Here is a 51138-nt window from a genome sequence, read left to right as displayed (position 1 = left end):
GAGAAAACAAAGTTATATTTGTCATGAGAGAAAGTTTTTTTGTTGTGCAACTCAAAGGTAACTTTGATATACAAAATTCTTTCTCTTATTTTTTTATTTTCTAATTAGCGTTTAGGACGCTATTGATTAATTATCATTGTTTAATCGAATTCATCAGGTTTATTTGAAAATAAATTTAATAATTAATTTTATCTTTTCTAATTTAGCAGCCATAAAAAATAAATTAACACTTTAATATAAATAACATGAAAATTACAGTAGTAGGAGCAGGAAATGTTGGAGCCACTTGTGCAAATGTTATAGCACATAAAGAATTAGCCAATGAAGTTATTCTTTTGGACATAAAAGAAGGACTTGCTGAAGGTAAGTCTCTTGATATATGGCAAACATCTCCAATAAACTTATATGATACAAGAGTTATTGGAGTTACAAATGATTATTCCAGAACATCAGGTTCAGAAGTTGTGGTAATTACATCTGGTTTGCCAAGAAAACCGGGAATGAGTCGTGATGATCTAATTGCTACAAATGCAGGGATTGTAAAAATGGTTACAGAAAATATTATTAAATATTCTCCTGATGCAATTATAATTGTGGTTTCCAACCCACTTGATGTTATGACTTATTGCGCATTTTTATCTGCAAAAGTTGATTCAAGTAAAGTTTTTGGAATGGCAGGAATACTTGATACGGCTCGTTATAGAGCATTTCTTGCTGAGGCTTTAAATGTTTCACCAAAGGACATTCAGGCTGTATTAATGGGAGGGCATGGAGATACTATGGTACCTCTTCCAAGATATACAACTGTTGCTGGAATACCAGTTACTGAGTTGATAGATGAAACAAAACTCAGTGCCATTGTAGAAAGAACCAAAAAAGGTGGTGGAGAACTTGTTAATTTAATGGGAACTTCAGCATGGTATGCTCCAGGAGCAGCTGCAGCACAAATGGTTGAAGCAATAGTAAGAGATCAAAAAAGGATTTTTCCTGTATGTGCGCTGCTTAATGGAGAATATGGATTGTCGAATATCTATTTAGGTGTTCCGGTTAAATTAGGTAAAAAAGGAATTGAGCAAATAATAGAACTTGAATTAAACGAACAGGAAAAAGCATTGTTAGCTGATTCAGCTCTTGCAGTTAAACAAGTAATGGATGTTTTAGATAATATGAATGCAGTAGCTTAATTTACAAAATATGTTCTTTTTACAGAGGCATCCGTAATTGGATGCCTTTTTTTATTATTTTTATCACAAATGAAAATAAAAATCCCACTAATTATTGTAGCAATAGAGGATGAGGGTTTTCATCCTCACATACATATTGAAATAAATTCTATTCCCGCAATATTGCTTGTAGATACAGGAGCTTCAAAAACAGTTTTTGATTCTCATTCAATTAATGATTACATCAATGACATTCAAATAACAATGCATGATAAATTAACCACAGGTTTAGGTACTAATTCAATGATTAGCCATAAGGCTATTATTAGTAAAATAGCTATAGGTGAAATAGAACTTTTAAGTTATGATGCTGTTTTAATTGACCTCTCACATGTGAATGAATCCTACGAATGTCTTGGATTGCCAAAAATAGCAGGAGTTTTAGGAAGTGATTTATTAATGCAATTTAAAGGAGTTGTTGATTTTAACAAAAAAGAACTTATGTTAACACTAAAAGCTAATTCCTTTTGATAATAAATTTTTCAATTGCCTGTTTGTCCTCGTTTTTAACCATTATAAAATAGATGCCATCAGCTAAAAAGGCAGTATTAACTATGATTGTTCCAGAATTTATTACTTTTTCCTTTGAAAGTAATTCCCCTAAATAATTGTAAATTATTAATTCAGCAGGCTTTTTTGTACCTTCTACAATTAGTTCTACTTTTATATGGGATGATGCAGGATTGGGGAAAATTTTAAATTCAATTTCTTGATTTAATTCTGTTTTTAATGACGTTAATGCATTTTCAAAATAGCTTAATCCACCTGCATAATTGCCTATAAAAAGATCATGTTCACCATTGTTATTTAAATCAAAACCTGCTGGGGATGTTCTTGAACCTTCTTTTAATCCTGCATAAAAATCACTAACAAGGTTAAAGCTTCCGTTTAGATTTTGTTCTATGTTATTGTAATAAAAAAGCCTTCCGCTTTCTGACCCTACAATCAATTTTAATGTATTGTTTTCTTTAAAAATGAAAGGAATACTATAACCGGTTATATTAGAACTTATTCTTACATCAACACCTCCAAAATACTGAACCATATTAGTTGAATTGAATACAGGAGCATTAATGCTTCCCGTATTTTGGATGTAATTTAAAGAACCATTTCTTTCCCCTATTAATAAATCAACCAGGCCATCTCCATTCACATCAAAAAGTTGTGGGGTTGAGGATTGGCCCACATCTATTCCAAAGTAATTAGGGGAATTTAATGTGTAGGAAGGTAAACTACCAATACTTGCAATGTTTTCAAAATAAAAAAGTTGACCATTATCTTCACCAATAAGCATATCTAAATCTCCATCACCATCCAAATCTCCGAAAGCAGGGTAAACATTCCGTAATCCAAAGGATGAAATATTTGCATAATCACGTGTTACAAGTTCAAAAGCTGGAACTGATACTGTACCTGTATTTTTAAATAGCGAAATACTGGAAGAATAGTTTCCAGAACCGGTATAATAACCGTAATTGCCAACAAATAAATCCGTTTTTCCATCCATGTTATAATCCGATAATACAGGATAAGCTCCTTCACCAACATCTATCATAGAATTTTGCAGAAAATCATCCTGAACAAATTTAAAATCAGCAGAATCATTTCTGTTTTGATTTTTATAATACCATATACTTTTGAAATTTTCAGAAGCATTTTCTGCATTGGCGCTTATTAGTAAATCATTTATTCCATCATTATCAACATCAACATAGAAAGCTGCTGGAAATAATGTTAAATTAACGGGTGATGAACTGCTGGGGAAATTAAGATATGCCTCTGAAATTTGTCCATTAGTTGAAGTGCCTGCGTTTAACAAATAAGCCATATTGGAGAATCCAATATCACCAATTACAAGATCCAGAGCACCATTTCCTGTTAAGTCAAGTGATAGCAGAGTAGAGCCAGCATGCCTGAGTCCTCCACTTCCGTTGTTTTCGCTACTTCTTTTACAGGATTGATTAAGGGTATAGTCAAAATTCATACCCTCGGTAAATTTTCCCCAGCAACGTTCCACAACCTCATATTGTAAACTATCGCAATTACCAAAGGTTTGTACTGAATTGTTCAAATGCAATTCAACAGAACTTCCAAAACTACTAAAAGTTAAGATATCCATATCCCCATCCCCATCAAAATCCATAACGGAAGGAATATCAACTGAGCTTACATATAAATTATAGGACATAACATCTGAGGGATAGTATTTTGAAAGAATTAAATCTTTTACCAGGGTGAATTTTATTTCATTTATATCTGAATCATTCCTGTAAACCGCAATTCCAGCATTGGTGTGAGTAAAAATATCTTCCTTTCCATCACAATTGTAATCCCTTAAAAGAACCCAGTTTTTTAAACCAGGAAATTTACCGGCATATTCCGGGGCATTGGTATAATCAATAACTCCTGGAATTCCTTTATTAATATAGGTAGTGATTTTATTTCCAGAACGATCAAATACAAATAAATCTTTTATTCCATCCCCGTTTAAATCTATTTCCGAGAACTGGCAAAAGTTGTGACCGCCTGTCCAAGGGTTTTTGATAAAATCAGAATTGATTTTAACAGGAATTGAATCATTTCTGATTAAATAAGGTTGAGAAAATACTTTTTCTCTATTAATAAGCAGAATGATGGATAGGAGAAAAGGTAAAATGCATTTTTTCATAAAATAGTTTATTGCAGATAGCACAAATATAGCAATAATGGATTATTGATATCAGGATTTATTAAAAATGACCAAAAGCACAAACGAATTTCATACACCATTTCTTTTGTAGTTGAGATTTCGATAATTATATACCTGTTTCAACTTTATTGACACAATATTTCCTCAAGGATCATTTTTACATTGTGAAATAATAATTGTTATTCTATATTTGCAGCCTTAATTTTTTCATTTAAAAAAATAATATTATATTTTATGCAAAGTAAAGGTGCGATAAGATTGTTCGCTATAGTATTTGCGCTGGTTTGTTTATATCAGTTATCATTTACATTTATCGCTAATCGCGTTGAGAAGAACGCCAAAGAAGTAGCAGCAGGTGACCCCGAAGCCGAAAGACGATATCTTGATTCTATAGCAAGTGAGCCGGTATATAATCTTTTAGTTAGAAATTACACTTACCGTGAGGTTAAAGACAGGGAAATTAATCTGGGCCTTGATCTTCAAGGTGGGATGAATGTTACTCTTGAGGTTTCTGTTGTTGAGTTAATAAAAGAGCTGGCAAATAAAAGTATTGATCCAGCTTTCAATGCATCTATTGCAAGAGCAGTTGAACTTCAAAAAACCTCACAAGAGGATTTTGTTACGTTATTTGGAAGGGCTTTTAATGAAATTGCTCCTGATGCAAAACTTTCTTCTCCAACTATTTTTGGAACAAGGGAACTTTCTGAGAAGATAAAACCATACGAATCAACCAATGAGGAAGTATTAATTTTTTTACGATCCGAGGCAGAAGATGCTTTTGAAATATCATTCAATGTTTTAAGAAACCGTATTGATAAATTTGGTGTTGCACAACCAAACATTCAAAAACTTGGAAATTCAGGCAGGATTTTAGTTGAATTACCTGGTGTAAAGGAAAAAGAACGTGTAAGAAAGTTATTACAAGGTACTGCAAAACTTGAGTTCTTCGAAACTCATGAAAATAAAAATATTTATCCCCTTCTTGAGGCAGCAAATGAGGTAGTAAAAGAATTAAAAAAAGAAGCAGGAATTGATTCCACAGCTATTGTAGTGGATGAAATTCAAGCCTCTGCTGAACAAGTTGCACCTCAGGAAGAATTGGTCCAGACAGAAAAAGAAAAACCAACCCTTCTTGAAAAATTAGAGCTTGAGGATACTACAAGTGTTAGTGATACTTTAGCGGCTGAAAAAAATCTTCAGGAACTTGCCAAAGAATATCCTCTTTTTGCTTTACTAAACCCTTCAGGGGCAGAACAAGGACCTGTAGTTGGTTATGCCTTAATTAGAGATACTGCAAAAGTAAATGAATACCTAAATCACAAGAAAGTAAGAGCAGTTTTTCCTTCAAGAACCGAATTTCTTTGGACTGTTAAGGCCTTTGATAAAGAAGGAAAAGCATTGCAACTCATAGCAATTAACCCTGCTTCTCCAGATGGAAAAGCAGCTATGGAAGGGGATGTAATTACCGATGCAAGACAAACTTTCGGCCAGTTTGGTGCTACTCCAGAAATTAGCATGACTATGAACGCTGCAGGAGCAAGGAAATGGAGAGAACTCACAAGCAATAACATTGGTAAAAGCATTGCAATTGTTTTAGATGATTTTGTTTATTCTTTCCCTACAGTACAAGGAGAAATTTCTGGTGGCCAGTCTTCCATTACTGGTAATTTTTCTATTACCGAGGCAAAAGATCTTGCCAATGTTCTTAAAGCAGGTAAACTTCCTGCTCCAGCAAGGATTGTTGAAGAGGCTGTAGTTGGCCCATCTTTAGGAGAAGAGTCAATAAGGGCAGGTTTGATTTCCTTTGTTATTGCACTTTTACTTGTTTTAGTTTACATGGTATTTTATTACAATCAGGCTGGTTTAGCTGCGAATTTTGCCCTTCTTGCCAACCTCTTCTTTATTTTTGGTGTACTTGCCTCTTTAGGTGCTGTTTTAACACTTCCTGGTATTGCAGGTATTGTATTGGTTATTGGTATGTCAGTTGATGCCAACGTACTTATATTTGAAAGAATACGAGAGGAACTTTCCACAGGAAAAGGCCTTAGGCTGGCAATTGAGGATGGTTATCAAAAAGCATATTCTTCAATTATTGATGCAAACGTAACCTCTTTGTTAACCGGTATTATTCTTTATACATTTGGTACTGGACCAATCAGGGGCTTTGCTACAGTGCTTATCATTGGTATTTTAACTTCCCTTTTTGCTGCAATTTTCCTTACAAGATTAATTTTTCTTTACAGGTTGGATAAAAACAAAAGCGTTAAGTTTTTCACTAAATTCACTGAAAATGCTTTCAAAAATTCAAACTTTGATTTTGTTAGTAAAAGAAAAATCTATTATTTGATTTCAGGAATTATTATTACTGGAGGAATTATTTCTTTTGCAGCCAGGGGATTAAATATGGGTGTTGATTTTGTTGGAGGAAGATCCTATGTAGTAAGGTTTGATCAGGATGTAAGAACAATTGATTTACGGAGTGCACTTACTACTGCTTTTGATGAGGCTCCTGAAGTGAAAACTTTTGGTGGAGCTCAACAAGTAAAAATTACTACTAAATATTTGATTGATTCCCAGGAAGAAGATGCTGAACAGATTGTTGAGAATAAACTTATAGAAGGACTTTCTCAATTTGGTGATGGCAATTTTGAAATAATGAGTTCTCAAAAAGTAGGTCCTACAGTTGCGAATGATATTAAAGCAGCTGCAGTTTGGGCTATTTTATTTTCTTTTCTTGTTATTTTCCTTTATATTATTTTGAGGTTTAAAAAATGGCAATTTGGATTAGGTGCGCTTGTAGCTATTTTTCATGACGTGCTAATTGTTCTTGCTTGTTTCTCATTATTTTATGGAATACTGCCTTTTTCCTTGGAAATTGACCAGGCGTTTATCGCAGCTATACTTACGGTAATTGGTTACTCCATAAATGATACAGTGGTTGTATTTGACCGTATAAGGGAATACCTTTCTACCTCAAGAAAAAGAGAAATGGATACCTTGATAAATGAAGCATTAAACAGTACATTGAGTCGTACATTTAATACTTCGTTTACAATTTTTATCGTTTTGATTGCTATATTTATTTTTGGAGGTGAAGTGATCAGAGGATTCTCTTTTGCATTATTGATTGGAATTGTTGTAGGAACTTATTCCTCTATTTGCATTGCAACTCCAATTGTAATTGACTTTAGCAAGAAACCTGAAGAATTAAAATAAACCATATTTAATTTAAAGAAAAAGCCTTTTCATTTTAATTGAAAGGGCTTTTTTTATACCTTTGCATTAAATTCAAAGGCTATGTTATTATTTTTTAATTTAGGTGGTGGAGAAATATTTATTGTTCTTTTAGTTATCCTTCTTTTTTTCGGATCAAAGAAAATTCCAGAACTTGCTCGTGGACTTGGAAAGGGAATCAGAGAATTTAAGGACGCCACAAGCGATATTCAAAGAGAAATTCAAGAGAGCGCAAAGGTTATCAAAAATGAAACTGATATTAACAAGCCTTAGTAAGTTTTCCCATGCCTGAATTCATAATGGTATTTTATTTTTTTTAATAAATGGAATATCTTTTACTGATAGTTGGACTTGCTATACTTATTTCGGGCGGTGAAATTTTAGTTAAAGGTGCAGTTGCCATTGCTTTAAAATTCAATGTTTCTGTCCTTGTCATTGGTATGACCATTGTTTCATTTGGCACATCAGCCCCTGAATTACTTGTCAGTATTAAAGCGGCTATTCAAGGGCATCCTGATATTTCAATTGGAAATGTTATTGGTTCGAATATTGCCAATATCTCATTAATTCTAGGTGTTACCACCATTATTTTTCCAATTTTAATAAATAAGGATTCCTTAAAAATAGACTGGCCTATGATGATGGTTTCCAGTATGATTTTTTATCTATTCTTACTTAATAATCTTATTGGATTTTATGAAGGTTTATTCCTGTTTCTGTTTTTAATTTTGTTCAATTTCTGGATAATATATAAATCACGGAAGGAGCACAAAAAAATCCCGAAAAACGATGAACCTGAATTAATTCCGGAGGTTACAACTCCAATTTGGAAAAGCTTACTATTTATACTTTTAGGTGTCCTGGGCTTAATTCTTGGAGCTGAATGGTTTTTAAACGGAGCGGTGGGTATAGCAGAAAATTTCGGTATAAGCGAAAGAATAATAGCAATTACAGTAGTTGCATTCGGAACAAGTGTTCCTGAACTGGTAACCTCTGGTATTGCGGCATTAAAGAAACAAACAGATATTTCTATTGGAAATCTAATTGGTTCCAATATATTTAATCTACTTGGCATTTTAGGAATTACAGCAATGGTAAAAGAAATTCCAATTAGTATTGAAATGGCTAATTTTGATATTTATTGGATGCTTGGAATTTCATTGTTGATTTTCCCTTTAATGTATTTTGGAAGAAAAATAGGAAGGTTAAAAGGACTGGTATTAGTTTCATTTTACCTGGTTTATATTTTCATTGTCATAAATTAAGGTGTTTGATTTTTTTTAAAAAAGGATTGAATCCTTTATTAGTATACCCCTCCCATTGCATTAAAACCTGATACATTATTTTCCCTTGCACTTATTTTAAAATGAAAGTATATTTTAAATAATCGAACATTTTGACTACACACCCCCTTAATTTTACATTGTTTTTTTTATTTTATTAACTTTTTTTTAAATAGTTAGTAAAAAAAGGGGGGTGTTGAAAAAAAAACATAAAAAGGTGTAAATATTTTAAAGGTTTTGCGTTATTTTTGCATAAAACTTATAAATCATGGCATCATTTAGATTTAAAGCGCTGGAAGAGGTGCTTTCAAGAACACCAAAACAGGTAGATATTCCATCAGATAGAATTTCTGATTTTTTTGCTTCCAATGTATTTGGCAAAGAATCTATGCGCGAATACCTTTCTAAAGAGGCTTTTGAAAGTGTAAACAGCGCAATTGATAAAGGAACAAACATTGACAGGAAAATTGCTGATCAGGTTGCCTCTTCAATGAAAGCATGGGCTTCCAAAAAAGGTGCAACACATTATACCCATTGGTTTCAACCCCTCACAGGTTCGACTGCCGAAAAACACGATGCCTTTTTTGAACCTCATGAAGGATCGGCAATTGAGAAATTTGAAGGAACTCAACTTGTCCAACAAGAACCAGATGCATCGAGTTTTCCATCCGGTGGTATTCGGAATACTTTTGAAGCAAGAGGATATACTGCATGGGATCCCTCTTCTCCAGCTTTTGTTATTGGGAAAATGCTATGTATTCCCTCTGTTTTTGTTTCCTATACGGGAGAAGCACTTGATTATAAAACTCCATTATTGAAAACCTTAAGTGCTGTTGATAAAGCAGCAGTAGATGTTTGCCAGTATTTTGATAAAAATGTAACCAAAGTCATTTCAACACTGGGTTGGGAGCAGGAATATTTTCTTATAGATACGGCCTTTTTCAATTCCAGGCCAGATTTGATGATGACAGGAAGAACTGTTTTTGGTCATAGTCCTGCAAAAGGTCAGGAATTAGAAGACCATTATTTCGGTTCAATTCCTGCCCGTGTAACAGCATTTATGAGAGATTTTGAAATTGAATGTTATAAATTAGGTGTTCCTATTAAAACAAGGCACAATGAGGTTGCACCAAACCAATTTGAATGCGCTCCTGTTTTTGAAGAAGCAAATCTAGCTGTTGATCACAATCAGTTACTGATGGATCTTATGGAAAAGATTGCAATGAATCATAATTTCAGAGTATTACTTCATGAAAAACCCTATGCACGGGTTAATGGTTCTGGTAAACATAATAACTGGTCATTAGCAACAAACACCGGGAAAAATTTATTAAGTCCTGGCAAAACTCCTAAGACCAATCTGCAATTTTTAACTTTTTTCATTAATACTATTAAGGCAGTTTATGAAAATTCAGACCTATTAAGAGCTTGTATTGCTTCAGCTGGAAATGAACATAGACTCGGTGCTCATGAGGCCCCTCCTTCAATCATGTCAATTTTTATTGGTTCTCAATTAACATCAGTTCTTAAAGAGCTTGAGGTTAAAGTAAAGAAAGGAAAAATGTCGGCAGATGAAAAAACTGATCTTAAATTAAATATTATAGGTAAAATTCCAGATATTTTACTTGATAATACGGATAGAAACCGGACTTCCCCTTTCGCATTTACAGGAAATAAATTTGAATTCAGGGCAGTTGGTTCATCTGCAAACTGTGCTACTGCTATGATTGTTATAAATGCAATTGTGGCTGATCAATTAATTAAATTTAAAGGCCAGGTTGATGAACTAATTGAAAAAGGCATAGGTAAGGATGAGGCTATTCTACAAATTTTAAGAAGTTATATAGTTTCTTCAAAGAATATTTTATTTGAAGGTAACGGTTATAGTGAAGAATGGGTTAAGGAAGCTGCCCAAAGAGGACTTTCAAATATAAAATCTGCTCCTGTGGCCTTTGATGCGTTTGTTTCAGCGAAAACAATTAGTTTATTTGAGAACCTTAAAATTTATTCTAAAGTTGAACAATATGCCAGGCATGATATTTATCTTGAACTTTACACGAAAAAAATTCAAATTGAATCTCGTATTTTGGGTGATTTAGCTCAAAACCATATAGTGCCAACAATTATTAAATATCAAAATGTGTTGCTTGAAAACTTAAAAGGACTTAAAGAGGTACTTCCTCCTGCTGATTATAAAAAGCATTCTTTGATTTTATTAAGGATGGTTACTGAAATTTCAGAACGCATGGCTATTATAATAAGTAAAAAAGAAGAGATGGTTGAATCACGGAAGAAAGTCAATAAAATGATTGATTCACGTGAAAAGGCAGTCGCATATAGTGATTCGGTGAAAAATTATTTTGAGGAAATTAGGTATCATGTTGATAAACTTGAATTAATGGTGGATGATGAAATGTGGCCATTACCTAAGTACAGAGAGTTACTTTTTACAAGATAAATTTAAATAGCATCTAATAATAAACTCCCACCGTTTCTGTTTAAAGGTGGGAGTTTGTTTATTTTTGCCTAAAGCTTTGATATAATTAAATTATTTATTTATTTTTGGTGCTATTCTTCAAAAAACTAAATTTGATTACTATATGAAAATTATTAGAATTATACTTTGCTTATTTATTGTAGCATTCTTTTGTGGTGCAGCGTCAGCGCAAAAGAGTTTTGTAAAGGATGCTGACAATTCCTATTCAGAGGCGAAATTTTTCGAAGCCATTGAATTGTATAAAAAAGCATATTCTAAAGAGAAGAATAAAGCTGTAAAAGCTGAAATCCTTTTCCAGCTTGGAGAATGTTATTTTAACACGGTTGATCCAAAACAAGCTGAAAAGTGGTATCAAAAGGCAATTAAGGCAAAATTTCCAGACCCAATAGCAGTCCTTAGGCTTGCTGAAGTTTATAAAGCAATGGGAAATTATCCTCAGGCAATAGTTGAATTCAATAATTACAAAGCTCTTAATCCTTCAGATAAAAGGGGGGAAGATGGAGTTGTTTCATCTGAAATGGCCCAAAAATGGATTGACGAACCCACAAGATATGTTGTTTTGCCGGAAACCCAGTTAAATTCCAAGCAATATGAATTTTCACCTACTTATGCCGACAAAAAAAACAATACACTGATTTTTACTTCTACAAGAGAAGGTTCAGCAGGTAAAACAATTGATGTAACTTTAGGTGAGAGTTTTTCAGATATTTATGAAACAAAAAGAGATAAAAATGGAAAATGGAGTACACCTGCCCCAATTGGAGGTGAGGTAAATTCCGTAGCTAATGAAGGTGCTGCTTGTGTTGACAGCAAGGGAAGGACCATGTTTTTTACCCGATGCGGGGTTGAAAAAAACAAGGATATGCCTTGTAAAATTTATACTGCGGTAAAAAAAGGAAACGCATGGACTGAAATTACGCTTCTTGAACTTAGCCCTGATAGCATTACAGTTGGTCACCCAGCCATAACCAAAGATGGAAATTCTTTGTTTTTTACTGCAAGCCATATGGAAGGCGGATTTGGTGGTCGTGATATTTGGATGAGCACCTATGAAAAAAAGGCGAAAGTTTGGACTACTCCTGTAAACTTAGGTTCATCAATTAATACTGAAAAAGATGAAATGTTCCCTTTTATCCATGAAAATGGCACCTTGTATTTTTCTTCAACAGGACACATGGGAATGGGTGGATTGGATATTTTTAAAGCTGAAAAAACAGGTGAAAAGTGGGGTAAAGTTGAAAACTTAAAATATCCTATTAATTCTGCAGGAGATGATTATGGAATTGTGTTTGAAGGTACTAAAGATAGAGGATTTCTTACTTCAAATCGCGATGGTTCAATGGGTGGTGATGATATTTTCTCTTTTGTTCTTCCTCCGCTTATTTTTGTTCTTCAGGGAACAATTACTGATGTTGAAACTAAAAAGCCTATTAACCAGGCAACTATAAAACTTATAGGCTCCGATGGTACTTCTGCTGAAGTTACTACAGATGCCTCAGGAACTTATATTTTTGGAGATAAAGGAAATGACAGATACATTAAATCCAATACTACTTATGAATTAACAGTAAGTGCAAAGGATTATTTAAATGCAAAAGGGAAGGAAACTACAGTTGGAGTTACAGAGTCAACAACTTTTATCAAGGATTTTGCTTTGCAAACCACCAAGAAAAAGGAAATTGCATTTCCTGAAGTACTTTATGATCTTGCTAAATTTACCCTTCGTCCTGAATCTCATGACTCATTAGATTTCTTATATCAAACCCTTATTGATAATCCTACGATTGTTATTGAATTGAACTCTCATACGGATTCCAGGGGTGGACAAAAACCTAATCAGATTCTTTCTGAAAATAGAGCCAAATCATGTGTTACTTATTTAGTTTCAAAAGGGATTGCAGCAGACAGAATGTTGGCAAAAGGTTACGGAAAGGATCAACTTCTTATTTCTGATGCTGAAATTGCTAAACTTAAGTCCAATGAAGAAAAGGAAGCAGCTCACCAAAAGAACAGAAGAACAAGATTTAAAGTTATCAGATCTGATTATGTTCCGGTGGGTGGATTCCCTGAAGAAAAAACTACTTCAGAAACTCCTAAAGAAACAAAAGACGAGGCGGTTGAAGAGGAAATTGAAGAGGACGAGGAATAATTTTTTAAAGGTGTAGTGAATTTTCCTATACCTTATTTTACTAAAGCGTCCCTTTTTAGGGATGCTTTTTTTTTTATCATTCCAAGTAAAATTTTAGGTTGAAATGAATAATTTAGATTCCAGGTATAATTTAAGAGGAGTTTCCGCATCCAAAGAAGATGTTCATAATGCAATCAAGAATATTGATAAAGGGATTTTCCCCGGGGCTTTTTGCAAAATAATACCGGATATTATTTCAGAAGATCCTGCTTATTGTAATATTATGCATGCTGATGGAGCTGGCACAAAATCTTCACTTGCTTATTTGTATTGGAAAGAAACAGGGGATTTATCTGTGTGGAAAGGAATTGCTCAAGATGCCATTGTAATGAATCTTGATGATTTACTTTGTGTTGGAGCTGTGAATAATATACTTCTATCTTCCACAATTGGGCGAAATAAAAATGTGATACCCGGAGAAGTGATTTCGGCCATTATTAATGGGACAGAGGAAATTTTAGAAGATTTACGTGAAAAAGGTATTGGCATATATTCTACAGGTGGTGAAACGGCCGATGTTGGAGATCTTGTAAGAACAATTATTGTTGATTCAACTGTAATGTGCAGAATCAAGCGCAGTGATGTGATTTCAAATGATAATATTAAGGCTGGTGATGTTATCATTGGTTTAGCATCTTCTGGTAAAGCTTCCTATGAAAATGAATATAATGGAGGAATGGGCAGTAATGGCCTGACATCAGCAAGGCATGATGTTTTTAATAAAAAAATTGCAGGAAAATATCCTGAGAGTTTTGATCCTTTGGTTCCTGAAGATCTTATATACAGTGGAAAAATGAATTTGACTGACAAAATTCAGGTTCCTGGATATGGCGAAATTGATGCTGGAAAACTTGTATTATCCCCAACCAGAACTTATGCTCCTGTAATAAAGAAAATTCTGGATCTAATGCGTTCCGAAATTCATGGAATGGTTCATTGTAGTGGGGGGGCACAAACCAAGGTTTTGCATTTTACCGGGGATAATCTTCATATCATCAAGGATAATTTATTTGATATACCACCCCTTTTCCAGTTAATACAACAGCAAAGCAATACAAGCTGGAAGGAAATGTACAGGGTATTCAATATGGGCCATCGGATGGAAATCTATACAGATGAGAAAAATGCTTCTGCAATAATCGAAATTTCTAAAAGTTTTAATATAGATGCTAAAATTGTAGGAAGGTGTGAAGTATCCACTTCAAAAAAACTCACTATACAATCAGCGCACGGAGAATTTATTTATAATAGTTAAAATGGACATATTTGAAAAATTAGGATCAATTAAAAACCGTTGGTTAAATTTAGGCCAACAAATTTCTGATCCTGCTGTAATTTCAGAATTTAGAAAATTCGCAAAATTAAGTAAAGAGTACAAAGATCTTGAAGAGATAGTTATTTCATATGATAAGTATAAACTTATCCTTGAAAATATTAGTGCCACCAAAGAAATCCTTTTAAATGAAAAGGAGGCTGATTTTCGTGAAATGGCAGAGATCGAACTGAATGAATTAGAATCAAAACGTAAGAGCCTGGAAGAGGAAATAAAAGTACTTTTAGTTCCAAAAGACCCAGACGATATAAAAAATGTTGTAATGGAAATCAGGGCTGGTTCCGGTGGGGATGAGGCCAGTATATTTGCAGGAGATTTATACCGCATGTATTCCAAACATTTTGAAAAGAAAGGATGGAGGGCTGAACTGGTTGATTTCACAGAAGGTACAGCTGGTGGGTTTAAGGAGGTTATTATTAATGTTAGCGGAGAAAATGTATTTGGACAGCTTAAATATGAATCTGGTGTACATAGGGTTCAAAGAGTGCCTCAAACAGAAACTCAAGGAAGGGTTCATACTTCAGCCTCTACTGTTATTGTAATGCCAGAGGCAGATGAGCTTGATGTAGAAGTTAGGGAATCAGACATTAGAAAAGATATTTTTTGTTCTTCGGGTCCCGGTGGTCAATCCGTAAATACTACAAAATCTGCAATAAGGCTTACTCATATTCCAACAGGTATTGTAGTTCAATGCCAGGATCAGAAATCACAGCTTAAGAATTATGACAAAGCATTAGGTGTTTTAAGATCAAGAATTTATGAAATAGAGTATCAGAAAAGATTAGAGGAGCAATCAAAGAAAAGAAAAACGATGGTTTCAACAGGTGACCGATCAGAAAAAATCAGAACTTATAATTATCCTCAAAGTCGTGTAACCGATCATCGAATTGGTTTAACTGTTTACAGCCTTTCCAGCTTCATGGATGGAGATATTCAGGAAATGGTAAATGCTTTACAGTTTGCAGAAAATGCAGAAAAATTAAAAGAAGGAACTACAGTTGCTTAAAAGATGAATAAAAGTGAAATAATAGCACAGATAAGGAAAAAGAAATCCTTTTTGTGTGTTGGTTTAGATACAGATGTTGATCAAATACCTGAACATTTATTAGAGTTTCAAGATCCCGTATTCGAATTTAACAGGCAAATAATTCTGGCAACACAGGAGCTTTGTATTGCATATAAGCCAAATATCGCTTTTTACGAATGTCTTGGTGTTAAAGGATGGCAGGCCCTTGAGAAAACAATGCATTTAATACCAAAAGATATTTTCACCATTGCTGATGCCAAAAGGGGAGATATCGGTAATACTTCCAAAAGGTATGCTGATACATTTTTTGGGAATGGTGCAACTGGATTGGATTTTGATTCTATAACTGTTGCTCCTTATATGGGGGCTGACTCTGTTAAACCTTTTTTAGATTATCCTGGAAAATGGGCTGTATTGCTTGGCCTTACTTCAAACCCGGGTGCCATGGATTTTCAGTTTATTCCAACATCAATTGATGATCAGAAAGTATATGAAAAAGTGTTAATTCGCTCACAAAAATGGGGATCCGAGGAAAACTTAATGTATGTAATTGGAGCTACAAGATCTGATTTGTTAACTAAGGTTAGAAAATTAATACCTAATCATTTCCTTCTTATTCCAGGAGTAGGAGCACAAGGAGGGGATTTAACCTCGGTTGCAGAATTTGGAATGACAAAAGAATGTGGCTTAATAGTAAATGCAGCCCGAAGCATTATTTATGCCTCTAAAGGAAAAGATTTTGCTGAAAGAGCAAGAGAAGAGGCTTTGAAAATTCAGAAAGAAATGGAATTGCTTCTGCAAAAAAAGAATGTAATTTAAACCTTCTTCATAAAGCCTCTACTTCAAAAATTTGATCAAAGAGTAAAGTATTTATACTTGAACCTTTTAAAATTGGACAAATTTAAAATCAATATTAAATGTTTATTTCAAGTAAAGCCTCAGATACATATTCCTTCTTGTTTTCAAATAATATTTTATTCTTGCATTTGTCTCTGATTTGATAAAAACTTACGCTACTGCCACCTATCTGAATAATTTTTTCATTTTCTTTTTTGGTTTCATTGAAAGAAACTATTATTTTGAATTTCTTTTCTTTAAATTCATTAGTTAAACGATTGGCTAATCTTTTTCCACATTCAATTGCTAAGGTTAAATATTCAAGTTCGCTTCTTGGATGTTCAATAAAATCCAATGGATGTATACTGTTTTCCTGGAATTCCAATGCGCATTTTTCCCCATCTGAAATTAAATTGATTCTTTCATGAACGTTAGGAGTTCCTTGTAAAATAATGCAATCGTTATTTGTTGTAAAATCACTTTTTAATATTTTTTCTAATTCAATTGGCAGATCAACTGTTTTGTTAAGAATTCCACTACCTGTTTGTAGCAGGTAGTCCTCCATTTCTTTATTTGTTTTGAAAATCATTTTTAACTTTTGGAGTTTTTAAGGTTTACTATTTTTTAATGATATTGATTAAAGATAATAATAAAAAAATCAGGTAATGAAAGGGTCTTAATAAATGAATAATGAAAAAGAAACAAGACATTTTTTGGGGTTATTTAGGGATTGAAAACAACCTCTAAAGCTATTGGCTTTGCTTTAAAAGTTTCTGAAATTTATCTTACGACAGTAACATGGCCAGTGTAATCATGCCAAATTCCAAATAAATCTTTTACTTTAATAACGTAAATATAAACATCAATTTGAACAAGATTTTTACCAGACCTTGTTCCATCCCAAGGAATTTCATAATCAAATGAACTAAAAATATTTTCACCCCATCTGTCATAGATATGCATTTCAAAATCTGCAATTCCAATACCGATACCAGTAAAACTATCATTAAGATTATCACCATCTGGTGTAAATGCGTTTGGAATAAAGAATGAAAATTCAGGAATAACTTTCATTTTTTTGCTTACTTGATCTGTACAGCCATAATTGTTGGAAACAATCAAATTAACTGTATACGATCCTGTATCAGCATAGGAATGTTTTGGATTTTGTTCATCTGAAAATTGTCCATCGTCAAAATCCCAATTCCAGGCGGTTGCTCCTATGGAATTATTGGTAATATTAATTTCTGGATTAATAAGGCCAATAGCATCAGGATTTATGGTGAAATCTGCATTAGGCCCGGGATAAACATTTACAAGTCCATTTGGGGATGATAAACTAATGCAACCATTGGGAGAAATTACAGTTAATGACACAGTATATTGTCCTGAAGAGGTATAAGTATAGATAGGCTTTTGAGCTGAAGAAAAAGTATTGTTACCAAAACTCCAATAATAACTAGAACCAGATTCCGTAACAGCACTTTCTTCAAATTGAACAGTAAGTGGAGCACAACCCTCAGCATATAAAGGTGAGAATGTAACCATAGGATAAGGATAAACAGTAATCTTTAAAGAATCATTAACTTGAATACCACAAGCATCAACAACATTTAAATAATAAGAAACAGTAGAATCAGGAAAAACAGTAAATGGCCCGGGTCCAGAGAATGTGGGATCATTCCAAGTATAAATATAACTTCCTCCTCCAGAACTGACATTAGCGCTTATTGTAGCATTGTCTCCTGCACAAATTAAGGATGGTGAAATAAAAGTGATTATAGGATTTTCAAAAACCTCAATTGTAATACTTTTTAAAACGCTAGAACATCCCATGCCATCAGTAACTATAAGGTTGTAGGTTGTTGTATTTTGAAGTGAAACAAAATGAGGATTTCCTTGTCCTAGTCCCTGATCCCAATTAAAAGTATAACCCCCGTTACCTCCATTGGCAAATCCTTCAAGGGTTACAGCATCTCCTTTACATATTGGACCCACTGGTGGTATAGATACAGTTATTGGAGTGGGTTCTGTTATAGGAAAACCTCCAGAAAGAGTACATCCGGAATTATCTGTTATTAGATAATTATATTGTCCAGGTTGTAGTCCTGTAATTAGCGAAGTAGAAGATCCATTTGGTGTCCAGGAATAATTATATGGAGCAGTGCCATTTATCGCTTCTATATTAATTAATCCGTCAGAATTTCCATTGCATGAAACATTTTTAACCTCTATTATATTTATATTTAAGGGAGTTGGTTCAACAATTAAAATTGTGAGGGAATCTTTGCAACCATTTTGATCAATTACTATTACGTCATAACTTCCTCCGGAAAGGTTACTTGCATTATTGGTTGTATTCGTACTGTTAATCCAGTTATAATTATAATTTGGAGTACCTCCATTTACTGTTAAGATAATTGATCCGTTATTGTCATTAGCACATAAAACATTTGTTGCAGTAATGGTAGTATTTATGGCTGAAGGCTCATTAACTTCATCACTTCCGTTTAGGATACATCCATTTAAATCACTTAATTGAAAAGAATAAACTCCAGCTGTTAATGCTGAAATTGTAAAGGTGGTTTCATTATTTGACCATAGAACTTCATAACCACCATTTCCTCCTGAAGGATTAACTGATATTTCACCGGTTTCTTCTCCAAAACAATTTGTATTTGTAGTGTTGATGGTGAATGCTAAGGCAAAAGCTGGTTCTGTAATTGCAACATTCCCAGTAATTTCACATCCGTTATTATCAGAAACTATATAAGCGTATTGTCCTCCTGCTAATCCTGTTACAAGAGGATTGGATGAAATTGATCCTGTCCATGCATAAGAATAGGGCTGGGTTCCTCCTGTTGCTTCTATTTCTATTAATCCGTCAGAATTTCCTGAACATAAAACATTAACCACATTTATTACATCTACAAGTAATGGGAGCGGTTCATTTATTGTAAAAATGACAGTATCTTGGCATCCATTTATATCGCTTAATATTACTTCGTAATTTCCTGCTGCTAAATCATTTGGGTTATTAGTAGAATAAGGAGCATTTATCCAGTTAAAAGAATAGGGGATGGTACCGCCATTTACATCAATAAGAACAGTACCTGTATTATCATTAGCACATAAAACATTTGTTGTTGATGTGGTTGTAATTAATTGTGTAGGTTCTAAAATTTCAACACTTCCGTTTACAATACATCCATTGGCATCACTCAACTGAAAGGTAAAAACTCCAGCTGAAAGTCCTGAGATTGAAAAAGTAGTTTCATTGTTCGACCATAGAATTTCATATCCCCCAGCTCCACCTGTAGGATTTAGTGTTGCTTCACCATTTATACCTTCAAAGCAACTAACATGAGTAGGGTCAATTGTATACCCAAGAATATCTAAGGGTTCTGTAATTGTAAAAACTTCTGTTGTAAAACATCCATTAATATCTGTAACAGTAACAGAATAGGTGCCAGCAAAAAGCCCGGTTGAAATAGAACTTGTTGATGCTGTTGAAGTCCATGAATATGAATAGGGGGTTGTTCCTCCAGAAGCCCAAACTGCGGCTTGACCAGTGTTTGCACCATTACATAAAACATTAATTAAAGAAATACTATCAACCCAAAGTTCACCAGGTTGATTGACATAAACGGGTAAAGTAGCAGTGCAACCATTAAGGTCAGTAGCTGTAACATTATAAAAACCAGCGGTTAAACCTGAAATAAAGGTATCAGTTGCACCATTTGACCAGGAATATGAATAACCAGGAGTGCCGCCAGAAGCAAGAGCAGAAGCTGATCCATTGCTTCCTAAAAAACAAGTAACATTTTGAACTGTAATATCCGAAAACGTAATTTCTGTTGGTTCCGTAAGTGTAATTCCAGCTGTGGCAGTACAACCATTATTGTCTTGTGCCGTAACGGCATAAGTACCAGCGGAAACACCTGTTGCTGTAGATCCTGTTGTATTTGTAGGGGTCCAGGAGTATGTGTATGAAGGTGTTCCTCCGGTTGTTTGGACTGTAGCCTCTCCATTTGATGAACCAAAACAACTAGGTTGTAGGGCGGATGAAATTGTGGTTATCAAGGGCTGAGGCTCAGTTATTGTAACACTAGGAGTAATAATGCAACCACCCTGATCAGAAACGGTAATGGTATAAGTTCCAGCATTCATGTTATTTGCTGTAGCTGCAACACCACCATAGGGTGACCAGGTGTAATTATAGGGTGCAGATCCCCCTTGGGGTAAAACAGTTGCAGAACCATCATTCCAATTAAAGCAACTAATAGTATTCAAAACACTTGTTTGGGCTGATAAAAGCGGGGATTCTATAACAATTGTAGTATCGAATTGTTGACAGCCCACTCCATCCGTTACAATAACTGAATAAGTTCCTGAAGGAACACTAGTTGTTGAGTTTGTAGAACCATTGCTCCATAAAAAATTAAAAGCAGGTGTACCTCCAAAAACATTTACATTAATTATTTTGGATGCCCCAAAACATATTATATCTGATAATGGAATATTTGCATTTAGTTCAGGATTTTCCACTACTTCAAAACAATCTGTGTTAACACATCCTGCATCATCAGTGACTGTTAAGCAATGATTTCCTCCATTAACAGTAATTCCTGAAGTAGTACTGCCGTTATTCCAATTGTAAATTAGTGTTCCAAAAGCACCTGTTGTAGCAGATATTAGAGTAGTTTGATCTCCAAAACAAACAAGTTGATTCCCACTAACAGTTACATCTAAAACACTATTTGTGGCAATAACTGAAACAGTATCCTTATCCATGCATCCTGCATCATCCGTAATTGTTACAATGTAGGTACCAGTATAAACGTTTATGTTTTGTGAAACATCTCCTGTATTCCACAAATAGGAATAAATACCAGTTCCTCCGATTCCGGATGCATTCACTGAAATAGCAGAATTACAAGCAATTGTACTGCTTGGAGATGCTGATGCTATTAAAGGAGGATTTTCAGGAACAGTAACTGAAACTGTTTGCACACATCCATAAGAATCAGCCACGGTAACAGAATATGTTCCACCTGTTGTTACTGAAATACTTTGGGAAGTTTCGCCTGTATTCCATGAAAAAGTAAATGGCGATGTACCTCCTGAAACATTGGCATAAAGGGTTTCGGTATTACCGGTACATAATACAGAAGGTGCAATAATATCAGTGAAAATACCTGGTAAAAATGTTATTTGAGCAATATCACTTACTTCAGGACAGCCTCCCAGACCTTGAGAAGTAAGTGTAAGGTTTACAAAACCTGCTGCAAGTTCAGCAGCAGAGGGATAATAAAATCCATTTATCGAATTGGCGCCAGGACTATAATTCCCATTTCCTCCAGTCCAAACTCCAGGTATTCCATTGGAGATACTTCCATTGAAAAATGCTGCACTATTACCACAGATTAAGTTGTCATTTGCAATTACAACAGGTATTAAATTCATAGTAACAGTTACACTTTCCATTATTGAAGGACAGCCAGGATAAGTCCCATCATGAATTTCAATAAAATAAGTTCCAGGTGTTGTTGCAAAATAGGTTGAACCACTATCCAGAATATTTCCCGAAGAATTTGTCCATAAAAAATTGTAGGAAAGGTCACCACCAGAGACAGAAGCAGTAAGAAGTATTCCTGGTTCATTTTCACAAAAAGCAGCTGGATTTGGAGAAATGGAAGCAAATAAAGGAGGAACAAAATTAACCCTAACAGTATCACAAACAGGAATATTAGGGGTACAAGGTTGGGCGTTAGGTATTCCACATACTACATAATCCACAAAAGCAGGATAACCAGCTTGGGGGGTTACCAAAGTTGAATCACAGCCAGAAGTACAATTTAAATAGCTATTGTATATACCACCACCTGTAATGTCATTCCAGGTAATAGTTGATTCAACCATACCAGATATATGAAGGGATTTATTGCAGCCATCCCCAATAACAATATCATTGCCCCAAACAGGACCAGCGATTGATGTAATTGCATAAGTGTTTTGATTGTTTCCCGGCTTACAAAAAGTAAGCGTATGAGGTCCAGGGCCACTAATGCATATGGGTTGACCAACTGGGGTTGGAGGACCACAAGCAATTTGATAATACATTGCTCCAGGAGGTACAGCACCCGAGACAATTGAAAAATTAATTGCAACAGCCTGAGGATCGAGTAAAATTGAAAATTCAATACAACGGTCAGGTGTTGAATTTGTGCAACAAAGACCAGCCCTCGGGACTGCAGGGGAGGATATAAAAGTCCCGGAAGGATTTCCAGATAAGTTTACATTAAAAAACGGGGTGATAGGGTCACAAAGTCCGGACTGTGAATAAGCTTTAAATCCAACAGTAAACAACGACAAAAACAAAATGAAACTAAATAAACTATTACACCACCATTTACTCTTTTTCATTATACTCTTAATAATTTTTTTCTACCACTTAGGTGGTCTTAATTTAGGGACGGTTTAATTTTTAAAGGTTGCTTTTTTTATTAATAAAAAGCCTTTCCTTTGTTCTCTTTTTGGATTTCTCTATCAAAAGTATAACATTTTTTTTCTAATTTGTTTAAAATTTTAGAATAACTGGATTATACTAAAAATAATTTTAATATAATCAATAAATACTTTTGTTTTGAGCAGGATATAGGAGGAGAAATTTAATAATTAGCACATTAAAAAATACAGGCAATTAGGCTTAAAAAAGTATAAAACAGGAGAGAAAATCATTAAAGTGGAATGAATTTTTTGGTAAAAAGCATTTGTTCAATAAAATTTTCAAAATCGCTAAGGCCTTTTATGGAACCTGCCCGATTATTTGTGCTTTTAACTTTTTTATTAACTCTTAAGGATGTTATTGTTGCAGGGAAATCTCCTGATTTTGTTGGGTATTCATTTTTGAATGAGAAATATTTAACTTCTTTCGCTTTTGCTGAAATTTTCTCCAAGTCGACTTTTGAAAACTTTACTAAAAACCGTCCGGTGTGAATTACATGATCACTTCCATCATAAATGGCATCTCCTGATTTGAAAATAATTAATTTGTAAACAGGACAAGTTCCTTTGCAGGGGGTTCTTTCAATAGTTGAGAAGATAAATTGATCATCCTTTGCAGAAACAATTTTTTTTGTTTCGAATTTTTTAAAATCAATATTCGAAGATGAGCTATCAGGAACTGCTTTCTTTTGAAAGCTACAGGATGAAAAAAATAGTGAAACTATTATGAAAAGAAAAGTAAATTTATGATTCTTTACTATCTGCACCCTACTGTTGGTTTTACTTGTCAAGTTCTTTAAATTCTTTTCGCATTAAAGTTTCATCTATATGTTTTTCAAAACCCTTCAATTCAGGAGGGCCTCCAACACGATTTGAAACTACTTTCACTTTTCCATTAATTCTTAGGGATGTAATGGTAGTAGGGAAATCTGTAACAGGAGAATCATATTCATCCTTTAGCTTAAAATAATTAATTTCATTTGCCTTATTTTCAATTTCCTTCATTTCCTCCAGTGAAAAATAAACCAGGAATCTTCCAGTTTTGTCAACATTTCTAATGCCTTGGTAAATTGCAAGACCTGATTTGAAAATCATTAATTTGTAAACAGGACAAGTTCCATAACAAGGTGTTTTTTCCATGGTAGCGAAAATAGTGTCATTTCCTTTGGCGGAAACAAAGTCCATGTTTTTAAGTTTTTCCACATTAGAAGACTGTTCAATACCAGATGAATTTAAAGAATTTTCTTTAGTCGAAACTGGGTTATTGTCTTTTGAACCAGGTAATTTATTTTCTGTTGATTGATTTACTTTATTTTCAGGAATGGTTTGTTTTTCTTTTGGTGTTTTACAGCCGAAAATGCTTATAGTAAATAATATAAAAACAATTAAAAATGGATTTTTCATAAAAATCAGTTTTAATAAAAGGAACAAATAAAGTATTATTTCTTAGGCATTTTATAACCTCTTTTCTTTGCGGCATCTTCCAATCGTTGTTGAAAAGAGGATTTTTTATCACTATCAGGCCTTTGTTTATGTACTTCTATTTTTGCCAACAATGCTTTATCATCAACCATGCGTTGCATTGCAAATTGTTGTCCAAAGGTAATGATATTCGCCAGGAAATAATAATAGCTAAGTCCTGCAGCATAATTATTAAATACACCAAGGAAAATAATTGGCATTAAGTACATCATCCATTTCATTTGGGCCATTTCAGGGCTTGCAGATAACTGGCTGTTCATCCTGGTATATAAAATTGTGGAAATGGTCATTAATATGGTAAATAAACTAACATGATCACCATAAAAGGGAATATTAAAAGGCAGGCTTGCTATTGAATCGAAAGTAGACAAATCCTCTGCCCACAGGAAGCTTTGTTGACGAAGTTCAATGGATGCAGGGAAAAAACGAAACAATGCGATAAGAATAGGAAATTGCAAAAGCATTGGAATACAGCCACCGAATGGACTTACTCCCGCTTTTTTATACAGGGCCATTACTGCTTGTTGTTTTTTCATAGCCTCATCCTTAGAGAACTTTTTATTCAGTTCATCAATTTCAGGTTTAAGCACCTTCATTTTAGCAGTGGACAAATAAGCCTTATAGGTAAGGGGAAATAAAACCAATTTAATAATAAGCGTTAATATTAAAATGACAATCCCAAAACTCATGTCAAACCCTGCAAGCATATTAAATACAGGTATTACAAGGAATTGGTTTACCCATCCAAAAATGCCCCAACCAAGAGGAACAATGTGTTGAAGTTCAAATCCATTTCTTTTTAAAGTTTGATAATGGTTTGGTCCTAGGTAAAGTGCCATATCATACTTCTCGGTCTTAGTGTGGTTATATTTAACACCAAGGCTTGCAGAAAGTCTTTTTACATATTCAGGTTCATTAGGATCAACTGCAGATTCAATTACAGAAGTATTTTGTTCAAAATTTTGCTCATTGATAATTACAGTTGAAAAAAATTGTTGCTTTAAACCTACCCAGGTAGTTGGTTTTTCCAAAACGGCTTTATCGTCACTGGTTTCGGAAAGATAATCAACACCATCATCATTTTTAAAATAAATTGTGGTGTTCATCCTTTGGTTTTCCATGCTTTTTTCCTGGTCGGGTGCAAGTAAACTCCAGTTTAAATCAAGGTGCTTTGTTTCCTGTGAAATTACATCATTAAGTCCATGGACAATCACATCAAAATTTAATAAATATGAATTTCCTTTCAAACCATATACATAGTCAATATACCTGCCTTGGCCTGCATCCATTCTTAATGTAAAAGAGGAAGAATCTTCCCCTGTAACCATTTTAGGTTCGTTAATTGGTGTGAAAAACAAATCACCTGTTGAAATTTGGGTATTATCGGCTTTAAAATTAAAAGCAAAAGCGGATGTCTTTTCTTCGAATAGATATAAAGGCAGCGAATCGTAGGTTTTGTAATTTTTTAATTCCGCAGATACTATGCGTCCTCCTTTTGAACTGATTTTTAATCGGAGCAATTCATTTTCATAAATCCAGTATTCCGCTTCCCCTACCGCTGCATTTGCAAAAACTCCAAATTGTGTACGAAGTTTTTCATTTAACAAGGTGTTTTCTAAAGAATCTGGAATAGCATCGGCAAGAGGAGCCTCATCAAATATTTCTGAATTTTGAATTGCTTTTTTTTCTGCCTGAACAGTTGCAATTGAATCCTGTTTTATTCTTGCAGCTTCAATTTCTTCTTGAGATGGGGTATTCCAAACGCTGTAACCAATTAGAATTGCAGCTATAAGTAAAAGTCCAATGATGGAATTCTTATCCATTTTATATGTTTAATTTTAAAAAACGCAAAGATAATATTAATTAAGGTAAAGGTGTTTTATTGTTAGTAAAAACAACATTAAAAAATGTTGTTTTTATCTGATTATTGATTTGTGAAATAAACAATGAAAAAGTCTCATTTAAAACACTGGAAAAAAAATTATTCAACCAGTTCCCTGATTTCAATGGCTGCTTTAACAAAGTGCACAAAAAGCGGATGTGGATTGGCAACAGTGCTTTTATATTCTGGATGGAATTGTACTCCAACAAACCAGGGATGATCCTTAATCTCAATTATTTCTACAAGACCTTCAGGATTAATTCCTGATGCCATCATACCTGCTTTTTCAAAATCATTTTTATATTCATTATTGAATTCATATCTGTGGCGGTGCCTTTCAGAAATTTCATTCTTTTTATATATTTCAAAAGCCTTTGTATCATTTTGGATCAAACAAGGATAAGCTCCAAGTCTCATTGTACCACCTTTTTCGGAAACTTTTTTCTGTTCTTCCATTATAGAAATAACAGGATGGGAAGTATTCCCATTCATTTCTTTTGAATGAGCATCTGCCCATCCTAAAACATTCCTTGCAAATTCAACCACAGCACATTGCATTCCAAGGCAAATTCCGAAGAAAGGAAGATTATTTTCTCTGGAAAATTTAATTGCTGATATTTTTCCTTCAATGCCTCTTTCACCAAATCCGGGAGCTACTATAATACCTTTTAAACCCCAAAGTTTTTCTGCTACATTCTGCTCATTAATATCAGAGGAATGCAACCAGGTTATTTTTATACAGCAATCATTAGAAGCTCCGGCATGAATAAGGGATTCAACAATTGATTTATAAGAATCTTTAAGTTCAATATATTTTCCAATAAGGCCAATATTAATTTCCATTTTTGGATTTTTCAACTTGTAAAGGAATTCTTCCCATCGCTTTAAATCCAATGGTTCGGGAATATTCATTTTCAATTTATTTAAAACCACAAGATCCAGCTCTTCCTCCTTCATCATGAGTGGCACATCATAAATACTCTGAGCATCTATGGATTGAATTACTGCATTTGCAGCAACATTACAAAATAATGCCACTTTATTTCTTATTTCCTTAGAAATATGGTGTTCTGTTCTGCAAACAAGAATGTCTGGTTGAATTCCATATTCAAGCAACATTTTTACGGAATGCTGTGTGGGCTTTGTTTTAAGTTCTCCTGCAGCAGCTAGATATGGAACCAAAGTAAGGTGGATAACAAGACACTGGCCTTCCATTTGCCACTTTAATTGCCTCACAGCTTCAATATATGGAAGAGATTCTATATCTCCAACTGTACCTCCAATTTCTGTTATTACAAAATCATAATTTCCTGTATTTCCTAAAAGTTGGATTCTTCTTTTTATTTCATCGGTAATATGCGGGACTACCTGCACTGTTTTTCCCAAATAAGCACCTTCACGCTCTTTATTTATAACATACTGATAAATTCTGCCTGTAGTAACATTATTTGCCTGGGAAGTAGGTGTATTTAAAAACCTTTCATAATGGCCTAAATCCAAATCGGTTTCTGCACCATCATCGGTAACAAAACATTCACCATGTTCATAAGGATTAAGTGTTCCCGGATCAATATTTATGTAAGGATCAAGTTTTTGAATGGTAACAGAATACCCTCTTCCTTGCAATAATTTAGCTAATGAGGCTGAGATTATTCCTTTCCCTAAAGAAGAAGTTACACCTCCTGTAACGAATATGTATTTGGTTGGGGATGACATTGGGAAGCGTTGTTTTCTTTGATTTTTATTATGTTAATCCTGCAAAAATAGTAATTATTCAGTGTCAATAAAACAATAATTAACTATTGTTTATAATTTAGTTAATCCGTGTTTTATGGAATGATGAATAAATTTAAACGAAAAAGAAGTGTCAGGTATTGGATGAAAGGTGGTTTAATGAAAGGTTTTTAAAATAACAAGGACCTTTTTTAATATTAAACAAAGTGAATTAAAACCACTAAAAAGTCAAGCTCATGCCCAGTGATGGAAGAATAGGAAGCTGATTTACCCTCTCGTACCTTACCCTGTCAAAATAAAAGATATTTTCCCTGTTGTATGCATTTGTAACACTAAATACAGTTTCAAGGGTTGATCTTTGAGAAATTTCAAATTTCCTTTTTAAGGTAAGGTCAAGACGGTGGTAGGTTGGAAGCCTTTGGCTATTTAAATCGCCATAAATTATCCCCAGTTCCCCGTTTGTACTTGTATAATCGGTATTGGTTCCTCCACTAAAAGTGTTGTTTTCATAAAATCCTTGAGTAGGGGTAAATGGAAAACCTGTACCATAATTCCAACGGGCATCAAATTCCCAATTAAGGTCTTTGCCAAAGGTATAGGAAGCCACAAAATTTACATTATGTCTTCTGTCAAAAACAGGGTAATATAGTTTTTTTCCATCCCAGCGATCAACATAAGACATTGAATATACTACCCATACATATAATTTTTTAATGTCATACTTCAATAAAAAATCAATTCCTTTTGCTGTTCCGGTTTCAATAATAAAATCTTTTTTCAATTCATCCGGTTTAGTAGTGGATGTATTGTCATCATTAAAGATTTTGTTCCTGTTGATATTTGTTAATTGTGTGAAATTTTTATTGTACACCTCAACGTTTAATGTAATGTTTTTTGTAAGGTCAATTTCAGTTCCCAAAATCAGGTGATTGGCTTTTTGCAGTTTATGGGTAACTTCCCGGGTTGTACCATCCTTGTCTGTAAATTTTCCTGGGATATTATCAGAGCCTGAAAGAAAGCCATAAAATAAATTAACAACATCCCTGTCAGAAACAGCACTTATGAGGTTTTGAGAATATAAACCACCAGATGCTTTAATTCTAAAACGGTCACCAATGTTATACTTTGCTCCCAGTCGGGGTTCAGGTGAGAAATTATCCATTGAAGCATAGTATTGTGCTCTAAAGCTTGGGTCAACCACTAAATTTCCAATAACAAATTTATATTTCACAAATGCTCCGAATTCAGTGGTATTCTGGTTTTGTTCGATTTTTCTGTTCAAGGAATTAAAAAACTCAAATTCAGTTTGGAATCCTAATACTTCAAGTCCATATTTTAATTCATTTTCTCCCTGGTAGTATGTAAAGTTCAAGCCCAGGTTAAAACCATCAATCTTGCTCCTTCTTGGACTCAAATCTTTTTCCTCCATAGTAATATCGTAAGAGGAATAAGCAAAATTTCCTTCAACAAGCATTGGAGTTCCAGTAGGCACAAGCACAAAATTTGAACCTCCGCCAAATGATTTCCAATTTAAATCAGAAATGGCCTGATACTTAACTTTATCGTTAAAGCTAAAACCAAAAAGATTTATTTTACTGCCATTTTCAGCACTAAAGGAAACTTTTCCATAATAATCAGAAAAATTAAAGGGCAAGCCTGCCGTATCTGCATAAGTATAAAACAAACGTGAGCTTTGAGCCAAATAGGAATTTTTTGCAGATACAATAAAGGATGAACTACCTCCTGTAAAATCTTCTTTTTGTTTGAAAATGGGACCTTCGATAAGTGTTTTAGTACCAAAGGTAGAGGCAGCAACTTTTCCAGAAATGCGTTTTTTGTTTCCGTCCCTTGTTTTAATATCCATTATTGAAGAAATCCGGCCTCCATATTCAGCCCCAAATCCTCCGGTGTATATATCTGCATTTCTAATAATGTCAGTATCAAATACAGAAAACAAACCAATGGAGTGGAAGGGGTTATAAATGATCATTCCATCCATTAGTACCTTGTTTTGAACAGGAGAACCACCCCTGATATATAATTGTCCACCCTGATCTCCGGTAAAAATAACTCCTGGTAATACCTGCAAATACTGGGCAAGGTCAGCCTCACCGCCCACTGTTGGGACTTGTTTTATATCTTTAGGTGTAATTGCAACCACGGAGTTCCTTACCTCTGTTTTAGCTTCTTGTTTATCAGCTGAAATGCTAAAAGCCTTAAGGGAAACAGTAGATTTTTCCAATGTGATTCTTTTGTTGGCTATTTCACCGGCTTTTAAAGATACCTTTACATTAACTGTCTCATAACCTAAATAGGTTACTTCAATAATATGATCTCCTGCCGGGACTTTGGTGATTTGATAATATCCATTTACATCTGTTGAGGCCCCAAGGGTAGTTCCTTTTACAATTACATTTGTAAAAATAACTGGTTCTCCTGTTTCCTTTTCGTAAACAAAACCTCTGATATTGCCTGTTTGAGCAAAGGAAACTGAAGTTGCTAAAATTAGGATTGAGAGCAATGGCACAACTTTTCGAAGAAAATGGATTAACATGTTTTTTTGATTTGGGTTGCCAAAAGTAACTATTTCGAGCAACAATAAAATTAGTTTTTTTATTTTTTATTTTAATAAATGGAAACCTTTAACTTCCCAACTCTAGAATTTTATCAAATTCTTCCTTTTTCAAGGCCATTACGGACAATCTTCCTTGTTTTACAAGGCCTATATTCTCAAGTGCGGGAACTGATTTTATTTTTGTAAGGCTTACTGGTTTTTTAAGTGTCTTGAATGGTTTTAAATCAACTACAACCCAATTTTTATCCTCAGTAGTGGGATCCTGGTAATATTCCTTAACAACCTTTGCAATCCCCACAACTTCCATTCCCACATTGCTATGGTAAAAAAGCACCAAATCTCCTTTTTTCATTTCTTTGAGATTATTTCTGGCCTGGTAATTTCTTACCCCATCCCAAAATGTTGTGCCTCCTTTTAAAAATTGTTCCCAACTAAATTTCACAGGCTCAGATTTAACTAACCAATAATTCATTCTTAAAATTAAATTTGAATTTATAAAACCATTTTATTTTTGTTCAATGTAGAACCTTAAAAATAAGTTCTTTTAAAAGTTCACCATCATTGGCTGAAGTATTTTCAACTCCCTTGGATTTTAAATCATACATTCGCAAAAGGCCAATTATTTCAACGGTTTTACGAATATCGTAATTTTTAGCGGCTTCTACATACTCTTTTACAAAAAAAGGATTTATTTTCAATGCTAAGGCCACAGCTCTCTCCGATTTGTCTTTTGCATAATGAAAAGCCAGGATGTTGCTGAAGTATGAAAATAAAGCGGAGATAGTTAGTACAAGAGGATTGTTTTTAGGGTTGTTTTCAAAATAATTAATAATTTGATTGGATTTGAAAATGTTTTTATTTCCTAGGGCTTTCTGCAACTCGAAATTATTAAAATCTTTGCTAATGCCAATGTATTTTTCAATATGAGCAGGTGAAATTTCAGTTTTTTCAGAGATGTTAAGCAATAACTTGTCAAGTTCATTGGCTATTTTGCTTAAGTCGGTACCTAAAAACTCATTCATTAACACTGCTGCCTTAGGTGAAATTGAACCGCCTTTGTTAGCGAGGTAATTATTTATCCAATCGGGAACCTGGTAATCACGAAGCTTTTTTGTATCCAGGACAACAGCCATTTGTCCAAGTGATTTTCCAAAGCTTTTTCTTTTGTCCAGGCTTTTATATTTATGGCAAATAATAAGGATTGTAGTGGAAAGTGGATTTTTAAGGTACGGTTCCAGCTCTTCGATGTTTTTTACATTTTGAGCCTCCTTAACTATCACTACCTGGTATTTCCCAATCATAGGATAGCGTTTGGCTTCACTAATAATTGTAGAAACATTGATGTCCCTGCCATATAATATGCTTAGATTAAATTCTTTTTCAGCATCATCCAGAATATTGTTTGAAGCAAAATCAGATATTACATCTATAAAGTAAGGTTCCTCACCCATTAAAAAATATACAGGATGATATATTTTTTTTTTCAGATTGGCAATTATGGCATTAAATTCCTTCATTGTTTTTATTGTAATTAATTGCCAAAGGGTTTAGTATATATAATGGTTTTAATTCTTTAAATTTTAAAATCAGAATTTAATGTTTTATTGATTTAACAAGTAAACGAATAATTTATTCAAACTTATATTACTCCTCAAACCTCAAATGCTTTACAGTTAAACCATGATTTATCAATTGTTTTAAGGAATCAATGCCAATTTTAATATGATTTTCAACAAAGCGGGCGGTTACAATAAGATCACTGTCGGCAGTCTTAACTCCTTCAGGAACCATAGGCTGATCAGAAACCAAAAGTAATGCACCTGTAGGAATATGATTAGCAAAACCAATTGAGAAAATAGTTGCGGATTCCATATCAATGCCCATGCAACGGATTGTTCTTAAATAGTCCTTAAAATCCTCGTCATGTTCCCAAACTCTTCTGTTGGTTGTATAAACTGTTCCTGTCCAATAATCCAGATTAAAGTCTCTGATGGTTGTTGAAACAGCCTTTTGCAAACTAAAAGCAGGCAAAGCAGGTACTTCAGGAGGGAAATAATCATCTGATGTTCCTTCTCCTCGTATAGCTGCAATGGGAAGAATCAAATCGCCTATGTTGTTCTTTTTTTTAAGGCCACCACATTTGCCCAGAAATAATACTCCTTTTGGATTAATGGAACTTAATAAATCCATTATGGTGGCAGCATTTGCACTTCCCATTCCAAAATTTATAATAGTAATTCCTTCTGCAGTTGCATTTGGCATTGGCCGATCAAGACCTTTAATTTCTACCAAATGCCATTCGGCAAATAATTCAACATAGCGGCTGAAATTTGTTAATAAAATATATTCTCCAAATTCATTTAAAGGAGTTCCTGTATAACGAGGAAGCCAATTCTCCACAATTTCTTTTTTTGTCTTCATTATACAGTTGTTTTCTTTTGGAATTTTTTAAATTTGAAAAAAATAAAACATGAATTCTTTATGATTGAACTTAATTTGCCTGTATATGACTATAAAATTAAGAAGGATGGTCAAAGATCGCAAATTTTTGACAAAATAAGAAAGAAATTCGTGGTGTTAACACCTGAAGAGTGGGTAAGACAACATTTCATTAATTTCCTTTCCATAGAAAAAAATTATCCCTTATCCTTAATGAAAATTGAAAAAGGATTAAAATACAACAACCAAATTAAAAGAACTGATATTGTAATATACAATAATATGGGATTGCCATCTGTAATTGTTGAATGCAAAGCACCCGAAGTAAAAATAAATGCTGCTGTTTTTGAACAAATTGCAAGATACAATATGCAGTTAAAGGTAGATATATTAATTGTTACAAATGGAATGGACCATTATTGTTGCTACATTGATTATACAACAAATTCATTTACCTTTATCAAAGAAATTCCAGGGTATAATGAAAATTTTAAATTAGGTATATGAAAATTTTCACAACATCCCTAATGCTTTCTTTTTTGCTTTTATGCTCATATGCCTTTGGCCAGAAGGAAAAAATAAGCATGGAATTGAACCAGGCTATTCTTGAAAGTGAAAATTCTGCAGAACAACTGCTTTTGATTTTAAGAGGCGATATAAAGGAAATTGAAATTGCAGTAGAGCAATCCGGAGGCATAATAAAATACAGTTATGGTGATATTGTTGCAGTAAATCTTCCTGTTTCAAGCATTCGCTCTTTTGTATTTGAAGCTCAGGAAGCAATAGAGCATATTGAATTTCATTATGGAAAAGGAACTACATTAAATGACAAAATGCTGGTTAATAACCGGATTGTTGAAGTACACAATGGAATGATTGATGGAATACCTGTTGGGTTAACAGGAAAAGGAGTATTAATGGGAATAATTGATACAGGATTAGATTTCAATCATCCTGATTTTCGTGATTCAACTGGCAGCACAAGGGTTAAATATTTATGGGATCAAAACCAGGCCTACAATTCTTTCAGGACACCCTTTCCATATAATTATGGCCAGGAATGGTCACAGGAGGATATCAACTCTGGAATTTGCACCCATGAAGACCAGCCTCAGTATTACGGACATGGAACCAATGTTACTGGAACTGCTGTTGGCAATGGGCTTGCCAATGGAAAATACAAAGGAGTAGCTCCCGAAGCAGAACTTATTATTGTATCCACTAATTTTTCTTCTGGCAATTGGCTTGCAACTGTTGTTGATGCTGTTCATTATATCTTCAATAAAGCTGATTTATTGGGAATGCCTTGCGTTATTAATGCCAGTGTAGGCACATATTCGGGATCACACGATGCAAAGGATCTGGCAGCAATATTAATTTCAAATATGGCTACAGAGAAGGGGGGAAGAGCATTTGTTTGTGCCGGGGGTAATAGAGGAGAATCTGTATTTCATTTGGGTTATAATATAACTCCAACACCTAAATTTACCTGGTTTAAACCAGTGAATGGCATGGGGAAAGTATGGTTTAGTTTATGGACTGATACCTTGAATTTCAACAATGCAGAATTTGCTTTCGGGGCCGATAATACTGTTCCTGAATTTGAATTAAGAGGAATAACCCCTTATTTTAACATAAAAAACAGGCTCAATATGAATAAAAAAGACAGTTTGTTTTCAACAAATGGCAATCTGCTCGGAATTGTTCAAACCTGGTGTGAGAGAATTGATTCGCGATATTATATGCAGGTTGAGATTTCACGTGCAGATTCAGCTAATTATTATTACCGCTTTGCTACAAAAGGAAGCGGTAAATTTGATATATGGTCTGATGATTGGATGGCTACTTCGAAAATGATTTATAACTCATTACCAAATCCAATTATTTTTCCTGAAATCCTCGATTACATCTCTCCCGATAATAAACAATCCATTGTGAGTAGTTTTAGTTGTTCCCCAGATGTTTTAACTGTCGCAAATTATACAAATCGAGCATCCTATACTGCTTATTATGGCAATACTGTAACAGTAAATTACATCGAAGGTGAAATTGCAGCTACATCCAGCCTTGGTCCTGCTCGATCAGGAATTATTAAACCTGATATTGGAGCTACAGGTGATTTTGTAATTAGTGCAGGAAAACTTTCAGCAATGAGTCAATTAATTAATTCTGAGCCAAATAAAGTTGCAGAAGGTGGAATGCATACCGTAGGTGGAGGAACATCCATGGCCTCACCAGTAGTTGCAGGAATTGTGGCCCTATATTTCCAATTATGTCCAAGCGCTAATTTTAGCGAAATTAAAAAAGCAGTTATCGAAACAGCCTATGTTGATAGTTTTACTGGTGCTATTCCAAATATCACTTTTGGATTTGGAAAAGTCAATGCTGCAGGAATTGTTTCAAGAGGTGTAATTACATCAAATATAACCAGTTCCTATGCGTCCGTTTTATGTGAAGGAAAAAGCCTTATGTTGTCCTCCAATAAAAATCATCACTCATACTTGTGGAATACAGGGGATACTACCAAATCCATAGAAGTATTAAGCCCAGGAAATTTCCAACTTTCTGTGTTTAACAATCAAAAGTGCAGTGCCATTTCAACGGTTCATAGCATTGGTTTTGCTGAAAACCAATCTAAACCATTAATATGGCGTGAAGAAAATGTTTTAAAAACAACAGCAGCCAATTCTTACCAATGGTATTTAAATGGTTCTAAAATCAATGGAGCGAAAGATATAAAATATCAGGCCTTAGAAGATGGAGACTATTTAGTGGAAGTATATAATTCAAATGATTGTTCTGAATACTCAGATGTCCTTCCTGTAATTCTATTTACTGGGGAAGCCTTTAAAGTTGATGCCTATCCAATTCCTACTTCTGGCCCGGTTGAAATAAATATAAAAAACAATATTGGAGAAACCACCCAATGTAATGTAATAAATGTATTAGGCCAGATTGTATTTTCTGAATCAATAATTAATTCAACATATAATTTTACATTTTTAATTGATTTATCAACATTTGAAAAAGGAGTATATTCTTTGCAGATAATCAATAAAGAAAATATATACAGCAAGCAAATCGTTAAGGGCCATTAAAGGATTGATAATTGAAAAAGATAATTGTTATATTTTTTGTACTAATTCCTCTCTTTGCACTTACCCAGAATCTGCAAAAAATTGAGAAGGAGGTATTTTCCTATTTCAAATTACCTGAAAATGTTTCCCAGGAAGATTATCAACCAGAAAAAATAATTATTAAGATCAAGCCACAGTATAGATCTATGGCCAAAAGCAGCTCCATAGAGATACCTGCTTTGAATGAAGAATTTCAACAATTAGGAGTGAAAAGTATTCAAAAAAAATTCCCCGCTGAAAAACCTGTTTCAAATAAGCTGAATAAAAACATAGACGGCCAAATTGTAGATCTTTCCCTTATTTATGAAATTGAAATTCCCCAATCAGTTTCTTTAGAAAAGGCAATAAATAAATTATATAGAACTGGGGTAATAGTTTATGCCGAGCCATTATATATTCCCAAACTTTTATTTTCCCCTAATGACCCGAATGTTTCTTCTCAATATGCATTAGCTATTATGAAGGCCTATCAGGCATGGGATATTACTCAAGGGGATACAAATGTTGTAATTGGAATTTTGGATACAGGAACTGATTTTAATCATCCTGATCTTTTAGGAAATATCAAATACAACTACAACGACCCTATTAATGGTATTGATGATGATAATGACGGGTATATTGATAATTTTCGTGGATGGAATTTGGGAGAAACTAATAATTATCCTCAAATTAATTCTGGTTCACATGGAGTGCATGTTACTGGTATTGCAGCTGCCAGTACGAACAACAATACAGGAATTGCTGGTGTTGGATTTAATTGTAAGTATTTGCCTGTAAAGGTGTCAAACCAGAATGGTATTTTAACTCATGCTTATGATGGTATTGTTTATGCAGCCAACCAAGGTTGCCAGATTATAAATTGTTCATGGGGAAGTGTAGGTGGAGGCCAGTATGGCCAGGATATTATTAATTATGCCACCTTTAATAAAGGAGCTCTTGTAGTGGCTGCAGCAGGAAACAATAGCAAGGATGAAAAATTTTACCCTGCTGCATATGCAAACACTTTATCCGTAGGTGCCACCAATACGAATGATAAAAAATGGACAGGGTCAAATTATGGATATTCCATAGATGTTTGTGCCCCCGGTGAAGGCATCTATTCAACAATGCCGGATAATATTTATGGTGGATTATCAGGAACATCCATGGCTACACCCAATGCAGCAGGTGCTGCAGCACTTGTTAAGTCTTATTTTCCTTCATACAATGCATTGCAAATTGCTGAACAATTAAAAGTTACCGCAGATAAAATAGATGGTTTGAATGAAAAATCCCTGGAATCAAAACTTGGCAGAGGCAGAATAAATATTTATCGCGCTCTCACTGAAACCAATACCCCTTCAATTGTACTAACCAATCAAACTTTTAAAGGCAGCATGCATGATTATTTTATTGCCGGAGATACAGTTTCAATCTCCTGTTTTTTTAAAAATTATCTTGCACCTGCCTCCAATGTATCCGTAACTTTAAAAGCCAAAGATAATTTCATTAAAGTATTGAATTCTTCTACCTATTTTGGCTCTATTCCTACGCTTGATTCAGTAAATAATAGTGCAGATCCTTTTCGTGTTGTTATATTAAAAGATGCTCCTGAAAATACTGAAGCCTTATTTACTGTAACCATACAGGACGGCAATTATACAGCAGATTATTTCTTTACATTAATGGTAAATGTTGATTTTATTAATGTTAAAATTAATGATATTGGCACTACAATTACAAGTTCTGGCAAGATCGGCTACAATAAACAAGGACAACAATATGGGCTTGGTTTTACTTATAAGAACAATCCTACATTGTTGTATGAAGGAGGATTAATGGTAGGTAATTCCGAAAGTGCTGTTTCAAGTTGTGTTAGGGGAGAGCAAGGAAAAACCAATCAGGATTTTAAATCAATATTAAGAGTTACTGATAGTCCATTAATGGTCGCTGATATTAACCTGGAAGGAAAATTTAATGACAATACTTCTTTAACGCCATTGAATGTATCAATCAATCATAATGCTTATGCCTGGAATTCACCTGAACACCGAAAATATATAATTATTCTATATGATATTGTTAACAAAGGCGACAAGCCAATAAATAACCTGTATGCAGGAATATTTGCCGATTGGGACATAATGGACTATAGTGTGAACAGAATCAATTATGACTCAGATAATAAAATGGGATATTCTTATAGCCTGGAGCCAAATGGATTGTATGCAGGAATAAAATTGCTAAGTTCAACTGCTCCTCCAATTCATTATGCTATTGATAATATAAACGGGGGAGCAGGAGGAGTAGATATTACAGGTGGATTTGAAAACAATAAAAAATTCGCTACCCTTAGCACAAGCCGTAATGAAGCAGGTGCAAATCAATTTGGAAACGATATAATTGATGTAATGAGTACAGGACCTTTTTACCTTTCTCCGGGTGATACAGCTTTCATTGCATTTGCCTTAATTGCAGGAGACGACTTAGTTGATTTGAAAAGCAGTGCGTTTGCTGCACAAAATAAATATGATACTGAAATTCCCCACAACCGTAATCATAAACCTATTGATGAAAATGAAGTATGGTTTGGTAAGTGCTATCCCAATCCTACTAAAAATGATGTAACTTTTGAATTTTATCTTCCTTCACCTGCCCCTGTAGATTTAATATTGTATAACAGTATGGGACAAATAATTGAAATAATAGTTCAAGAGGCTTCTCCTCAAGGATTTAACAGAATTACTACAGATACAAGCATACTTAATGCAGGAGTCTATATTTACAGGCTTACAAGCGGTGAATTTTCTTCATCAGGAAAGTTAACTGTGATAAAATAAAAAGTTTGTACCAATTCAAAGATTATTTTTTTTATTTTTGTGAAAATATATTTTAAAAACAATATGAATTTAAGCGATTATATTTCTGTTTCAGGACAAGGAGGATTATTTAAAATAATTTCTAAGGCGAACAATGGATTAATAGTAGAATCTTTAACAGAGAAAAAAAGATTACAAGTACATGCATCTCAAAAGGTAAGTTCTTTGCAGGACATTAGCATTTTCACCACAAATGAAGATGTGCCTTTAATTGAGGTATTTACAAAAATATTTGAAAAGGAAAAAGGCGGAGCTGCTATAGATTCCAAATCAGATGCTGAAGCCTTGAAAAAATATTTTGATAAAGTACTTCCAGAATATGATAAAGACCGGGTTTATGTGTCGGATATTAAAAAGGTAATTTCCTGGTATAATATTTTACAGGCTGATGGTCTTATTAAACCTGTTGTTGAAGAAAAATCAACTGAAAAGGAAGCTGAAGATACAGATAAACCAAAAAAGACGAAAGCAGAGAGCAAGGATAAAGCTGAAGCAACTGCAAAACGTGCAGCGAAAACAGTAAAACCTACTCCAAAAACATCAAAAGCTAAAACTGGTAAAACACAGACTGTTAGAAAAACAGGGGCATAATGATAATAAAGTAATAACCATATATTAAAGCTCTTTGAATTTAAATTCAAAGAGCTTTTTAATTACTAATAATAATTTTTTTATGACTAATTCACCCACAACATTACCTGTTAAGAAAAGAAGGACATTTCTTTCAGAGAATTTAATTATAAATTCATGGGAATCAATTCAACCCTACTTTGATGATTTATTAGCAAGGAAATTGAATTCCCTGGAAGATATAGAATTTTGGTTAAAGGATAGGAGTGAGCTTGAAGCGGTAATTGAGGAGGATGCTGCATGGAGGTATATCAAAATGAATATTGATACTACAGATAAGGCACTTGCCGATGATTTCAATTTTTTTATAACTGAAATTCAACCAAGAATGTCCCCTTATGATGATAAATTCAATAAAAAACTAATTGAGTCATCTTTTGTAAGTCATTTGGAAAAGGATAAATATTTCATTTATTTAAGGGCCATTAAAAAGGAAATAGAAATATTTCGTGAACAAAATATTCCATTATTCACTCAACTAAACACGGAAGAGCAAAAATATGGTTCTATTAGTGCATTAATGACTGTGGAGATAGAAGGTAAGGAAATAACCTTGCAACAAGCGGCAAAACACCTTAAAGATCTTGATAGAAATATAAGAGAAATTGTTTTTGAAAAGATTTCTTTCAGAAGAACTCAGGATGTGGAAAAGCTAAACCAGCTTTTTTCTGAACTTATTCAAATACGAACTACAATAGCAAAGAATGCCGGTTTTGAAAATTACCGCGATTATAAGTTTGCTGAACTTGGCAGGTTTGATTATTCGGTAAAAGATTGTTATGATTTTCACCATGCTATTAAAACTCATATTACTCCGGTTTTAGATCAGTTGGATATACAAAGAAAGCAAGCACTTGGAGTGGATCAATTAAAACCTTGGGATACAGAGGTTGATATTACAGGAAAACCTGCTTTGAAACCTTTTGAAAATCAAGAAGAGTTAATACTAAAAACCATAGAATGCTTTAACCGGATAAGTCTCTTTTTTGGAGAAAAGCTTGAAATCATGAAACAAATGGGATACCTTGACCTTGAATCTAAAAAAGGTAAAGCACCTGGTGGTTTTAATTATCCTCTTTATGAAATAGGTGTTCCTTTTATATACATGAATGCAGTTGGCTCATTCAGAGATTTGATTACTATGGTGCATGAAGGTGGGCATGCAATTCATTCTTTTCTTTCACGTGATTTGGAGCTTACCGCTTTTAAAAGTGTTCCCTCAGAAGTAGCAGAACTTGCATCAATGAGTATGGAATTAATTACCATGGATCATTGGGATGTGTTTTTTAAAGATAAAGATGAACTTAAAAGGGCAAAAAGGGAACAGTTAGAAAAAGTATTGGGAACACTTCCCTGGATTGCCACCATTGATAAATTTCAACATTGGATTTATGAAAATCCGGATCATTCTGTTAATGAAAGGAATGATAAATGGATTGAAATTTACAGTGGATTTAACAGTAGCATAGTAGACTGGAGTGGAATGGAAAAGGTAAAAGCAAATATCTGGCAAAAACAACTTCATTTATTTGAAGTACCCTTTTACTATATAGAATATGGCTTTGCTCAATTAGGGGCGATTGCAGTTTGGAGGAATTTTAAAAACAACCCCAAACAAGCAATAAAAGATTATACCTCAGCCCTTGCTCTTGGCTATACAAGACCCATTGGAGAAATTTATGAAACAGCAGGTATTAAATTCGATTTTTCTGATTCCTATGTTAAAGAACTTGCGGATTTTGTTAGAAAAGAAATGGCTGAATTGTAATTTTATCCTTTTTTTTATCCTTTTTATTGCTAAAGTCCAATGATAATGGTATTTTGCAAAAACTTAAAATAGTAAATAGAATGTTATTTGATCGATATATAATTGCCACATTAAGTGCTTTAATCTTGCTTTGCACTCCGGAAATACTAAATGCTCAGGATACACTAAATCAAAAGGAGCATTCAAATAATAAACTTTTCCGTCAATCAAAAAAGCATGCAAATGCAGGTGAACCTGAACTTTCGAGAGCAAAATTAATTAAGCTGGTTGAAAGAAATCCTGATAATTTCAATTATAATTATGAACTTGGTTTAAATTACTATTATACATTCCACAGAAAGGAAGAAGCTCTTCCTTATTTTGAAAAAGCAGTAAAAAATTCTCCTAAAGACACAATTGGGGAGCTTTTTTATTATTTGGGTGATTTGTACCAGCATAAGGGCGAGCTTGAAAAAGCTATTGAAAATTATACTATTATGAAGCAGTTTGTAAAAAACAATAAACCCGGAAAGGAATTGTTTTCTGAACTAAACTTCCGCATTGCACAGTGTTTTGGAGGAAAAGCATTTGCTGTAGCTGTGGATAAAAAGGTGAAAGTTGAAAATATGGGAAGCAATATTAATTCAAAATTCCCGGATTATGCACCAGTTATAAATAATGAAGAACACATATTGATGTTTACCTCCAGAAGGAGCAGCAATTTGGGTGGAAAGATTGATTACAGGGATGACAAGTTTTTTGAGGATATGTATTTATCACGAAAAGAGGAAAATGGTTTTTCTCCTGCTCAAAAGTTCCTTGTTTCAGATAAATATGTGGGATTAATTCCTAATTCTCCAAAGCATGATGCTGTTGTTGGCTTTTCTTCTGACGAGCAAAAACTGTTTACTTTTCGCGACAATAGTCTTTGGGTATCTCATCTTACAAAAGAGGGCATTTGGCAAGGACCCGAAAAATTGAATGAAAATATCAATTCCAATAAGGGTTACCAACCTCATGCCTGCATTAGTTCAGATGGAAAAACAATGTTTTTTTCAAGTGAACGAAAAGGTGGGCTGGGTGGACTTGATTTATATTCATCCACTCTCCAGGAAGATGGAACCTGGGGAATCGCAAAGAATATTGGAGCTGAAATAAATACTAAATACAATGAGGATAGTCCATTTATTTCTGAAGATGGTAAAACTTTGTATTTTTCTTCAAAGGGACATAATACAATTGGAGGATACGATATCTTTTATACCCACAATATAAATGGAAGCTGGACCAAACCGGTTAATCTTGGAAGACCTGTTAATTCAATGGCTGATGATATTTTTTACAATCCGGTTAAAGTAGGCAATCAGGCTTATTTTTCATCCTCAAGACCTGATGGCCTTGGTGATATGGATATTTACCGTATTACTTATTTAACTGAACCTGAATTCAAGGATTGTAATGTTATTACACAAGTCCAAAATGATTCTCCGAATTCGGTTAAATTTATAAATTTCACTATGCCTGATACCATACTTAAGGGAGACCAAGTGTTTTTTGATGCTTCCCAAAGCAGGGTAAAGGATTCAGAAATAGGGAACGATGTTTTTTGGTTATTCGCAGACGGGAGCACTGCAAAGGAAGTAAAAACAACTCATACCTTTGAAAATACAGGAGTTTACGAGATAAAAATGGAACTTCAGGCATTTCATAAAATAAAACTAACCACTGATAATTATTGTATAAGCAAGTTTATACATGTAGTGGAAAAAGTGAAGGAACCATTATTGGCAGTCAATAATCCAAAGAATAATTCAAAAGAGGCCTCCAATGATGATAATAAAGTAGGGGCGATTGTTGGTGAATTTGTTTTCGAAAATGTTTATTACGATTTCGATAAAGGCCAGGTAAAGGTAGACTCCAAAAATGCATTAGATAAAAACATTGCCATTCTCAAAGCCAATCCTGATGTGAAAATCAAAATAATTGCATATGCAGATTCTAAAGGATCGCTTGATTACAATATTCGTTTATCCAAAAAAAGGGCCAATGAAGCAGCTCAATATTTAATTTTGAAGGGTATAAGCGCCAAACGAATTCAAGCAATTGAAGGCAAGGGGGAAGCTAATTTGGTTAATAAATGTGCCGATGGAGTTGAATGCACTCCTGAAGAACATCAATTAAACAGAAGGGCTGAATTTATTGTTGTTGGGAACTAAAAGCTATTTTACTTTTTTAAAATATATCTTCTTTTTTATTTTCAATTGGTATTAAATTATTCGAAATAACTATGTATTGTTTTCTATTAAAAGTAAGATAAAAAACACTTTCCTTTGGGTTATTAATAACAAAAATATTTTTGAAATTACTTCTTTACCACTTTAACAACCTCCTTTGATTCACCATTATTAATAACAACAAGATATAAACCTGTTGGGAATGTTGTAAGATCAATAGCCGTGGAACTAATTGATGGAGCAACAGTTTGAGTGTGAACAAGCACAGCTTTAGAATTAAAAACAGAAATTATTTTCTCCTGTTCAGTTTCTGAAAAACTTAAGTTTAGTTTATCATTTACGGGGTTTGGAGCAATAATTATACTATTACCCTTGCTTAATTTAGTATGGATAACCGAAGTTGGTAAAGCTAATTCATGTCTGCTAAAGAATTTCCAGATTTCAATGCTTGCTTTAATATCCTGATTAGTATTACCAAGTGAGGGAACAGCAATGTCACCTGGCCATGTATGACCACCGCCTTCAACTTTAAATAATACAACCTCACTGTTGTTAGTACAGGGACCATAATAATATTTTACAACAGTTGAACCTTCATTCACTATATCTGGCATGTTGGTAACTATAGCTGTTGTTGGACAATTGTTTTTTTGAATCCAAAAATCTACCGTGGCATTAACAGATGTGTGCCAGGATGTTCCATTGTATAATACGGTTGCATCGTCAGTGCCATGTATTTGAAGCACAGGAACCTCTTTTTGTTGCTGGCAATTTTGAGGAAGCTGTACCGACATTAAACCTGTAACTGAGGCTATTGCTGCTATTCTTCCATTTAATTCGCAAGCCAAACGGTAACTCATAAAACCACCCATAGACATTCCACAGGAATAAACTCTTTGAGAATTGATAGTGTAATTTGCAGAAACCGTATCGATAAGTGCTGAAATAAAACCTACATCATTCGTACCAGAGTTATAAGGAACATTAAATCCACTGTTCCAGGTATTGCTTATTCCGTCAGGATATACAACTATGAAATTTGCTGTATCAGCAATCAAATTCATTTGTGAATAGGGCTCCTGCTGGCTTGCACTTGAACCATTCCCGTGCAGGTTGAAAACAAGAGGATATTCATTTAAGGGATCATAATTGGAAGGAATAAAAATTCTATAGCTTCTTACAACACCATCAAAAGTAAAGCTTTTTATAAATGTTTGTCCTTGTATAGTTAAGGATGAAAGCAAAAGGGTTAGTAGGATTGATATTCTCATAACATTAAATTTTTAGGTAGTATAAATAATCCGTTTTCATCCATTTTTAATGCCAGAACACTTTCTACAGCATCCACATTTATTGGACCATAAATGTGTGGAAATAACTTACCTCTTTTTAAGGCCATTTCCATTTTTATTTCTGGTTTAACCTTTTCACCATTAATGCAAAGAACGAGAAGGTTGTTTTTGTTTTTATAATGAAGGTTTGCTGTTTCTTCAAAGTCTTCAGCAAGTGAGCAATGAATGAAACCCTCTGTAGATAAGGAATCATTATAATAAAACCCTGATTCAGTTGATTTTTCCCAATTTTCCTCCTCGGCAATATGAAGAATTTTTAATTTGTTTTTTGATTTATTCCAGGTTTTATATACATTTTGTTGTTTTGGTCTGTCTGATGGCATTGTTCTTAAAGGTTCGCAAGGTTTAAGACTGCTATAACAATCATTCGGAAGTTGCTGATACAATTCTGTCCCTTTGGTTTTCCATTGGATCATTTCATCACTTACCTCTTTTATTATTTTAGCGGGATTTCCTACCACCACTTTTCTTTCGGGTATTTTCATATCAGCTGGTACAAAACACAATGCACCAACAATACAATTATTCCCTACTTGTGCATTATCCATAATTACTGCATTCATTCCTATTAATGAATTTTCTCCAATGCTTGCTCCATGTATTATAGCACCATGTCCTATGTGAGCGGACTTATGCAGGGTAACTGTAACACCGGGAAACATATGTATTGTGCAATTTTCCTGTACATTACAACCGTCTTCAATTACAATTTGTCCCCAATCACCCCGAATGGCAGCACCAGGACCAATATATACATTTTTACCAATAATTACATTCCCTGTTACTGAGGCCTGGGGATGAACAAAAGCTGATTCATCAACTACTGGTATATATCCGTTAAATTCGTAAAACATTGCTAAATCTAAAAAATTAATCGTTCATGTATTTTTTCCACCAATATTGGAACACCAATAAAGCCCAAATATTGGCAACAGAATCCCCTGGATTGGGTGAATTAAGTTTTTTTAATAATCCTTTAACAGACTCAAAGTTAAAAATGTTTTGCTGACGGATAAAATTTTCTTCGAGCAACTCCTTTTCAATTAAACTTTTTAAACCAGTTTTCATCCATTTGAGAAGGGGAACTTCAAATCCCTTTTTTGGCCTTGCATATAATTCCTGGGGTAAAAAAGGTCGGAAGGCATCCTGAAGTATTCGTTTTTTTAGTTTATCGTTAATTTTAAATGAAGCAGGTAAAGAAAAAGCAAAATCCACAACGCGGTAATCCAAAAAGGGTGATCTAACCTCTAAACTATTTGCCATTGACATCATATCTACCTTTACAAGCATATCATTTGGCAAAACCAAAGTGGAATCCGTGAGGAGTATTTCATTGAAATCGCCATCCTGGTTTATATGTTCTAAAATTTTATTTTTTCTTTCAAAAAATTCCTTTAGTTGCTCGTCTTTAATGTTCAGAAGAAACAAGGCCGCTTTCTCATCCATTAAACCAGCCCATTTCCAATACCTGTTTTTTCTTGTCAAGTTAAGTCCTTTGCTGAACTTTTCCAACTGTCTTATTTTATTGGAAAAAATATTGTTGCGGGATTTTGGAAGTAATTCCCAAAGAGGAGCAGCAGATTTTACCAAGGAAGCTGAAAGTCCACCTTGCATTGCTTTATATTCTGCATAATGCTTATGGTATCCTGCAAAAAGTTCATCAGCCCCATCTCCTGAAAGAGCCACTGTTAAATGTTTTTTTGTTAGATAACTTAGGATGAAAACATTTAATGCTGATGAATCTGCAAATGGTTCATCCAAATAATCAAGTGCATCAAATAAGTGAGTGTAAAGGTCCTCATTGCTTAATGAAAAAACGGTATGGTTTGTTTTGTATTTATTGGCAACAAGCTCTGCATAATATGTTTCATCAAACATAGGTTCATCTTTAAATCCAATAGAAAATGTATTAAGATGAGGTGTATGCTTACTGGCTAAGGCTGTAATTATTGAAGAATCAACCCCACCGCTTAAAAATGCTCCTAATGGTACATCTGAAATTAGTCTTTTCTGAACTGCATCTTCAAGTAAATCAATTAATTCTGATTTTGCATTTTCATAACTTAGTTCTGGTTTTTTTTCTTCTTTTTTAATTGAATAATAGGTAGCAAAAGAAACCTCATTATTTTTAATGATAAGGTAATTTCCAGGCTCTAATTTTTTGATATTCTTAAAAATAGAATGTGGAGCAGGAATATAATTTAATTGAAAATAAGTAAACAAGGACACCTGGTCAATTTCCTTTTTTATTCCATACGCCATCATCGCTTTCATTTCTGATGCGAAAATCAACCTGTTTTGATCAACTGAATAATAAAGAGGTTTAACTCCCAATCGGTCTCTTGCTATAAATAAAGAATCCTCCAGTTTGTCATAAATTGCAAAGGCAAAAAAACCATTTATTTTATTTAGGCATTTTACACCTTCCGAAATGTATAAATAAAGTAATACTTCAGTATCCGTGCCTGATTTGAATGTTACTCCGGCTTTAATTAATTTTGCTTTGTGTTCTTTAAAATTAAAAAATTCACCGTTAAAAACAATTGTATACCTTCCGGAAATATCTGTAAATGGTTGAATTCCTGCTTCGGAAGTATCAATTATTGAAAGACGAGTATGACCTAAAGCAATTTTATTATGTTTATAAACACAATGGCTATCCGGCCCCCTTTTGGATAGGGTAAAAACGGAGGAATCAATTCCTGATAAGAAATCTTCAGCTCCTGGTTGAAATGCATAAACTCCTGTAATGCCACACATTTTATATCTATTACCTGCGAATTTACAATTTTAGAATTCTATAACCGTTGAAAAACAAATTTTATTTTATAAATTTAGAAGATTTAAAAAGCCTACCTGCGTGCGGATTATTTTTGTAATAAGTGTTATTTTCCTTTTTGTTATAAGTCCTTTGCTTTCCCAACAAAGCAAGGATAACCTTTTAAATAAACAACTGGTATTACAGCAACTTGTCAACAAAACGGGTGCTGATAAGGATTTAAAAAACGGTTCTTTCGGTTTTTATGCAATTGATACTAAGACAGGAACAGTATTAATTGAATACAACTCCAATCAAAGTCTTATTCCTGCTTCCACTATGAAAGCAGTTACAACAGCTGCAAGTCTTGAGCTTTTCGGGAGTAAGCACCGGTTTAAAACTACATTGGAATATGATGGATACATAGATTCTGAATGTGTATTACAAGGTAATTTATACATTAAAGGGGGAGGAGATCCATCCATTGGGTCATCCTTTTTATTTAACAAAAACAGGTTTGAATTTTTGACCAGTTGGACTAATGCTGTATTCGCATCAGGAATTTCTGGAATAAATGGTTCAATTGTAGGAGATGATGAAATTTTTTCAGGCGAATTAATTCCATCCACATGGACCTGGGGAGATATTGGAAATTATTATGGAGCTTGTTCCAGTGGCTTATCTGTATTTGATAATGTATATGAAATAGAATTTTCAAGTGGAAATATTGGAGATTTAGTGAAAGTGAAAAACATTTTACCATTCATTCCTTATATGCAACTAAAGAGTGAAGTGAAGGCAAGCTCTGTTTCCTCAGATAATTCAATAATTTTCGGAGCTCCAAATTCTCCTCATCGAATAATAAGAGGAGAAATTCCTTCGGGAAGAACTTCCTTTTTTGTAAAAGGAGCAATGCCAGAGCCTCCCCTGTTGGCTGCTTTTGCCTTTAATGAGGTTTTAAAGAAAAACGGCATGAAAATTTCGGGTGAACCCTCTACGATCAACAGAATAAATACAAACAGCAAGCGTCAAAAAAGAATACAAATTGCTGATTTTTATTCGCCATTTTTAATTGAAATTATAAACTGGACGAATCTAAAGAGCGTAAATCTTTTTGCGGAACATTTGTTAAATCACATTGGCTTGTTAAAATTAAAATCAGGAGAATCCCAGGCAGGCGCAAAAGCACTCACCGAATTTTGGCGATCAAAGGGAATAGATACACAAGGTATGTTTATTGCAGATGGAAGCGGATTATCAAGAGCAAATGGAATAACTGCAAAGCAATTGGCAGAGGTAATGAAATACATGACAGGTTCTTCTGAATTCGAATTTTTTTACAATTCCCTTGCAATAGCCGGAATAAGCGGTTCAATTGCAAATATTTGCCAGGGAACATCCGCCGGAAATAATTTAAGAGCAAAAAGCGGTTATATTAACCGGGTAAGAAGCTATACGGGATACGTTAACAACAAAAGCGGAAACCTAATTGCCTTTGCAATGATTGCCAACAATTATACCTGCTCTCCAGCAGAAATGAAATCAAAAATGGAAAAAATAATGGTTGCAATGTCAGAAAGCAATTGTGATTAGCATGCTTTAGCATCATAAAAAAAGGCGCATTAAGCGCCTTTTTTTATGATGGGTATTAAAATTATAAATGAATTACCTCTCCATAGGCAGCAGCAGCAGCTTCCATAATAGCCTCGCTCATAGTAGGATGTGGGTGTACAGCTTTGATTAATTCCATTCCGGTTATTTCAAGTTTTCTTGCAACCACAATTTCTGATATCATTTCAGTAACGTTCGCACCAATCATATGCGCTCCTAACAATTCACCATATTTAGCATCAAAAATAAGTTTGATAAAACCATCTTTGCTTCCTGATGCAGAGGCTTTTCCAGATGCCGAAAATGGAAACTTGCCTATTTTAAGCTCATAGCCAGCTTCCTTGGCCGCTTTTTCGGTATAGCCAACTGATGCAACTTCAGGGGAGCAATAAGTACATCCTGGAATATTATTGTATTCAAGTGCTTCCGGGGAATGTCCTGCTATTTTTTCAACACATATTATTCCCTCAGCGCTAGCCACATGAGCAAGAGCTTGTCCTTTTACACAATCACCAATAGCATATATTCCGGGAATATTTGTTTGATAAAATTCATCAACTATTATTTTTCCTTTATCTGTGGCAACTCCAGTTTCTTCAAGACCAATTCCTTCAATGTTTGTTGTTATTCCAACGGCAGAAAGCACAATATCGCATTCCACTGTCTCATCTCCCTTTTTTGTTTTAATTTTTACTTTACAGGTTTTGCCAGAAGTATCAACCGATTCAACACTTGATTCAGTCATAACTTCCATGCCCATTTTCTTAAATGACTTTAAAAGTTGTTTTGATACATCCTCATCTTCAAAAGGAACAATATTAGGCAGATATTCTACAAGAGTAACCTTAGTGCCCAAAGCCTGGTAAAAATAAGCAAATTCGGAACCAATAGCCCCTGATCCAACAACTACCATTGATTTTGGATGTGAAGGCAAAACCAAAGCCTCACGGTAACCAATTACTTTTTTTCCATCTTGTTTTAAGTTTGGAAGTTCCCTTGAACGAGCACCAACTGCAAGTATTATACTTTTTGCAGTATATACCGTTTCTTTTCCGCTTTCATCTTTAACGCTAACATCCTTGCCTTTAAGGGTTCCAAAACCCTTAATAACTTCAATTTTATTTTTTTTCAATAAAAACTGTATTCCCTTACTCATTCCCTCAGCAACATCACGGCTTCTTTTTATCATTGCACCAAAATCAGCATCAAAACCATTTACTTTAATACCATAATCAGAAGCATGGCTAATATATTCAAACACCTGTGCACTTTTTAATAAAGCCTTCGTAGGTATACATCCCCAATTTAAACAAATTCCTCCTAATTCAGCTTTTTCTACAACAGCTGTTTTTAGTCCCAATTGCGAAGCTCTTATTGCGGCAACATAGCCACCCGGGCCTGTTCCTATTACTATTAAGTCAAAATTCATAATATAATTGATTTTTATGTTTTTATTAATTGCGAAAATAGCAAAAAATGTAAAGCACCATAGTTAAAAATAATTTCAAAAATACATTCACATTGTTTTCCGACTGTTAATATTTTTAGATAACTAGTGTAAATTATTCAAATTTTACAATGAATTACCTGAGCCATCATAGAATTTGAAAATGCAAAAAATATTCATATTTAATAATTCAAACTCATTTACAATACAGTTTAAAACTATCTTTAAGAAAAATTTACCTGATTTATTACCTTTTAGTTTTTCATTTCATCCTAAAAAATACCTTTGAGTAATTATTTTTAATATTAAGAAACTGTTTTGAATTTATTTAAGAATAATTTTATGTGAATAAGTATGTTTATAACTAATTGATTTTCAGTAAGTTGGCCTGGGTTAATTTTGTATCTTGTAGATTATCAACCAAATAACTC

At 33.9% G+C, this 51138-nt stretch carries 32 protein-coding genes; 17 read left to right on the top strand and 15 right to left on the bottom strand.

Going from position 1 to position 51138, the window contains the following annotated elements:
• Window positions 1–245 precede the first annotated feature (245 nt).
• Together mdh and H0V01_11685 are read left to right on the top strand one after the other, a co-directional pair.
• The gene (mdh, locus tag H0V01_11690) at window positions 246–1184 is read left to right on the top strand and encodes a malate dehydrogenase (protein ID MBA2584034.1); all 939 of its coding nucleotides are present in this window, start codon (window positions 246–248) and stop codon (window positions 1182–1184) included.
• Between the two features lie 69 nt (window positions 1185–1253).
• Window positions 1254–1694: an aspartyl protease family protein gene (locus H0V01_11685; GenBank protein ID MBA2584033.1), complete on the top strand. Its 441-nt coding sequence runs from the start codon at window positions 1254–1256 to the stop codon at window positions 1692–1694.
• Here H0V01_11685 and H0V01_11680 read toward each other — a convergent pair.
• Complete coding sequence (locus H0V01_11680; protein ID MBA2584032.1) at window positions 1681–3891, bottom strand: T9SS type A sorting domain-containing protein; 2211 nt, start codon at window positions 3889–3891, stop codon at window positions 1681–1683. The genes H0V01_11685 and H0V01_11680 overlap by 14 nt on opposite strands.
• Window positions 3892–4146: 255 nt before the next feature.
• Between H0V01_11680 and secDF the strand changes: the two genes are divergently transcribed.
• From secDF to pyrF, 8 genes are all read left to right on the top strand, one after another.
• Window positions 4147–7128, top strand: a complete 2982-nt coding sequence (secDF, locus tag H0V01_11675) for a protein translocase subunit SecDF (GenBank protein MBA2584031.1) — start codon at window positions 4147–4149, stop codon at window positions 7126–7128.
• A gap of 81 nt (window positions 7129–7209) precedes the next feature.
• The gene (locus tag H0V01_11670) at window positions 7210–7419 is read left to right on the top strand and encodes a twin-arginine translocase TatA/TatE family subunit (protein MBA2584030.1); all 210 of its coding nucleotides are present in this window, start codon (window positions 7210–7212) and stop codon (window positions 7417–7419) included.
• Between the two features lie 50 nt (window positions 7420–7469).
• Window positions 7470–8411 carry a calcium/sodium antiporter gene (locus tag H0V01_11665; GenBank protein ID MBA2584029.1) on the top strand — a complete coding sequence of 314 codons (942 nt, stop codon included), beginning with the start codon at window positions 7470–7472 and terminating at the stop codon, window positions 8409–8411.
• A gap of 286 nt (window positions 8412–8697) precedes the next feature.
• Window positions 8698–10887, top strand: a complete 2190-nt coding sequence (locus tag H0V01_11660; protein MBA2584028.1) for a glutamine synthetase III — start codon at window positions 8698–8700, stop codon at window positions 10885–10887.
• Between the two features lie 142 nt (window positions 10888–11029).
• Window positions 11030–13075: an OmpA family protein gene (locus tag H0V01_11655; GenBank protein MBA2584027.1), complete on the top strand. Its 2046-nt coding sequence runs from the start codon at window positions 11030–11032 to the stop codon at window positions 13073–13075.
• Between the two features lie 103 nt (window positions 13076–13178).
• A complete protein-coding gene (locus H0V01_11650; protein ID MBA2584026.1) occupies window positions 13179–14369 on the top strand; it encodes a phosphoribosylformylglycinamidine cyclo-ligase in 1191 nt (396 codons plus the stop codon).
• Between the two features lie 7 nt (window positions 14370–14376).
• Complete coding sequence (prfA, locus tag H0V01_11645) at window positions 14377–15453, top strand: peptide chain release factor 1 (GenBank protein MBA2584025.1); 1077 nt, start codon at window positions 14377–14379, stop codon at window positions 15451–15453.
• A 3-nt stretch (window positions 15454–15456) separates the two neighbouring features.
• Window positions 15457–16293, top strand: a complete 837-nt coding sequence (gene pyrF / locus H0V01_11640) for an orotidine-5'-phosphate decarboxylase (GenBank protein ID MBA2584024.1) — start codon at window positions 15457–15459, stop codon at window positions 16291–16293.
• Window positions 16294–16387: 94 nt separating this feature from the next.
• On the opposite strand, the gene H0V01_11635 is transcribed toward pyrF, so the two are convergent.
• The 10 genes from H0V01_11635 to H0V01_11590 form a co-directional block, all read right to left on the bottom strand.
• Complete coding sequence (locus H0V01_11635) at window positions 16388–16900, bottom strand: hypothetical protein (GenBank protein MBA2584023.1); 513 nt, start codon at window positions 16898–16900, stop codon at window positions 16388–16390.
• Between the two features lie 191 nt (window positions 16901–17091).
• Window positions 17092–22737 (bottom strand): gliding motility-associated C-terminal domain-containing protein, encoded by a 5646-nt coding sequence (locus H0V01_11630; protein MBA2584022.1) that lies wholly within the window; start codon window positions 22735–22737, stop codon window positions 17092–17094.
• A gap of 314 nt (window positions 22738–23051) precedes the next feature.
• The gene (locus H0V01_11625; GenBank protein ID MBA2584021.1) at window positions 23052–23609 is read right to left on the bottom strand and encodes a hypothetical protein; all 558 of its coding nucleotides are present in this window, start codon (window positions 23607–23609) and stop codon (window positions 23052–23054) included.
• On the bottom strand, window positions 23599–24222 hold the full coding sequence (locus H0V01_11620; protein ID MBA2584020.1) for a hypothetical protein: 624 nt from the start codon (window positions 24220–24222) through the stop codon (window positions 23599–23601). The genes H0V01_11625 and H0V01_11620 overlap by 11 nt, the downstream gene beginning before the upstream one ends.
• A gap of 35 nt (window positions 24223–24257) precedes the next feature.
• Window positions 24258–26123, bottom strand: coding sequence for a membrane protein insertase YidC (gene yidC / locus H0V01_11615; protein MBA2584019.1), 1866 nt, complete (start codon window positions 26121–26123; stop codon window positions 24258–24260).
• Between the two features lie 158 nt (window positions 26124–26281).
• The gene (locus tag H0V01_11610) at window positions 26282–27898 is read right to left on the bottom strand and encodes a CTP synthase (protein ID MBA2584018.1); all 1617 of its coding nucleotides are present in this window, start codon (window positions 27896–27898) and stop codon (window positions 26282–26284) included.
• A gap of 238 nt (window positions 27899–28136) precedes the next feature.
• Complete coding sequence (locus H0V01_11605) at window positions 28137–30515, bottom strand: carboxypeptidase-like regulatory domain-containing protein (protein MBA2584017.1); 2379 nt, start codon at window positions 30513–30515, stop codon at window positions 28137–28139.
• Between the two features lie 43 nt (window positions 30516–30558).
• Entirely contained in the window at window positions 30559–30963 is a 405-nt protein-coding gene (locus H0V01_11600) for an EVE domain-containing protein (GenBank protein MBA2584016.1), read from the bottom strand.
• A gap of 43 nt (window positions 30964–31006) precedes the next feature.
• Entirely contained in the window at window positions 31007–32008 is a 1002-nt protein-coding gene (holA, locus tag H0V01_11595; protein ID MBA2584015.1) for a DNA polymerase III subunit delta, read from the bottom strand.
• 127 nt (window positions 32009–32135) lie between these two features.
• Window positions 32136–32912: an AMP nucleosidase gene (locus tag H0V01_11590; GenBank protein MBA2584014.1), complete on the bottom strand. Its 777-nt coding sequence runs from the start codon at window positions 32910–32912 to the stop codon at window positions 32136–32138.
• A 60-nt stretch (window positions 32913–32972) separates the two neighbouring features.
• On the opposite strand from H0V01_11590, the gene H0V01_11585 reads away from it, so the two are divergent.
• From H0V01_11585 to H0V01_11560, 6 genes are all read left to right on the top strand, one after another.
• The gene (locus H0V01_11585) at window positions 32973–33437 is read left to right on the top strand and encodes a type I restriction enzyme HsdR N-terminal domain-containing protein (GenBank protein MBA2584013.1); all 465 of its coding nucleotides are present in this window, start codon (window positions 32973–32975) and stop codon (window positions 33435–33437) included.
• Entirely contained in the window at window positions 33434–36028 is a 2595-nt protein-coding gene (locus H0V01_11580) for a S8 family peptidase (GenBank protein ID MBA2584012.1), read from the top strand. The genes H0V01_11585 and H0V01_11580 overlap by 4 nt, the downstream gene beginning before the upstream one ends.
• Before the next feature lie 11 nt (window positions 36029–36039).
• The gene (locus H0V01_11575) at window positions 36040–38889 is read left to right on the top strand and encodes a S8 family serine peptidase (protein ID MBA2584011.1); all 2850 of its coding nucleotides are present in this window, start codon (window positions 36040–36042) and stop codon (window positions 38887–38889) included.
• Between the two features lie 63 nt (window positions 38890–38952).
• Window positions 38953–39519 (top strand): DUF5606 domain-containing protein, encoded by a 567-nt coding sequence (locus H0V01_11570; GenBank protein MBA2584010.1) that lies wholly within the window; start codon window positions 38953–38955, stop codon window positions 39517–39519.
• Window positions 39520–39601: 82 nt separating this feature from the next.
• Window positions 39602–41326 (top strand): M3 family oligoendopeptidase, encoded by a 1725-nt coding sequence (locus H0V01_11565; GenBank protein ID MBA2584009.1) that lies wholly within the window; start codon window positions 39602–39604, stop codon window positions 41324–41326.
• Window positions 41327–41406: 80 nt separating this feature from the next.
• Entirely contained in the window at window positions 41407–43521 is a 2115-nt protein-coding gene (locus H0V01_11560; GenBank protein MBA2584008.1) for a PD40 domain-containing protein, read from the top strand.
• 146 nt (window positions 43522–43667) lie between these two features.
• Here H0V01_11560 and H0V01_11555 read toward each other — a convergent pair whose 3' ends face one another.
• From H0V01_11555 to asnB, 3 genes are read right to left on the bottom strand one after another with little or no spacing between them, the layout of a single operon-like run.
• A complete protein-coding gene (locus tag H0V01_11555) occupies window positions 43668–44810 on the bottom strand; it encodes a T9SS type A sorting domain-containing protein (GenBank protein ID MBA2584007.1) in 1143 nt (380 codons plus the stop codon).
• A complete protein-coding gene (locus tag H0V01_11550) occupies window positions 44807–45745 on the bottom strand; it encodes a DUF952 domain-containing protein (protein MBA2584006.1) in 939 nt (312 codons plus the stop codon). Before H0V01_11550 ends, H0V01_11555 begins: the two co-directional genes overlap by 4 nt.
• Before the next feature lie 16 nt (window positions 45746–45761).
• Window positions 45762–47651, bottom strand: coding sequence for an asparagine synthase (glutamine-hydrolyzing) (asnB, locus tag H0V01_11545; protein ID MBA2584005.1), 1890 nt, complete (start codon window positions 47649–47651; stop codon window positions 45762–45764).
• Between the two features lie 100 nt (window positions 47652–47751).
• Here asnB and dacB point away from each other — a divergent pair, with 100 nt between their 5' ends.
• Entirely contained in the window at window positions 47752–49242 is a 1491-nt protein-coding gene (gene dacB, locus H0V01_11540) for a D-alanyl-D-alanine carboxypeptidase/D-alanyl-D-alanine-endopeptidase (protein ID MBA2584004.1), read from the top strand.
• Between the two features lie 61 nt (window positions 49243–49303).
• On the opposite strand, the gene lpdA is transcribed toward dacB, so the two are convergent.
• A complete protein-coding gene (lpdA, locus tag H0V01_11535) occupies window positions 49304–50689 on the bottom strand; it encodes a dihydrolipoyl dehydrogenase (protein ID MBA2584003.1) in 1386 nt (461 codons plus the stop codon).
• Between the last annotated feature and the right edge of the window lie 449 nt (window positions 50690–51138).

This window comes from Bacteroidota bacterium, assembly GCA_013696965.1.
Taxonomy (GTDB): domain Bacteria; phylum Bacteroidota; class Bacteroidia; order JACCXN01; family JACCXN01; genus JACCXN01.
The sequence above is the reverse complement of the archived record's forward strand: the minus strand, read 5'-3'. Positions and strand labels throughout refer to the sequence as shown.

What these genes read in the sequence shown, in the direction of transcription:
- H0V01_11570 (MBA2584010.1), top strand. Translation starts at nt 38,953, where the DNA reads ATGAATTTAAGCGATTATATTTCTGTTTCAGGACAAGGAGGATTATTT.
- asnB (MBA2584005.1), bottom strand. Translation starts at nt 47,651, where the DNA reads ATGTGTGGCATTACAGGAGTTTATGCATTTCAACCAGGAGCTGAAGAT.
- H0V01_11610 (MBA2584018.1), bottom strand. Translation starts at nt 27,898, where the DNA reads ATGTCATCCCCAACCAAATACATATTCGTTACAGGAGGTGTAACTTCT.
- H0V01_11635 (MBA2584023.1), bottom strand. Translation starts at nt 16,900, where the DNA reads ATGATTTTCAAAACAAATAAAGAAATGGAGGACTACCTGCTACAAACA.
- H0V01_11660 (MBA2584028.1), top strand. Translation starts at nt 8,698, where the DNA reads ATGGCATCATTTAGATTTAAAGCGCTGGAAGAGGTGCTTTCAAGAACA.
- pyrF (MBA2584024.1), top strand. Translation starts at nt 15,457, where the DNA reads ATGAATAAAAGTGAAATAATAGCACAGATAAGGAAAAAGAAATCCTTT.
- H0V01_11650 (MBA2584026.1), top strand. Translation starts at nt 13,179, where the DNA reads ATGAATAATTTAGATTCCAGGTATAATTTAAGAGGAGTTTCCGCATCC.
- H0V01_11590 (MBA2584014.1), bottom strand. Translation starts at nt 32,912, where the DNA reads ATGAAGACAAAAAAAGAAATTGTGGAGAATTGGCTTCCTCGTTATACA.
- H0V01_11555 (MBA2584007.1), bottom strand. Translation starts at nt 44,810, where the DNA reads ATGAGAATATCAATCCTACTAACCCTTTTGCTTTCATCCTTAACTATA.
- H0V01_11630 (MBA2584022.1), bottom strand. Translation starts at nt 22,737, where the DNA reads ATGAAAAAGAGTAAATGGTGGTGTAATAGTTTATTTAGTTTCATTTTG.
- H0V01_11685 (MBA2584033.1), top strand. Translation starts at nt 1,254, where the DNA reads ATGAAAATAAAAATCCCACTAATTATTGTAGCAATAGAGGATGAGGGT.
- yidC (MBA2584019.1), bottom strand. Translation starts at nt 26,123, where the DNA reads ATGGATAAGAATTCCATCATTGGACTTTTACTTATAGCTGCAATTCTA.
- mdh (MBA2584034.1), top strand. Translation starts at nt 246, where the DNA reads ATGAAAATTACAGTAGTAGGAGCAGGAAATGTTGGAGCCACTTGTGCA.
- secDF (MBA2584031.1), top strand. Translation starts at nt 4,147, where the DNA reads ATGCAAAGTAAAGGTGCGATAAGATTGTTCGCTATAGTATTTGCGCTG.
- lpdA (MBA2584003.1), bottom strand. Translation starts at nt 50,689, where the DNA reads ATGAATTTTGACTTAATAGTAATAGGAACAGGCCCGGGTGGCTATGTT.
- H0V01_11585 (MBA2584013.1), top strand. Translation starts at nt 32,973, where the DNA reads ATGATTGAACTTAATTTGCCTGTATATGACTATAAAATTAAGAAGGAT.
- H0V01_11665 (MBA2584029.1), top strand. Translation starts at nt 7,470, where the DNA reads ATGGAATATCTTTTACTGATAGTTGGACTTGCTATACTTATTTCGGGC.
- H0V01_11550 (MBA2584006.1), bottom strand. Translation starts at nt 45,745, where the DNA reads ATGTTTTACGAATTTAACGGATATATACCAGTAGTTGATGAATCAGCT.
- H0V01_11560 (MBA2584008.1), top strand. Translation starts at nt 41,407, where the DNA reads ATGTTATTTGATCGATATATAATTGCCACATTAAGTGCTTTAATCTTG.
- H0V01_11670 (MBA2584030.1), top strand. Translation starts at nt 7,210, where the DNA reads ATGTTATTATTTTTTAATTTAGGTGGTGGAGAAATATTTATTGTTCTT.
- H0V01_11565 (MBA2584009.1), top strand. Translation starts at nt 39,602, where the DNA reads ATGACTAATTCACCCACAACATTACCTGTTAAGAAAAGAAGGACATTT.
- H0V01_11580 (MBA2584012.1), top strand. Translation starts at nt 33,434, where the DNA reads ATGAAAATTTTCACAACATCCCTAATGCTTTCTTTTTTGCTTTTATGC.
- H0V01_11655 (MBA2584027.1), top strand. Translation starts at nt 11,030, where the DNA reads ATGAAAATTATTAGAATTATACTTTGCTTATTTATTGTAGCATTCTTT.
- H0V01_11680 (MBA2584032.1), bottom strand. Translation starts at nt 3,891, where the DNA reads ATGAAAAAATGCATTTTACCTTTTCTCCTATCCATCATTCTGCTTATT.
- holA (MBA2584015.1), bottom strand. Translation starts at nt 32,008, where the DNA reads ATGAAGGAATTTAATGCCATAATTGCCAATCTGAAAAAAAAAATATAT.
- H0V01_11620 (MBA2584020.1), bottom strand. Translation starts at nt 24,222, where the DNA reads ATGAAAAATCCATTTTTAATTGTTTTTATATTATTTACTATAAGCATT.
- H0V01_11600 (MBA2584016.1), bottom strand. Translation starts at nt 30,963, where the DNA reads ATGAATTATTGGTTAGTTAAATCTGAGCCTGTGAAATTTAGTTGGGAA.